Consider the following 57,671-nt stretch of genomic DNA (forward strand, 5'->3'; position numbering starts at 1 on the left):
CAAAGGCAACGCTAGCCTGCCGGAGCCGTTGATCGAGCAGGTCAAGGCCGGCGCCATCGGCCTCAAGCTGCACGAAGACTGGGGCACCACCCCGGCGAGCATCGACAACTGCCTGAACGTCGCCGACCAGTACGACGTGCAAGTGGCGATCCACACCGACACGCTCAACGAGTCGGGCTTCGTCGAAACCACCCTCGCCGCCTTCAAGGGCCGCACCATCCACACCTATCACACCGAAGGTGCGGGTGGCGGTCACGCCCCGGACATCATCAAGGCCTGCGGTTTTGCCAACGTGCTGCCGAGTTCGACCAACCCGACACGGCCGTTCACCCGCAACACCATCGACGAACACCTCGACATGCTCATGGTCTGCCACCACCTGGACCCGAGCATTGCCGAAGACGTGGCCTTCGCCGAAAGCCGCATCCGCCGCGAAACCATCGCCGCCGAAGACATCCTGCACGACCTCGGCGCGTTCTCGATGATCAGCTCCGACAGCCAGGCCATGGGCCGCGTCGGCGAAGTCATCACACGCACCTGGCAGACCGCCGACAAGATGAAAAAGCAGCGCGGCCCACTACCTGGTGATGGCGAGCGCAACGACAACTTCCGCGCCAAACGCTACATCGCCAAGTACACGATCAACCCGGCGATCACCCATGGCATCAGCCATGAAGTGGGCTCGGTCGAGGTGGGTAAATGGGCGGACCTGGTGCTCTGGCGCCCGGCGTTTTTCGGGGTAAAACCGACCTTGATCCTCAAGGGCGGGGCCATCGCAGCCAGCCTGATGGGCGATGCCAATGCTTCAATCCCCACTCCGCAACCGGTGCATTACCGACCGATGTTTGCCAGCTACGGCGGCTCGTTGCACGCCACCAGCCTGACCTTTATCAGCCAGGCCGCGCAGGAGGCGGGCCTGCCTGAGGCGTTGGGTTTGAAGAAGAAAATCGCAGTGGTCAAAGGGTGCCGCGAGGTGCAGAAAACCGACTTGATCCACAACGACTATCTGCCGACCATCGATGTCGACCCACAGACTTACCAAGTGAAGGCCGACGGTGTCCTGCTGTGGTGTGAGCCAGCGGACGTGCTGCCGATGGCCCAGCGATACTTCCTGTTTTGATCGGTCGATCGGACTGAAAATCCCGGGGGCCTGGCGTACCAGGTCCCCGGAAAAAACAGCAGCAATCAAACGTCCGGCTGTACGACAAAGGAAAGTTCTACCCTTTGCAGTTTTGCCCGATCGATTGCCTGTTGGGTGAAGGTTTTGAGCAACGTCTTTTTGTCTTCATCGATCGCATCCAACTCAGCGGCGTATTGCGCATCGGTCATGATGCGTCCCGGTGCAAAGTCGCTTTCCGGTTTGTTCAGCTCAGCACCGAGCACCCTGAGTTCTTCCTTCAGCCGAGCCTTCTGTTCAAGCGAAAGCGTTGTGTCGTTCGCACGCTGATCCAATGCCATATAGAAGTCTGTCGTGGCATCGATCCGGCGCCTGAACACTTTGAAAGCCCGTCGGTTGACACCCTCGACGTAGGATGACCAGAACGGCTGCTCGACAAGCAAATCACCGAGCAACTCCCCTTCCTCAAGGTCCAGCACACGCAGGAATGCATCGTCGATCATCGCCGATGTGACACCCGCGATCCCTCTGAACTGCATGTTTCGAGACTGCCAGGGCAGGTCCAGCCTTTCGGCAAGATCGGTCATGAACGCCAGGTGAACTTCAACTTCATCAATCGTGCCGGTCACCTCCCCCGCTGCATTCACGCGCCTGAACGCCTCGCCCATTGCCTCGCGCTCTGAGATCGTTTTGCGGGCAATCCTGCTCAGTTCATCCAGACGTGACTTGCCTCGCGCCAGCGACACCAGCTCACCCTCCACCAGCGCGGGATTGGCCAGTTCATAGGCCTCATGAACCAGCACCTCCAGCCCCATCGCATTGAACAGCTGCGCGCCGGCATCGACGCACGCCGTGGGCACGGTGGTCATGGTGAAGAGTTTTTGCCGAAGCTCGGTATTTTTGGACATTGCCTCGAGCATTCGCCAGACCTTGGCGGTCATGTCGACCCGAAACCCGAGGTCGTTCTTGAAATGCGCCGACTCGGTGAGTTTTCGGATCTCGTTGAAAAACCCGACCGAGCCGCGCTCATCCTCGACGCTGTTCCAGACCGCTTGTTTCGCTACCCACTCCGGCCGGGGCATGCCCGCCTCCCAGTCGAGACTGTCGCGCACGCCGCGTGGTGGATACGGTCGATCCGGGTCAAGGCCGACGGACTCGGTGTAGTCCCTGAGCGTCTGCAGATTGGCCTCCGCCAACCACTGCGGATCACGGCTCAGCACCGTGCGAGCCAGCAATTCCGCCTGCACGGAACCCAGGGGTACCGCCGGAATTTGCGTGATTTCGTTGCCCTGCATATCCAGGAAAAAATGCCGTAACCGCGGTTGTGCGAACAACCCCTGCGGCCAGGTATGAATCCCGGTGTCAGTCAGGATCAGCGTATGCAACATTCTCATGCTGCCAATATCCGGGGCTTGCCCCAACGGATTGCCAAACAGGTCCAGGGCCTCAAGTCGTGTCAGGTTGCGCAGGTCCGCGACGCCTTGGGCATCCAGGACAATACGGTTGCCTCGCATGCTGAGTTCCGTCAGCCCGCGCATGCGGCGGATGGCACGTGGAACACCCGTGAGCGCATTGCCGTTGACGTTGAGCAAACGCAAACGGGGGAAATGATCGAGGAAGGAACTGTGTGCATCGGTCAATTCGGTCAGGGTCAGATTGAGGTTTGTGACGTGATCGAAATTGCCTTCCAGGGCAGGCATGGTGCGCAGATGACGCCCAAGCGGAATGTTTTCCAGATCAAGCACAATGCCCTGCAGATGACCGAATGGATCCACATGGCGCAACCCGGTGTGCTGCCAGCATTCCCTGACCGCTTTGTACAAGGCGTTTCTGGATTGCCATTCGGCGACGCCAGCAGGCGTGAAGCTGTAGGCTTCGGTCGGCGATTTCAACCAGCGTTGAAAATTGGCGTTGAGCCGATCGAATTCCGCTTCGAGTGCGCTCGCCCTCTGCTCCAGACTGAGCTCACTGCCACTCGCCTGCAGATAGGCCAAGGCTTCGTCCTCGGTCCAGCCGGGACGCACGACACGGACCCGCTCCTGGGGTGTCATTGGCTCGCTGACGCGACGCAACCCATGAGCAACCCCGCGCATGCCGCCACGCAGGCGCATCGTGGCGGGGTCATACGCCGGTTTACGCACAGGGTTATCCGCGAGCAGCGCGCTGAACGTGTCCCTTGGCAATGGCGCTTTTTGAATGGCGAGCTTGAGCGTGGTGCCTTGATTGACGTGATACCCCAGCGCGCTTCGTTCGGCATCAGGCAGGGCATGCAACACCGAAGCGTAAAGATCATCGGCCCCGTGCAAATGAAGATTATCGGTATCGCGTGCCTGGTACTGGCCGTCCTCGCTGACCAGGATTCTGCGGTGGGCGGCATCCGCCGGGCCGACGCTGTCGCGCAACGCTCCGTCGAATGAAAGCTCACGGATTTCGATCCGAACGTTTTCGGGCCAGTCGGGTAGCGCTTGCATGGAGTGCAACGCCAGCCGCTCGGTGTCCACACCGTAGGGCACATCGAGGAAGAGTCCTTCATAAGCGCGCGCGGTTCGTACCGCCTGCAACGTGACTCTCACCCGTTCCTTGAGTTGCAATGGGATGCGCGACGGCTCGGTGATGTTGAGCAGATCTTGCGGTTCGATGTCGGCCAGCAACTCCCGGGCTATCGCAGTGGGGAGCCCGCTGAATGCGTCCTGAAGTACCCGCACTTGCGGATTGTCGGCCTGCTGCAAACGACGATTCAGCGCGTCAAACAGAGGTCCGCGGCGATTGCCTGCTCGCCCGGCCAGCTGATTTTTCAAGGCGTCGATGCGGATTTGTTGGTCAGTTGAAATACCCTGCCCGAGCATCGCGTGGATGTCGGTCTCGCTCGCAAACTTCACGGCAAGTTCCGGCAGTTTCCCTGTACTGACCTCGGCACGGCTTATCTTCAGCGTGTCGGCCGGCAGCGCGTCGACGTTGCCAAACTTGATCGAGCGCCCGCCGTGCCCGGGGCCGTCAAACAGTTCGATGCTTTTTTGCTCGGGCCATCTCGGCAGTTCAACCAGCAACCGGGGCACCTGCTCGACGAACGCTTGCGGAACCTCATTGAGCCTTATCTGCCCAGGCAGTTTTTGTACCTCGGCCCAGGCCTTGAAGCGTTCGATCGTGTCGGTCAGCAACGCAGGCGGCGGATCGCCGACGACATGCAACCGGCGCAATTCGTCCTCTTCCATGCCACTGACGAGACGAATCTGTTCCAGGGTGTCATCAGAGAAGCCCTCGACCGTCGGGCCCAAGCGCCGCAGGAGGGTGGTTTTGTCCCACTCGATGGGGCGGTCGAGTTCGGTCTTCCACGCGCCGCAACCGTTGTGCTCCAGTGTCGGCTGATAAGCCTTCGGCCGGGTCGGATGTTGCAGGCGTGGCTGGCCGGTGCGTGGATCGTTGATGACTTCGAAGTGTTGGTTTTCATGCTTGAGGATGTCCTTTTCGCTGTGCCGGTACAGCCCCTGCTCGCTGGGCTTCGTCTCGGCGGGCAACACCACGTCATGGGCGTAGGGCGAAAGGTCCGGGTTCCACAGGCGCGTCTTGCCGTCAGGCAGCTCAACCTTTTTCAACCGGTCGATAAACGCCGAGGGTTTGACAGACGCCGCCGCACCGGACGGCAAGACATGCCCGGCCAACATAATGGTCAACTGCGCAAAATTGATCATGACACCGGTGAGATGGGCCGCCGCTTCTTCCTTGTCCCCTTTGCTCCAGTCCTCGATGCCTTCCAGGGTTTCGAAGGCCATCTGCCCGACCATGACGGCCAGCATGGCTTCGCCCAGGCCGGGAACCAGCATGGCGCCAAAGTTGAACACGTTCCAACCGATGTTCAGATAACTGGTCAGGCGATTCCAGCGGGTGGTGGCGTCTTCATCGCCGGTCGGCACGGCGATTTGCCGCGCGTCTGCAATCGCTTTCTCCCTGCGCCACAGACTTGTCTGCGTCCAGAGATCGCCTGAAATGGTATTAGTAACAGGCTCTGCGTTGGCGTTTTCAACTGCGGTCTCCCGCCACCACGGCCCCATGTCCAGCGGCTCGCGCTGTTTCCAGGTGAATGTCGAGAGGCGCTCACGAACCCGGGTAAAGAACTTGCCCTTGTCTTTTTGCGCGACGAAGCGGCTGAAAAACTGTTGGTAACCCGGCGAGCGCAACTGGCTCGTCAGTTCCCTCATGAAATCAGTGAAGGACTCGTACTCCTTGAAGGGGTGGTCGGGATCATCGGGGACATACGCAATCAACGTCCCGTCGAGACGGCTTTGTTGAAAAGCATCATCCCTTTGCAACATTTCTTCGAGGAGACCACTGGGGCCATTGGCGAAAAACGCCTGGAGTAATTTGAACTGTTCAAACTCCTGCCCCGGGAGCAGTGCCAGACGTTGCGACCATTCCAGCATCGTTCGTTGATGCGCTGGAATCAGGGCGTCGTAAACTCTTTTGATTTTAGAGGGGTCCGCCACGGCACTGAACAACACAATGCCGGACAGCCTGAACCCCATGATCGAAAGCCGGTGGCATTGCAGGGGGCGACGCCCGATCAAAATGCCTTGTTCGTTGTCACGTATCTGCCGAAGTTTGCCGTAGCCATAGAAAGTGATGTCTTTTTTCAGGTACGCGATCAGCGCCGACTCGTGGAACGCGGCTTTTTCACTGGCCGTGCATTGCCGCACGACGGTCGCTTTGGCCGTGACGTCCTCGGGCATCAGCAATGCCTTGATGTGACGCTGATATTGCGCGCCGATATCGAGCGTCCGGCACAGGGCCGCAAATCTTTCGACCGTCAGCGTATGCCGTTGAAGTTCGTTTTCGGCGTCCCTGGTGAAGATGCCCGAGCCATCGCGAAACGCCCCCGCCTGCGTTTCGGGGGCCTCGAAATTGTGCAAGGCCGCTTCCAGCAATGACGATTGCCTGAGCCGACTGGCATGGGTATCGATGCCAATGGCCAGATTGGCTGGGACGTACAGCCGAATCAGCGTCGCGTTGACGTCCAGTTCCAGATTCAAATGCTCTTTCAATGCCTGGACCAGCAAGGGCTCGGCAAAGGCAAGAATGTCCTGCTGCACGTTCTTCAGCGTATCGTCCAATGGCCCCTGAAGGCGCCAGTGCTCGTCGATCAACTCCTTGAGGTACTGCCTGTCAATGTCCCTTGAATTCAAATACCACTCAGGAAATTCCGGTTTCGAATGGGCAAAGGCGACAAGGCGCGAGGCGGGTGCGTCTTTGACCGGCGAGGGCAGTTTGCTCAACAGATAATCACGATAAACATTGCGCTCTGCGTCTCTTGCCTGCCCGGCAATGACGGGTCGATCCGGAGTGTCCGAACGTTCGCTCATTTCGCAAATCCTTATGCGATGAATTGAACCACCAGATTATTGGCTGGCGACGAAAACAAAAGATCAAAAAACAGCACTGAAATCAGGCATACCTCAAAGTCGCATCTGATTTAAGAATCTAAAAAACAGGTAATTACCACCCGGCCCCCGGACAAAGGTGCGCACCCGCGCAATGGTAGTTTTTAGCGGACAGCAAAGGGGCTAAGATGCGGCAGACTTCCCATCAGGAAACCGGACATGCGCTTACCCGAATTCATCAGGCAACACGTGGACCGTATCGTCGATGAATGGGAACAGTTCGCCAGTACCATTACCCCGGCGGCCGAGCACATGGACAGGGTCGCCTTGCGCGATCACGCCAAGGCCATTTTGCTGGCCGCGGCGCGAGACATGAGCACCGCGCAAACCTCAAGCGAACAGATGGCCAAGGCCAAGGGCGAAGGCCCGGAAAAAACCCCGAGCCTGGACGAGGCCGGCGCCAGTCATGGCGAACTGCGGCATACCGTGGGGTTTGATCTGGTGCAGATGACATCGGAGTTCCGTCATTTGCGTGCGTGCGTCATCCGTTTGTGGGTCGACAGCCTGGCGTCACCGGACCTGGCCTATTTCCAGGACATGATCCGTTTCAACGAAGCCATTGACGAAGCACTTGCCGAATCCACCGCGGCCTACGCCGATCAGGTCGACCATTCACGGGATATCTTTCTGGCGATCCTCGGGCATGACCTGCGGGCACCGTTGCAAGCGGTGAGCATGTCCACCGAATTGCTGCTGCGCAAAGCAACACTTGAAGGCGATGCCCTGGCCTGCGCGGTCAACATCAAGCATGGCGCGCGGCATATGGCGGTGATGGTCAGCGATTTGCTGGAACTGGTGCGCAGTCGCCTGGGTAAAAGGCTGCCGATCGAACCGGCGCCCATGGACCTGGCCGATGCCGTACATACGGTGATTGCCGAAGCCTGCGCCGGTAACCCGGAGTGCGATCCGACGGTCCACGTAAAGGGAGACACCCAGGGTGTCTGGGATGCCGGACGGGTGGCTCAACTGTTGCAGAACCTGATCGGCAACGCGCTGCAGCATGGGTTGAACAAACGTGACGCGACGCTGACCCTGACAGGCGAGCCAGACACAGTTCGCCTCACGGTGCATAACTACGGCGCTCCGATCCCCGAGGATGCGATCGGCACGATTTTCGATCCGCTGGTACGCAGCGCTGACGAGCAACTCGGCCAGCCCTCCACCAGCCTTGGCCTCGGGTTGTTTATCGTCAAGGAAGTGGTCGACGCGCACGGCGGGACGATCGAGGTCAGTTCCAGTGAGGCGGATGGCACGATGTTTACGGTGGTGTTGCCACGCAAGATCTGACGGCTTGGGACCGCTTCATCGTTCATCGCGGGCAAGCCCGCTCCCACAGGTTTTTCTGTGAATGCAGAATGTGTGAACGACAGAGATCCCTGTGGGAGCGGGCTTGCCCGCGAAGGGGCCAGGTCAAACGACACAAAACCATCAGGTCAGCTATTCAACCACCAACCGCCCCAACCGCTGCTTGAGCATGCGATTCTCCGCCCGCAGCTGCTGGACCTCTTCCAGCAGATCCAGCGCCAGGGCGACGCCTTCCCACTCCAGTTCCAGATCGCGCCGCAACTTGGCGGCACGCTTGGCCAGTGCCAATTCATAATCGTTGAAACGCCAATCCTTGGGCTGATTGCCCTGAGGTTCGAGGATGCCGTGTTCGACGATTTCGATCACGTAGACGTCCGACAGGTCAGTCGCCTCACAGAATTCTGCCATGTCCAGTTGAACGATCAGGGGGTTGCTCATGATGGGCTACTCCGTCTCTTGGATCAGAAATTTTCTCTCGGGTCGAAAGCGGCTTTTTTCGCCAGTTCCTGCCACAGCGCCTTGACCTCATCGCTCGAGGTCTTGGGCATGACCGCCTTCAATTGCACGAACAGGTAGCCACGCTCGCCTGCCTTGTTCAGCAGACCGTGGCCCTTGGCACGCATGCGCTGGCCATTCTGGCTGCCGGCCGGCACCTTGAGGTTGATTTTGCCTGTGAGGGTGGGCACGGCCACTTCGGTACCCAACGCCAACTCCCATGGAGCCAGCGGCAAGGTAATGATCAGGTTCTCGCCTTCGACGTCGAATTTCGGGTGCGGCGCAAAGCGAATGATCAGGAACAAGTCGCCATTGGCGCCGCCACCGGTGCCCGGTGCACCCTGGCCCTTGAGGCGGATGCGTTCGCCGTCGGTCACGCCGGCCGGAATTTTCACGTTCAGGCTTTTGCTGGTGTTGCTGACGTGCTGGCCGGCAGCGTTGTATTGCGGCACCTGGAAAGTGACCTTCTTCGACTCGTTCGAAAGGGTTTCTTCCAGGAAAATCCCAAGTTCCATTTCCACGTCTTGCCCCCGACGTCCCGCACTGCGACGCGACTCTCCACCACCAAAACCAGGACCACGGTTGCCGAAGATCGAACTGAAGAAGTCCGAGAAATCGCCTGTGTCCTGACCACCGCCGAAACCGCCTGCGCCACGCCCCTGCCAACCCGGCGGGCCCTGGAACGGTTGCCCGTGCTGGCCGTATTTGCGCAAGTCGTCATATTCGGCGCGTTTGTCGGCACTTTTCAGCGCTTCATAGGCTTCCGAGGCGTCCTTGAACTTGGACTCGGCGTCCTTTTCCTTGCTGACATCGGGGTGGTATTTGCGCGCCAGTTTTCGATAAGCCGCCTTGATGGTCTTATCGTCCGCGGTCGGTTCCACACCGAGAATCTTGTAATAGTCTTTGAAGTCCATCGAGGGAATCACCATCCGTTATCGATATCGCGCCGTCACCGGCAGTCTGCGCGTATTTCCAGGCGCCGGGTTGACCGATCTCAAGTTTGTGACCGGGTAGCGCGTCAGAAGTTATCGGCAGCGGTGGGCGGTTCTTGCGACCGTCCGATGGCTGCCAGGCTCAATGCAGACAAGTTTGGGGCACCCGGCCATCTTATCAAGGCGCCATTGGTGGATTTAGCGGATAGTCGGCCTTCGAATCTGCGCCGCACTGACATACACTGCGCGGCCGTTTTTTAACCGGAACCTGAAAGTCATGAAAAACGCATCTCCAGCCCGTGCCTGTGGTATCGACTTCGGCACGTCCAACTCCACCGTCGGCTGGCTGCGCCCCGGCATGGAAACGCTGATCGCGCTGGAGGACGACAAGATCACCCTGCCCTCGGTGGTGTTCTTCAACATGGAAGAACGCCGCCCGGTGTACGGCCGGCTGGCGCTGCACGAGTACCTGGAAGGCTACGAAGGCCGGCTGATGCGCTCGCTCAAGAGCCTGCTGGGTTCCAAGCTGATCAAGCACGACACCAGCGTCCTCGGCACGGCGATGCCCTTCAAGGACCTGCTCGGGCTGTTTATCGGTCAGTTGAAGAAGCGCGCCGAAACTGCCGCCGGTCGGGAGTTCGAGGAAGTGGTGCTGGGCCGTCCGGTGTTCTTCGTCGATGACGACGAAATGGCTGACCAGGAAGCCGAAAACACCCTGGTGGACGTGGCGCGCGCCATCGGCTTCAAGGATGTGTCGTTCCAGTACGAACCGATTGCGGCGGCGTTCGACTACGAGTCGACCATCGAAAAAGAAGAGCTGGTGCTGATCGTCGACATCGGCGGTGGTACCTCCGACTTCTCGCTGGTGCGCCTGTCCCCGGAGCGCCGCACCCACGATAACCGTCACGATGACATCCTCGCCACCGGCGGTGTGCACATCGGCGGGACCGATTTCGACAAGCAGTTGAGCCTGCAAGGCCTGATGCCGCTGTTCGGCTACGGCAGCCGCATGAAGAGCGGCGCCTACATGCCGACCAGCCACCACATGAACCTGGCGACCTGGCACACCATCAACTCGGTGTACTCGCAGAAGTCGACCCTGGCGCTGGGCAGCATGCGCTACGACATCGAAGACACCGGCGGCATCGATCGCCTGTTCAAGCTGATCGACCAGCGCGCCGGCCACTGGCTGGCCATGGAAGTGGAAGAAACCAAGATCCAGCTGACCCACGCCGACAGCCGCCACGTGCCGTTGGACCGCATAGAGCCGGGCTTGAGCGTGGAGCTGAGCCGGGCGCTGTTCGAATCGGCCATCGACAACCTGCTGGAGCGCGTGCGCAACAGCGTCACCCAGCTGCTGAACGACGCCAACGTGCGGGTCGATCAGGTCGACACGGTGTTCTTCACGGGCGGTTCGAGCGGAATTCCGGCGCTGCGCAACAGCGTGTCGGCGATGTTGCCGAATGCGCGGCATGTGGAAGGGAACATCTTCGGCAGCATCGGCAGCGGCTTGGCGATTGAGGCGATGAAGCGTTACGGCACGATGGATTGATCCGAAACCCGAGGTAGTGATCGTTCCCACGCTCTGCGTGGGAATGCATCCCGTGACGCTCCGCGTCACAGCCTCAACAACGGACGCAGAGCGTCCATGGCGGCATTCCCACGCAGAGCGTGGGAACGATCATGGTGTGGTTACACCATCCCCACCTGCTTCAACTCGCTCTTCAGGTACGCGTAATAAATCGGCCCCGCCACCACCCCCGGCAGGCCGAACGCGGCCTCGAACACCAGCATTGCCAGCAGCAACTCCCACGACTTGGCACTGATCTGCCCGCCGACGATGCGCGCGTTGAGGAAGTATTCGAGCTTGTGGATAACAATCAGGTAACCCAGCGCCGCCACGGCCACCCAGATCGACAGCGACAAACCGACGATGGTGATCAGGGTGTTCGATATCAGGTTGCCGATCACCGGCAGCAGGCCGAGCAGGAAGGTCAGTACGATCAGGGTTTTGGTCAACGGCAGCTTGATCCCGAACATCGGCAGGACCACCGCCAGGAAAATCCCGGTGAAGAAGGTGTTGAGCAGGGAAATCTTGATCTGGGCGAACACGATGTTGCGAAACGCCTGGACCAGCAGGTGCAAACGGTCGAATAGCGCGGCGGCCAATGGCTTGCGCTTGGTCACGTCCGGCACGCGCTGCAAGGCAATGATCGCCCCCAGCACCATGCCGATCAGCAACGTCACAAACATGTGCGCCGCATCCTTGCCGACCAGCTGCAAGTCGCTCAGGTGTTTACTCATCCACTCGCCGATGGCCACGCGGAATTCGGCGGCACTGGCGGGCAGATAGGCGTCGATGAACGGCGGCAGTTGCCCGCGCGCGCGGTCAACCACGTGCATGAATTTGTCGAGGGACGCCCCGGGGTTTTCCGCCTCGTGCAGCAGAAAGCTGATGGCACCGGCAAAGATCAGGGTCAACACGCTGACCACTAAAGTCCCCAACAACGCCACCGCCAGCCAACGCGCGCGCCGACCTTCGATCAGCCGCTGCAATTGCGGGGTGAGCATGTTGACCAGTTCGAACACCAGCAACCCGGCCAGCAGGCTGGGCAGCAGTCGCAGTGGGATCACCAGCAGCAAACCACCAAAGATGATGACCCAACTGATCAGCAGCAAAACGTGGCGTTGAGAAAACGTTGGCATACAGCCTCAAAACGAACGACGTAAAAGGATTGGCAGTCTGCCAGCGTTCGCAGGCCAGCACTAGGGATTGTGCAGGGCGACTTTAGCGGGGCTTTCCGTGTGCTTTCTGGCCTCATCGCGGGCAAGCCCGCTCCCACAGGTTTCGATGTTGAACAAAAAATGTACAGACACTAGATATCCCTGTGGGAGCGGGCTTGCCCGCGATGAGGTGAGCACGCTCACCGCAAGTAGCCGCCCCCCAATCAAAGCTTTATTTTTTCTTCAGGCAATCACTCATGAAGGTTTTGCGCGCATCGCCTTTCAAAGCCTGGGTGGCAGCGGTGGCGTTGCAGGTTTTCATTTTCTCTTGCTGAGGGGTCAGGGTCTTGGCGTCATTGGCGGCCGGCGCCGCCTTGAGGCAGGTGCTCATGAAGGCTTTGCGCTCATCGCCCTTGAGGCTTTTCGCGGTGGCGTCAGCGTTGCAGGTGGTCATCTTGTTCTGTTGCTCAGTGGCGGCGAAGCCTTGGGCGCAAAGCAGCAAACCGATCATCAACAAAGGGACGCGCAGCATCTTCATGGAGTTTTCTCCTTGTTGCCGCACCGAGGGGTGCGGCCTCAATCTGGAGTGTAGACAACCCCTGTTACACGCTCATCCACCGACGCAACAGATGGCCCTCAATCGGCCTCCGCCGCCAGGAGATCCTTGAATGCCTCCCGGTATCGATGATAGGCATCAACCCGGTTATCAATGACCGACGCGGGCATTCGCTCGAACGAAACCGGGGTGCCACCCTCGACAGCATAAGTTTGGCCAAGCTCACTTAATGACGTCCATTGGGCGAATGCGGCCGCCTCCTTCTTATACAGCTTATCGATTTTTATCTGCCGGTACGTGTTCGCCTCGGAAACCGCAGGCAATGTCGCCGGACCTGGAGGTGCTTCATTGATAAAGTTGTACTCGGCCACGGCTGGTCCGGGACGCAGTGTCATTAATGGCGACCGGTCAAACTGGAAGTACCCTTTGCTGGCCAGGTGCGCAGCGGGGAATTCCGGCCAGGAGTCAGCAACGACCAGTCCATTGAGATTGTTCAAATCATCACCCATCACCACATATTGATGATCGAAATCGGTGACTTTGACAATATGAATGCTGGACGTCCGGGGCTGGCTGGCGAGGATCGAAAACGTCACTTTCGAGTTCTCAGAGCAATTGCCCCCCTTGATATCAATGGCTTTGCGAGCGGCTTCGGCGATGGTCAGTTTTGCGGAGAACCCGCCCTCCTCAAGGTCCATTCCTCGCAGGCCTTTGATTTTCGCAATGGCCGAACCGCCCTTTTCCCACATGCTCGGCAGCTGATTACTCGACAACGGCAAGAGCTCCTTGGCTCGGTAGATCGCTTCCTGTGCCATTTTCAAGTTGGCCATGGTTTGAGCCGACACCTGAATCGGTTCCCCGGGCGTGGCCACGTCTGCGGACAGCACCTCTCCATATTCACTTAAATCCGTCAGCTCCGGACTTGGCGTTACACGGTTCTCCCGGACTGAGCGTAACAGCGCCTGGTATTCATTGGCCCGCCCGGTCTGTTCCAGATTTCGTGCGTTCACACCCAGGTTTCGTTCCGATTCCGTGAGCGGCACCAGACCCTCTTCGGTAAACAGACGCCCGGTCAATGCGTTGAACTGCTCTGGGAGCATCAGCTTCTGCAGATCGGGCAATGCCTCGATGCTTTGGACGATTTCCAGGCCCGGCCCGGCCTCGCCAGTTGCATTGGCTGCATTCAGTGCCTCGTACAGATCGAAAAAATAGTCATGTGGAAAGCGGTCGTAGATCAGTTTCAGACCACGCAGATAATCGAATTGCTTGAACTCTGAAACAGAAGGATGGAACGCTAACGTGACCAGGTCGCTGTATTGACCGCCAACTTCCTCCAAGGCTACACGTTCGCCACCAGCACCCGGCGCGCCGCCACGCAGGCGCATCAATCGAGGATCGTAAGTGAGAGGGTCAAGGACCGGGAGACCGTCCAGCACCTTCAGCAACTGAAAGGGCTTCAACGCGTTGTCCCGCAGGGCAAGCTTCAGTGTTGGCCCTTGGCCGATATGGATGTTCAGCGCGTTACGCTCGGCATCCGGCAACGCCTGCAAAATAGCGGAAAACAAATCCATGCCCGAATGCAGGGCGTTACCGTCTGCGTTATAAGCGACGAACGTCGAGTCGTGAAGCTCGACGAGCGTGCGGCGAATCCCTGCGTCGTCCTTGCCGATACTGTCGAGCAGGTGACCGTCGTACTCGAACCGTCGGACTTCAATGCGCACATCGGGGTTCCAGCCGCGAAGATGCTCAAGGGAGTGCAGCGCCAGCCTGTCCAGGTCGGGACTCTCGACCGAGTCCAGGTAAAAACCTTCATAAGCACGACTCATGCGCACGTCTCGAAGCGCCCAGCGCGCGAGGTTTTCCAGCCTTGCGGGCAACTGCCCGCGCTCGATCGCCTGGACTTCGGAGGGCGTGGCGATGGACAGCAACTCGCGGGCGACAGTGCCAGGCAGGCCCGGCACTTTGGCCTGGATGGTTTTTGCGCTGTCACTCGTGGCGGCCTCGATACGACGATAACGTGCGTTGAACAGCGACGTGCGCTTGCTCTCGGCCAGTTTCGCCAACTCGGCCCGCAGATTTTTGGCGTTCATTTCCAGCGTGCTGGGCGCAATCCGAAATTCGACGTTCAACAAGGTATTCAGTTGTGCGTCATCCAGGTGCGATAACAGGGTCTTGAGCAGATCGACGTCAGCCAGGCGATTGCTGTTTATCCGGACACGCGACCCACCTGCGCTACCGATGACCCGAAGCACTTCGCCCCTGGCGTTTACCAGCTCAATCGCATTGCCGGGCCACAGACCGTCGAGCAACTGAAATTGCATCTCGGGATCGGCGCTTGAGTAATCTTGCACACGTTCGCTGCCCACCTGCTCGATGAAGGCCTGAATGTCGCGATCGATGCGGAACCGGGTCACGGTATCGCTGAGTAAAGGCAGAGGTCGCTCATTGTCGGCATACATTCGGCGGATAGCGCTGGCATCGGTCTGGCTGACCGTGCGGATGTCGCCGTAGGATTCAGCCAGCTCACCCATGTCCGGCCCGAGTCGCGCCATCAAGGTCGTGTGATCCCACGTGTGGGGCTGCTCGCCTTCAATCACGAAGGCACCTGCGCCGTTGCTGTCCACCACGGGTTGAAAGGCATCGGGACGGGTCGGGTGTTTAACCCTGTGTTTGCCGGTCTGTGGATCTTTCGTCAGTTCGAAGTGCCGGGTGTCCAGCTTGAGAATCGGCTTGCCCTCATGCCGGTGCAGCCAGGTTTCATCCGGCTTCGAATCCGCAGCCAGGGTCAGGTTTTTTTTCTGATAAGGTTCCAGGTCACCGCTCCAAAGGCGTTTGGCGCCACTGGAAAGCGTGACCGGTGTTGTCGACTCGATGAACGATGACAGCTTGGGCAGTACAACCTCCTTGCCGATTTTTATGCCGCCGGCGAAGGCCGCTAACTGGATCACGCTTTCGAAAAAGCCAATGATGTGCTCGGCCCCTTCCAGATAAAGACCCTCAGCCAGATCGACGATGCCTTCGACGACCTCATTGACCAACTGATAAACCATGTAACCCATCATTATCTCGCCCACAAAGGGTATCAAAGGCCCCACAACCATCAATGCGGCATTGAAGATGTCGGAAAGCATTTTTTCCAGGTTGTCGAACCACGCCCAGCGCTCCATGCGATCGGCATCTTGCGTCGAGATGACCATCTCCCGGGCATCGTTCAGGATTTTGTTTTGCTGTTGCTGATAGAGATAGAGCCAAGGGTCACCCGTAAAAAATGTATGGGTGTCGTTCTCGAACCGGATGTGGTCAAAGTGCAGGCGCGGATTCTCGATGGGCGTTTCGCGCCATACCGGCTGATCGACGCCCGGGACTTTGTCGTGCTGGGTGATTTGTACCAGCGCGGCGTTGAGTGCGGCGAAGAAGCGCCCCCGTTGTTGATGGTCGACAAAACGGCTGAAGAACTGCTGATAGCTGTTTGCGGAATCCTTTGGGGCGTCACGCAACTGACGAGTGAGCTCGCGGGCGAACTCGGCCTTTGAAGCGTACTCTTTCAGTGGATGTTCCGGATCGTGCGGCACATAGGCAATGACTCGCCGGGCGGCGCCGTCGTGGATATGCAGATCAGGGGCGATCAGTACGATGCCTCTCAACTGAACATCGAGCATTTTCAGCTGATAGTAATGAACGGGAAGGCCATCCATCTTCCACTCTTTAATATCCTTGAGCAGGCTTTGTACCGCCAGATAGCCACTTGCCGAGATGTCATTTTTAAGGCTGGCCAGATACAGGGCTGCTTTTAACGCAGCCTTTTGGCTTTTCATGACTTTTTGCTGCACCACACCACGCGCCAACCCATCGACCGGGCGAACATAGCCTTCGAGATGCACTTTATATTGAGCACCAATATCCAGACTGCGACAAAGCGTCTTGAACTGGTCGATACTCATGTTGTTGCGAATACCGGTGATGTCGAATCGATTTGACTTGTCGGGCCGGGTAATAAACTGCGAATCAGACGTTAATACTTCTTTGTCCGAAAAATTATGCAATGCCGCATCCAGCATTGAAACAATGCGCGACTCCACACCGTTATTGAAATTATTGGCCCATGGCGATAAGTGAGGCGGAGAAAACAACTGCAAAAAAGTTTCCTTTACATCGACGTCCACACCGTATTGATCTTTCAGCGCCTGACGAAGCAGAGGTTCAGCAAAGGCGTAGACATCTTGCGCCTCGCTCAGCATCTGGTCGACATCGTTTTGTGCGCGCCAGCTTTCCTCCGAGGCACGCTGCAGGGCTGCGCGCTGCATCGGTGAAGCGCAGAGGATCCATTCTGGAAGAGGGGCTATCGCACTTTTCAACGCACTTATTCTGCGTGGCGAAGTCTGGCGCACCCACTCGGGCATGGCGTTTTTTATAAAGTCGTGATGAACGCTTTTTTCTTGAATGGCGGCTACTGATGTTTCATCGATTCTGATTAAAGTGGTCACATTGATACTCTGCATAAGTAAGCTGAACAGGAACGGCTTATGCAGCTAGCGTACAACGTTAATCACCCGACCAAATGAAGTGCAATTCCGATTAGCCTGTAAGAAACTTCGCCGCTCAAACTTCTAATACCAACTTACCTCTTTCCAAACGAACTCAGATAATTCGTTGCCGCCGATACTGTTCTGGCGTACACCCGGCCTGACGTTGAAACATCGCAATAAACGCCGAGCCCGTGCTGTATCCCATATCGAAGGCAATATTCTGAATGCTGCGCTGACTGTCCAGCGCTTCGATCGCCGCGAGGAAGCGCAAGCGTTGCCGCCACTCGCCGAAACTCATGCCCAGCTCACGGACAAACTGCCGCGCCAATGTGCGTTCGCTGACATGGATCTGCGCGGCCCAGTGCGCCAACGGCCGATGGTCCCCGGGCTCGGCTTGCAGGGCTTCAAGTATGACGAGCAATCCCGAACTGCTGGCGTAAGGCAAATAACACTCTTGGATGGGCGACTGTTGCAACTGGTCCACCAACACCTGCGCCAGACGTTTGTCCGCGTCGTGTTCGGGAATTTTCACGTCACGGGCGGCGAAGTCCTTGAGGATCGCCTTGAGAATGTCGCTGATCGCCAGCGTGCACGCTTGCAGCGGCAACGCGTGGCACAGCGCCGGCGCCAGGCAGACCGCGCGATAGTTGATCGGTTGATTGCTGTAGAAACTGTGCTCGGTCTGTGGCGGCACCCACACAGCGTATTGCGGCGGCGACATGAAGCGGCTGCTGCCGATTTCCATGTGCAACACACCGTTGGCCGAATACTCGAGGGTGCCCCACGGGTGACGGTGGGCCGAGGCGTATTCATGGGTGTCGAAGTCGGCATAACGGAAATAGACCGGGGACGGCAATTCTGCGAAGTCGAGCAGGTCGATGTGTTTATTGGTCATGCTGTCCGTCATCAAGGGCAGGTTGTCTGGATCGAAGTATAGGCTTGCATCCAGACAGGCGGATAATCGCGCCTCACTAACGTTGATGGTTTTTCTGATGCAATACGCTTATCCCCTGCTGGCCATTTTCATTTGGGCCGGCAATACCGTGATCACCAAGATGTCAGCCGGGGCGATCTACCCCGCGGAAATCGGCTTCTATCGCTGGCTGCTGGCCGGGATTCTGTTCACGCCGTTCATGCTCAAACCGGTGATCGCGCATTGGCCGCAGATTCGCCCGAACCTGGGCAGGATTTTCATCCTTGGCGTGCTCGGCATGGCCGTCTATCAGAGCCTGGCGTACTTCGCCGCAACGCTGACTACAGCCACCAACATGGGGATCATCTTGTCGCTGATGCCCTTGATGTCGCTGGCCATGGCAATCGTCAGCCTCGGTCAGCGCCTGACGGTGGGCGCATTGGCCGGTGCGGTGCTGTCGTTTGCCGGGGTGTTGGTGGTGGTGTCGTCCGGCAGCCTGGGCGCGCTGCTGGAGCATGGCGTGAACCTGGGTGACGCGATGATGCTGATCGCCACGCTGGCCTATGCGATCTACAGCACGCTGCTGAAGAAATGGCAGCTGCGCTTGCCGCCGCTGGTGTTGTTGTATTTGCAGGTGCTGGTGGCGGTGGTGGTGCTGTTTCCGCTGTTTGTCGCTTCACCGAAGGTCGGACCGACCTTGCAGAATATTCCGCTGGTGCTTTATGCCTGTTTGCTGGCTTCGATGGTCGCGCCCCTGGCGTGGATGCAGGCGGTGGTGCGCCTGGGGCCGAGCCGGACCACGCTGTTTTTCAATTTACTGCCGTTGATTACGGCGCTAATTGCGGCGCTGGTGCTGAATGAACAGTTGGCGCTGTATCACTTGGTGGGTGGAGTGTTGACGTTGGGTGGGGTGGTGCTTTCGGAGCGGTGGACTACCGTGCTCGGCCGTAAGGTTAGTGTTGCCTGAGCCGACGCTTTCGCGGGCAAGTCGGATCGCCGCACCGCACGCTCCCACAGGTTTTGTGTCGTGCCCGAAATCGGCGAACCACACAAAACCTGTGGGAGCGTGGCTTGCCCGCGAAGAACGATAACGCGGTCTAACTGACGTTTACACGCCGGCCGCTTTCAACCGCGCCGCATGCTCGACAAATAACCGCACCGGATCCGCCCCCTTCCCCACCAGCCCCAGCGACTGATTGACGATGTCGAAGTGATCCATCGGATACTCATCGCCAATCACCGTCCCCAGGTGCGAGCTGTACCGCCCGACCATCCCGTCGCAATGCCCGGTTTCGCGCACAAAAGTTCTGGCAAACAGCCGGCAACTGCGGTTGGTGCCGTCGAACAGGTTACCGCCGCGATCCGTCTTGCCCGGTTGCAAGGTGCCGGACCAGGAGTAATAACGCACGCCGTTGACCTCTTCCGGTCCATGACCGCCCCAGGTTTCAGGCAGGCCCTGTGGATAACGCTGATTGAACAGCGCCACGCCTTGAGTGGTGAGCGAATGGTGCGAAGCCGGGATATCCACAGGCAGCTTCGGCCCGTGATAGCCGGTTTCCAGCAAGCTCATCAAGGCGCCAATCCAGCGCAGCAACACGCTGAGAACCCGTCCTTTGAACGTGTCGGCCGGGTAGTGTTTTTCCAGATAATCCGCCAGCTCCGAGCCATGATTCGGCCCTGCAACCGACGTGACGGACGCCACGCGATCCGGGCGTTTGGCGGCCGCGTAACGGGCCGTGAGCGAGCCTTGGCTATGACCGATCAGGTTGACCTTCTCGGCCCCGGTTTCCCGCAGAATCTCCTCGATCCGCGCCAGCAACTGCTCGCCGCGCACCTCGCTGGAATTGAGCGGCGAGACCTGCACCGCAAACACCGTCGCCCCGCCCCGGCGCAACGCCGAAATGATCCCGTACCAGTACGGATACAGCACCAGACGGATAAACCCGAGCATTCCGGGGACCAGCACCAGCGGATAACGCGTAGCAGAACCTTGCGACATGGGCGGACATCCTTGTGATCGGTGAGATGAAGCAAGGCGTGATGCAAGACGTCAGCCAAGCATCGTCACCCAAGATGACAACTCGACGACCAGTCTATGACATCCACCCTACTTCAGCCCCACCACGCCCGCCACGATCAGCCCCACCGACACCAGTTTGATCGCCGTCAGGCTTTCGCCCAGCAGCGCAAAGCCGAGAAACACCGTGCCCAGTGAACCGATGGCGGTCCAGATCGGGTAGGCGATGCTCACCGGCAACTCGCGCATGGCCAGGGTCAGGAAGTAAATCCCGCCGACGGCGGCCAACACCGTGATCAGCGATGGCCAGAGCCGGGTAAAGCCTTCGGCGTACTTCATGCCCATGGCGAAGGTGACTTCGAACCCGGCGGCGATCAGCAGAAACAGCCAGGCCATCAGAACTCCCGGGCCAGCGTGAGCAGTTGCTGTTCAGCCTCGGCCGCCGAAATCTCAAAGGTTCGTGCAGCAGACTCTTCCCCTTCGGCGGCCACCACGGTGATGTCGGTGATGCCGATGAACCCCAGCGCGGTGCGCAGCAACGGATCGGCATGGTTCATCGCCTCCAGTTCACCGCCCGGCCCGAAACCGAAGCCGCCGCGACTGGTGACGATCAGGGCTTTTTTGCCGTGCACCAGCGGCTCGTACTGGGCCACGCCATTGTCCAGGGTGTGATTGAACGTCAGCCCGAGCCGCACAATCTGGTCGATCCAGGCCTTGAGGCCGCTGGGCACACTGAAGTTGTGCATCGGCGTGGAAATTACCAGCAGATCGTGGCCCAGCAGCTCACCGACCAATTCATCGCTGAATGCCAGGTCGGCCTGCATCGATAACGGGCGTGCATTGGGCTCGGGATAAAACGCTGCCGCCACAAAGGCTTCGTTGACCGGCGGAATCAGCGCCCGACCGATTTCGCGGCGAGTCAGCTGCGACTGTGGGTTACGGGCCTGCCAGGCGGAAAGAAACACTTCCGCCAGACGCCGGGAGTGGGAACGTTCGCCGCGTGGGCTGGCGTGAATCGCAAGAATCTTACTCATCTGAATCTCCTTGAGGGCTAAACTGCTTGTGGCTCGCAGATTGAAGCTTGCAGCCGCCCCTCTTCAACTGAGTAGAAATCAGTCTGGATGAGATCATTTCATCCATGGAGTATTTGAATGTTTGCCTCGTTGCCACTGACCGCCCTGCGCGCTTTCGAATCCGCCTCGCGCCTGCTGAGTTTCAAGGCTGCCGCCGAAGAACTTTCAGTGACGCCGACAGCGGTGTCCCATCAGATCCGCTCGCTGGAGAGTTGGCTCGGTGTGCCGCTGTTCGAGCGGCTGCCACGGCAAGTACGCCTGACCGACGGCGGCGAACGGTTGTTCCGCAGCCTGCACGGCGCGTTGCTGGAAGTGGCGCAAAGCGTCGATACCTTGCGCCCGCAACGCAGCGGCGCGAGCCTGACGATTTCCACCACGGCCGCCTTCGCCGCGCTGTGGCTGGTGCCGCGGCTGGGTCGGTTCTATGCCCGCCATCCGAATATCAATCTGCGCCTGGACACCCACTGCGAAGTCATCGATTTGCATCAGGACGCCAGCGTCGACCTGGTGGTGCGCTACAGCCTTGATGACTACCCGAACCTTTATGGGCTGTGCCTGTTCGACGAATCGTTCGGTGTCTACGGCTCGCCCGGTCAAGTGGCCCTGGCGGCTGACCGCGCACCCACGCTGATCAGCGTGCGCTGGCACAACTCCAAACTCTACGCCCACGGCTGGGCGGCCTGGTGCGCGCAGTCCGGCGAGACCTGGCTGACAGGGCAACCGGCGGTCCGTGAATACGATGAAGAGCATTACGCCCTGCAAGCGGCGATCGCCGGGCAAGGCCTGGTGCTGGCGAGCAACATCCTGGTGTCGGAAAGCGTGGCCAGCGGTTTGCTGGTGGCTTACCGGGGCGACGTTCAGGTGGATGGCGCCGGCTACAGTGCGCTTTGCGTACCGGGACGTGAACGACATCCGCCGGTGCGGGCGTTCTTTGCGTGGTTGCGCGAAGAGGCGTTGCTGTCCGGACATGCGCTGGCGTGATCGTCTCGGGGCAAATCACATAAAACTTTTCGCCGCGCCCATCACTCCCACCTTAAGTAGCGATCACTTCCCCTAGAAGGTGACGCAAACCGGATTAGCCTCCAGGAGAACGAGATGAGTGACATGCATTTGTCTGATGTAACCACCCTTCGCGAACGGGCCCGCAAGAACGTCGAGAACGGCGCGGTGACTGAAAGCTACAGCGCCGACCGTGAAGAAGTGCTGCGCCTGCTCAATGAGTCGCTGGCCACCGAACTGGTCTGCGTGTTGCGCTACAAGCGCCACTACTTCATGGCCAGCGGCTTGAAAGCTAACGTTGCCGCCGATGAATTCCTCGAACACGCGACCCAGGAAGCCGAGCACGCCGACCGACTGGCCGAGCGCATCGTGCAACTGGGCGGCGAGCCGGAGTTCAACCCTGACCTGCTATCGAAAAACTCCCACGCGCAATATGTGGCGGGCAATTCACTTAAGGAGATGGTCTACGAAGACCTGGTCGCCGAGCGGATCGCCATCGACAGCTACCGCGAGATCATCCAGTACATCGGCGAAAAAGACCCGACGACCCGGCGCATCTTTGAAGACATCCTGGCTCAGGAAGAAGAGCATGCGGATGATATGGCTGACATCCTGAAAGATCTTTAGCGCCTGTTAAATTGCTTTCGCGGGCAAGCCTCGCTCCTACATGGGATCAGTATTCCCCTGTAGGAGCGAGGCTTGCCCGCGAAGGCGCCCTCACTAACACCCCGATTATTTTGTAGGTTTGACGGTCACCGGCGCCTTCCCCGCCTTCATCTGCTCCAGCAACGGCGCGCACTGATTAGGCTCACCGCCACTCGGCGCCACTAACGCCAGCAACCCCGCCGCCGGCGCTGCAATCACGCCCAGCGCCACCATCCCCGCGCCGCGCAGAATCAGCGGCACCGCCTTCACACCCGCATCCGGCTTGATGAACTTGCCCCGCACATACAGTGGCGAACGCAACGAAATCAACCGCCAGCCTTTGGATTCCGGGGTAATGGTCAGGTCCAGCTGCTCCGTCGCCATATTCGCCGTGCCGTCGATATAGATGATCGCGTTCTCGGTATCGAAGACGAACAGTCGGGTGGTGGCTAAACCGGTCTTGATATCGAAGTCGGCCGCCGCGCAATTGATCTTCACTTCCTTGTCGCCAAAGATCTTGCCCACCACATAGTTGCCAACGTTGAGCCCAGCCAGCTCCATCAATTCGCGACTGATGGCGCCATCGTTGATCAGCATTTTCAGATTGCCATTGGCGCTGCCCAACAGCTTGGCCACCGAGTTGCCACGTCCGGTGATGTCGGCATCGCCATTGAGCTCGCCGAAACTGGTTTTCATCGGTTCAAAAGTCGGGAACAACTGCTTGAGCTTGAACTTGCGCGCGGTGAGCCTGGCGCTGCCTTCCAACGGTTCGGTCCGGCCATTGAGGCGAATCTGCGCCTCCAGGTTGCCGCCCGCCACGCCGAAACGCAGGGGTTCAAGACTGAGAACACCGTCGGTCAGCACCAGATGGGTATAAAGGTCATTGAACGGCAGTTTTTCGCTGTGGACGATGCGCTTGCCGGTGAATTCGACATCGGCGTCCATGTCGCGCCAGCGCTCGGTCTTGAACTCCTCGACCGGCAACACCTTGTCCGTCGGTTGCTTGCTTTCGCCACCACGGGCGTTTTGCTTGGCGTTGGAATCGGCGCCGATCAACGGGGCCAGGTCGGCGAACAACAGCTGATTGGAAACCAGCGAGCCACTGAGTTTCGGCCGCGGCTGGCTGGCGACATAGGCCAGGCTGCCGTGGATGTCGCTCTCGCCGATCTTGCCGTTGAATTCTTCATAGCGGAACACCGCGCCACCCGGCTCATGCAGTTTGGCGATCAAATGCCCGTCGGTTGCATACGGCGGCGTATCCGGCAGTGTCACACCGGTCAGCGGATAGAGATTGCCCAGGCTGGTGCCGGCCAGTTTCAGGCGCAGGTCCAAGGCACCTAAGTTGCGTGGATCGGTCAGTGTGCCGGCCAGTTCGACACTGGTATCGGCGATCTTCACTTGTGCCTGAAGCGGGAACGGCCTGGCCGCATCCTGCAACGCCAGTAACCCGCCGATCTTGCCTTCGCCCGCGAGTTTCTGATCGTGGTATTGGCCTTTGACCTTCAGCGCGAACGCGTAATCCTGCGGGGCTGCTCCTTTCTCCTGCGCGTTTTTTGCGGCTTTGTCGCCGACGATATCGCTGAACGGGATGGGTTTGCCCAGCGGATCGATCAGCACATCGAGCTGAGTCTTGAGGTTCTGGTCGTCAAGGGTGACGTGGCCCTTGTCGAAGCCGATGGCACCGATCTCCACCACCCAGCTGGAAGGTTCGGCGTCCGGGTCTTTGGGGTCGAACTGGAACGTCCAGTTGGCGCGACCATCGGCCAGGCGTTGCAGGTCCGCATTCGGCTCCGTCAGATCAATACGCGGGATCACCACCCGCTGCGCCAGCAGAGCCAAGGGTGAAATACGCAGTTCGACGCGTTTGAGGGTGACCATCTGCGGCTTCTTCGACCAGTCCGGGTTGCCCAGGCTCAGGTCTTCGGCCACCACGTGCGGCCACGGCACCCAGGCCCGCCAACCGCCTTCGTCAGGCTCGCGCTGCCAGACCACCGCGAGATTGCCATTGATGGCGAATGGGCGATGCAGCTCTTCAGAGACTTTGGCATTAAGGGGCGGTTTGATCCGGTTCCAATCGAAGAACACGATCATCAGAACCAATACCGCCAGCAAGACAATCAGACTGGCGAAGGTCCAGGTAACAATTTTACGAGTGCGCGTCATTGCACAGGGCTCCTGATACGACTGAGCGCCCTGACTGCGACGCGCGTGTGAAACGTTAGGCCAGAACCGGCCTGCCATGGAATCTACGACTGAAAAACGGCCCGCAGGTTTAACCCAAACGCTGATTAATCCTCAAATAATCGGCTGGGGAGAGACTGCCCCCGAATCCGGCGTTACCGCCCCGCACTTTTGTGCGGCACGAGTGGGTCGAAAATACCCACCACAGAGCAAAAACGATCGCCGGAGACGCCCGTTCTAGAGCGCTTCGGCAGAACAATCAATTCCGTTGATTATTACCATTGCGTTTATGAACTTTTATATCGACTTATCGAGAGTAGCATTGCCCTCGTACCCACTTTATCGCCCCCCCAAGGAGCAACCCATCATGAAACGCCAATTACTGCTTAGCCTTACCCTCTCAATGCTGGCCAGCACCGCATTCGCTTTGCCTGCTGCTGACCAGGCCACTCCACAAGTCAAAGACAGCCACTCGGTGTTCAGCCAAACCGTCGCTGCCGATGGTTCCGACCGCACTCCACAAGGCCAGACCCTGGCTGAAGGCGGTAACGATCGCCTGAAAGAAAAAGGCCTGATCACCCAGGATGGCTCGGACCGTACCCCACAAGGCCAAACCCTGGCTGCTGATGGTTCCGACCGCACTCCACAAGGTCAAACCCTGGCTGCCGACGGTTCCGACCGCACTCCACAAGGTCAAACCCTGGCTGCTGACGGTTCCGATCGCACCCCACAAGGCCAGACCCTGGCTGCTGACGGTTCCGACCGCACTCCACAAGGCCAGACCCTGGCTGCTGACGGTTCCGACCGCACTCCACAAGGTCAAACCCTGGCCGAAGGTGGTGGTGACCGTGTCATCGAACGCAACAGCGCTGTGAGCTGAGCCCATGGCGGCCCTGAAAAAAAGCCCAATCCCCGGATTGGGCTTTTGACTTTATAGGGTTTGGCCGTGTTGGAAGTTGCATATCCCCGCTTGATCCCCCGATAGTCGTTCGACGCCAGCGAAGCCGATTTGCTAGAGTGCGCCGCTGTCCCTGTCCAGAAAAACACCCTTGCGATGCTGCCCCGCGCCGAACAGAAACAACAAACCCGCAACGCCCTGATGGACGCTGCCCGTCACCTTATGGAATGTGGCCGAGGATTCGGCAGCCTGAGCCTGCGCGAAGTCGCGAAAACCGCCGGGATCGTGCCTACCGGTTTCTACCGGCATTTCGCCGATATGGATGAACTGGGCCTGGTGCTGGTGAGCGAAGTCGGCCAGACCTTTCGCGAAACCATTCGCCTGGTGCGCCATAACGAGTTCGTCATGGGCGGCATCATTGACGCTTCGGTTCGCATCTTCCTCGATGTGGTCTCGGCCAATCGCTCGCAGTTCCTGTTTCTGGCCCGGGAGCAGTACGGCGGATCGCTGCCCGTGCGCCAGGCCATTGGTCGCCTGCGTGAAGACATCAGCTCGGACCTCGCGGCCGACCTGTCCTTAATGCCGAAGCTGCAGCATCTGGACATCGCCGGCCTCAGCGTGATGGCGGACCTGATCGTCAAAAGCGTGTTCGCGACCTTGCCGGACATTATCGATCCACCGGCCGAGGCGCTGCCCGAGCACCTGACGCCACAGGCAAAAATCACTCAACAACTGCGCTTCATCTTCATCGGCCTCAAGCATTGGCAAGGCCTCGGCAGCACCGAATAACCGCCACTCCCACAAAAAACCAGTCAAAGCATCAATTTGGTGCCACCTAAACACCCCCGCACCATTCCAGTTCAAAATTCTGCAACATCCTGAAACACCCACTAAGCTCCGACAGGTATTTCCTACGTATCGCCCGATTGGCAAGCCCCTTGCTCTAGCCTGAGCATTGTCCATTGCTGGAAGCCTCCCGATGCTGGTGATTCATCGCAGAATCGACCCTCAACCTGTCTGGGCCGCCGAGTTGCACCTGACCTTCGAAGCCCGGAGCAAAAGCCGTTTGCGCTGTTTCAGTGCCGAGGGCGAGGACGTCGGATTGTTTTTGGAGCGCGGTCAGCCACCGTTGCATGACGGTGAATGCCTGCAAGCCGAAGACGGGCGCATCGTCCGAGTCTGTGCCCGTCCCGAGCAATTGATGCATGTCACTTGCGCCAACGCGTTCGAACTGACTCGCGCGGCCTATCACCTGGGCAATCGCCACGTCGCCCTGCAGGTCGGCGATGGCTGGTTGCGGCTGCTCGACGATTACGTGCTCAAGGCCATGCTCGAACAGTTGGAGGCCAAGGTCGACAACATCGAGGCACCGTTCCAGCCGGAACACGGCGCCTATGGCGGCGGCCATCACCATTCCCGTCACGGCGACGAGGACTTCAACTACCCGCCGAAGCTGCACCAGTTCGGCGTCCGTTTATGAACCCGGCCTGGGCGCTGCTGCGTCTGGCCAGTCCACAACTGCCGATCGGCGGCTACAGCTATTCGCAAGGCCTGGAAATGGCTGTGGATAACGGCCGGGTGAACGATGCAGACAGCGCGCGACGCTGGATCAGTGATCAGTTGTTGCTGAGCCTGGCTCGTTTCGAAGCGCCGCTGCTGCTCGCCCATTGCACTGCGGCCGTTGATGAGAACTGGGCTGAGTTGCTGCAACGCTGCGAAGAACACCGCGCCAGCCGGGAAACCCGCGAGCTGCATCAGGAGAGCCGGCAGATGGGCTATTCGCTGCAACAACTGCTCAACGGCTTGCCGGAACTCGATGCGCCAGCCCGCGCCTTTCTCCAACAGCGCCCTGAGCCGCATTTGGCCCTCGGCTGGGCGCTGGCGGCTCGCGCCTGGCAGATCAGCCCACAAGATGCGCTGGCGGCGTGGCTCTGGAGCTGGCTGGAAAATCAATTGGCGGTGCTGATGAAAACTCTGCCGCTGGGCCAGCAGGCTGCGCAACGCCTGACCAGCGAACTGCTGCCGCTGCTGCAACAAGTGCAGCAGAACGCCACCCGAATCAACCCCGAACACTACGGCAGCGCCGCGTTCGGCCTGTCCCTGGCGAGCATGGCTCATGAGCGCCAGTACAGCCGTCTGTTCCGCTCCTAGGGCCTTTTTACTTGGAGAATCACATGAACACACAACCTCTGCGCGTCGGCATCGGCGGCCCGGTCGGCTCCGGCAAAACCGCTTTGACTTTGGCGCTCTGCCTGGCCCTGCGCGACCGCTACAACCTGGCCGTCGTCACCAACGACATCTACACCCGCGAAGACGCCGATTTCCTGGTGCGCAACGAAGCCCTGGCGCCTGAGCGCATCATCGGCGTGGAAACCGGCGGCTGCCCGCACACGGCGATCCGCGAAGACGCCTCGATCAACCTCGAAGCGGTGGATCAACTGAACCGCCGCTTTCCGGGCCTGGATCTGATTCTGGTGGAGTCCGGCGGCGATAACCTGTCGGCGACCTTCAGTCCGGAACTGTCCGACCTGACCATTTACGTGATCGACGTCTCGGCGGGCGACAAGCTGCCACGCAAGGGCGGACCGGGGATCTGCAAATCCGACTTGCTGGTGATCAACAAGGTCGACCTCGCGCCGCTGGTGGGCGCGTCGCTGGAACTGATGGACAGCGACACCCAGCGCATGCGCAACGGCAAGCCGTTTGTCTTCAGCAATCAGAAAACCGGTTTGGGCCTGGAAGCAATCATCGCCTTCATCGAACGCCAAGGCTTGCTGACCGCAGCCTGATCACGACTTATCAACAAGGAAGCTTATCCATGACACTTAAACGCATCCTGGGCGCCATGGCCCTGCTGCTGACCCCGGCCCTCGCTTTCGCTCACCCGGGTCATGGCGACAACGGTTTGATCGCCGGCATCAGCCACCCGATTGGCGGCCTTGATCACTTGCTGGCGATGGTGGCGGTCGGCCTGTGGGCCGCGCAGCAAAAAGGCGCCGCGCGCTGGGCGCTGCCGTGCACGTTCGTTGGCACCTTGCTGATTGGCGGGTTGCTGGGTTTCGAAGGGCTGAACCTGCCGGCGCTGGAAAGCGGGATTGCGGCGTCGGTGCTGGCGCTGGGCCTGGCAGTGGCCTTGGCCGTGCGTCCGCCGTTGAGCGTGGCAGTCGGTGCGACGGCTTTGTTTGCGCTGTTCCATGGTGTGGCCCACGGGCTGGAGCTGCCTGACATGTCGAGCCCTTGGGCTTATGCGGCTGGGTTTGTGGCGGCGACGGCGGCGTTGCACGCAGCGGGTTATGCCGTGGTGCGCGTGTTGCCGCAAGCGGCGGCGCCGTTGGTTCGATTGGCCGGTGCGGCATCGGCGGCGACCGGGGCCTGGTTGTTGGCGGGCTAAGCCGCCAAAGATCGTTCCCACGCTCTGCGTGGGAATGCAGCCCACGACGCTCCGCGTCACTGGACGCGGAGCGTCCGTAGAGGCATTCCCACGCGGACGGTTCGACGCCTCGACGTGGGAACGATCGACCCGCTCACTCTGCTAACATGTCGCGCAATCAACCCTGCCGTGACGACGCCAGCCAATGCCGCCTGTTTCCCGCTCCGCCTCCCAGCCTGAATTGACCGCTCTGTTTGCCTCGGTGCAACAGCATTTCCAGGACGTGATCGTGCCGCTCTGGCAAGGCCCCGGCTGGAATGCCGACATGGCGTTGCCTTATGAAGCGCTGGACGCCGGGCATCAGCCGCTGCCACCCCAGCGTTACCGGGCGATGGCCTGCGCACGGCAGTTGTATCTGTTTTCCAGCCTGATCGGCCAGGTGCCGGCCGCAGAGGACCGCGCCGCAGCGCTGTTCCGCTCCTTGCAACAGCATTTCCACGACGCCGAGCACGGCGGCTGGTTCTACAGCATCGACCCGCAAGGTGCGCCACTGGATCGGCGCAAAGACCTCTACACCCACGCCTTCATTCTGTTCGCGTGCGCCCATTACTGGGACAAGGTTCGCGAGCCGCTGGTGGAATCGGTGCTCAACGCCACGCTGGAAGTGCTGGCGCAGCGCTTCGCCACGGGCGACGGCCTGTACGAAGCCTGCCTCGACCGTGACTGGTCCTCGCTCGACTCCGGCCCCCTACAAAATCCCCTGATGCATTTGGCCGAAGCCTACCTCGCGACCCTGTCGGTGCGGGACGACATCGCCGTGCAACGGGCGCTGGTCGAGTTATGCACAGCCATGCAGAAGCGTTTTATCGACCCGCAACACAGCGTGTTGATGGAGAAACCGCTGGGTGCTGTGGATAACTGGTTTGAACCGGGGCATCAGTTCGAGTGGTGTTTCCTGCTGGAGTCTTCGTCGTTGCTGCGCGGATCAAAACTGCATGCTTCGCTGGAACGTGCGTTTGTGCTGACCGAACAATTGGGCGTCGATCCGCAAACCGGTGCCGTGGCGGCGATGCTTGACCTGAATGGCTCGGCGAAGGATGCCACCCAACGCATCTGGGCGCAGGCTGAATACCTGCGCGCGCTGACCTTGCGTCCGGACAGCGAAGCCTCGGTGCAACGCCAATTGCAGGCGTTGCAACAGCGCTTTCTGCATGTGGGCGGCTGGTATGAGTGTCGTGATGAGCAGGGCGAAGTCAGCCGTAAGGACATGCCATCGACGACGCCTTATCACTTGGCGACTTGCTATCGCGGGCTAGTCGATTATCTCGGTTGACCCTGTCGCGAGGGGGCTTGCCCCCGTTGGGCTGCGCAGCAGCCCTAAAACCTATTGGCCGCATTCTTGCCGGCAGATTTTGATGGCTGAATTGCGGCTGCTGCGCAACCGAACGGGGGCAAGCCCCCTCGCCACAATTAAGCCTTGTTATTACGCTGAATCGCAAACCCGGCCCACGTCTGGCTCACTGGCATCAGCTCAAGGCTGTTGATGTTGATGTGTGCCGGCGCGTTGAGCACCCAGAAAATGGTCTCGGCGATGTCCTGCGGCTGAATCGGCTCGGCACCGGCGTAGGTCGAGTTGTAGCGCTCCTGGTCACCGGCGAAACGCACCAGCGAGAACTCGCTCTCGCACAGGCCCGGCTCAATATTGCTGACGCGCACGCCAGTGCCTTGCAGGTCGCAACGCAGGTTCAGCGAGAACTGCCCAACGAATGCCTTGGTCCCACCATAGACATGGCTGCCCGGGTACGGATAGTTGCCGGCGACGGAGCCGAGGTTGACGATACCGGCACCGCGACCGTGGGCAATCAGGCGTGGCAACAACAGGCGAGTGGCGTACATCAGGCCTTTGATGTTGGTGTCGACCATAGTGTCCCAATCATCGAGATCGCACTTCGGCGCCGGATCAACACCCAGTGCCAGACCGGCGTTGTTGATTAGCCCGCGCAGCTTGGCAAAGGATGGCGGCAGGTTGGCGATCGCCTCCTCCATGGCCTTGCGATCACGCACGTCGAGCACCAGGCCATGAACCTCGGTCTGCTTCGACAACTCGGCGCACAGGGCGTTGAGGCGTTCTTCACGACGGCCTGTCAGCACCAGTTTCCAGCCAGCCTCGGCAAAACGACGGGCACAGGCTTCACCAAAACCGGAGGTCGCGCCGGTAATAAACAGGGTGTTGGACATCGTGTTCTCCTTGCTTCGGCTGATCGACAGCCATTGGAATAGAAAATCAGCTGGCAGCATGCCCGGCCTTGTCCACAGCGGCAACCACCGCAAAAACTGTACAAAAAACAACCAAACCTTGCAAAGCCAAAGGCGCCGTGGCTTACAGCCATGTACACGCACCTTATCCACAGGCCGGTCCACAGTTTCCGGGGGCAAGTGGAAAAGCTGCAAGCCGCAATCCACAAGGCTTTGCGGGCAGATTATAAAGTTTTTTGCTTGACCCTCGGGTGCCAGCTGTGTACCCCATGGCATTTTGCACGATGGGTGGGTCAAACCGACGATGGCGCCAAGCCAGTAACTACGGCCCTCAGCCGAGTCTTTCCAGAGTTTAACCACAGACTTATCCACAGGCTGGCCCTTCACATTTTTAGCCACTTTGGTCGCCAACAAAAAGGTTGACAAAGCCTGTTCCCGGTCAAGCAAAAACACCTGATCAAAAAACAACCACATCGCTGCAAGCCACGTATTCAAAGGCTCTCAGACAGCTACTCCCACGTTATTCACAGCCAGCTCCACAGCAAACGGGGACAAGTCAAAACCGTGACAAAACAACTATTTGCAGCGGCTTTATGTCGCGCTTTGAGAGCTTGTGAATATTGTTTTCCACAATTTCCGGAAAGCACACCAGAGGCACCTGTGGGAGCGGGAATTGAGGCGTATAGAGAATGTAAAAAAGCCCCGGCGATTGCTCGTCAGGGCTGTGGATATTCCGGCAGCGTGTCAGTGCCCGCCGAGATAAGCGTTACGCACCTCCTCATTCACCAGCAGCTCCTTGCCGGTGCCAGTGATACGGATCTCGCCGTTGACCATCACGTACGCCCGGTCCGACAACTTCAACGCATGGTTGGCGTTCTGCTCGACCAGGAAGATGGTCATGCCGGTACTCGCCAGTTCCCGCAGGGTCGCGAAGATCTGTTTCACCACGATCGGCGCCAGCCCCAGGCTCGGCTCATCGAGCAACAACAGCTTGGGCCGGCTCATCAACGCACGGGCGATGGCGAGCATCTGCTGCTCACCGCCGGACATGGTCATGGCGCGCTGGTTACGGCGTTCCTTGAGCCGCGGAAACAGCTCGAACATGCGCTGCATGTCCTCGGAAGCGTACTTGTCACCGATTGGGATAGTGCCCATCAGCAGGTTTTCCTCGACGGTCATGTCGGGGAACACCCGCCGGCCTTCAGGCGACTGAGCGATGCCGTTGGACGCGATGTAGTGCGACGACTTGTGGGTGATGTCCACGCCCTGATAAATGATCTGCCCGTTAGCCGCTCGCGGTTGGCCGAAGATCGACATCAGCAAGGTCGATTTACCGGCGCCGTTGGAGCCGATCAGGCTGACGGTTTCACCTTCTTCGATATGCAGCGAGACTTTTTTCAGGGCCTGGATCGGCCCGTAAAACACATCCAGATCCTTGAGTTCGAGGATGGGTTGACTCATAGCACCACTTCCTCTTCATCAGCGCCCAGATAGGCCGCAATCACTTTCGGGTCGTTGCGAATCGCTTCAGGTCCGCCCTCGGCGATGACGATGCCGTGGTCCAGCACCACGATGTGGTCGGAAATGCTCATTACCATGCCCATGTCGTGTTCGATCAGCACCACGGTCAGATCGTGCTCGTCGCGCAGCAGACGGATCATCGCGCTCAGCGCTTCGGTTTCCTGAGGGTTGAGGCCGGCAGCCGGTTCGTCGAGGCAGATGATCTGCGGCCGGGTGCACATGGCCCGGGCGATTTCCAGACGGCGCTGTTGGCCGTAGGACAGTTCGCCAGCCAGACGGTTGGCGCAGTCCACCAGATCCACGACTTCCAGCCAGTAGAAGGCGTGGTCCAGCGCATCGCTTTCGGCCTTGCGGTAGCCCTTGGTGTTGAGGATGCCGGCCAGCATGCTGCGGTTGACCCACATGTGTTGGGCCACCAGCAGGTTTTCCAGCACCGACATTTCCTTGAACAGGCGAATGTTCTGGAACGTGCGCGCCAGCCCGGCACGGTTCACCAGGTGGGTGCCGCCGAACATCTTGTAGCGCATCCGGGTGATGAAGCTTTTCGGCGAAACGAAATCCGTGGCTTTGAACGATTCGCCCAACAGCTGGATGACATCGGTGCGCTCGCCGCGAGTATTGAGTTCGATCTTGCCGCCGGACGCCTTGTAGAACCCGGTCAGGCAGTTGAACACGGTGGTCTTGCCGGCGCCGTTGGGGCCGATCAGGGCAAAGATCGAGTTGCGATGAACCTTGAGGCTGACATCGCTCAACGCCTTGATGCCGCCGAAGTGCATCATCAGCTTCTCGACCGAGAGTACGACTTCGCTCATGGCGCTACTCCTTTACGCGGGGTCACACCGGTACGGCTGATCCGAATCAGGCCGCGCGGTCGCCAGATCATCATCAACACCATCAGCACGCCAAACAGCAGCACGCGATATTCCGCAAAGCCGCGCAGCAGTTCCGGGGCAACCGTCAACACGAAGGCTGCAATCACCACGCCGATGGTCGAGCCCATCCCGCCGAGTACCACGATGGCGAGGATCAGGGCCGATTCGAAAAAGGTGAACGAGGTCGGGTTGACGAAACCTTGATAGGTAGCGAAGAACACCCCGGCCAGGCCTGCCGTCGAGGCACCGATGGTGAATGCCGATAGCTTGACCAGTACGTGGTTCAGGCCCATGGAGCGGCAGGCGATTTCGTCTTCACGCAAGGCTTCCCAAGCGCGGCCGACCGGCATCTTGACCAGACGATGCTTGATGTACAGCACGGCCAGCACCACCAGGAACAACACCGCATAGATGAAGTAATACTTCACGTCCGGGTTATAGGCGATGCCGAAGAACTCATGGAACGGGACACCGCCCTCCTTCGCACGCTTGCCGAACTCGAGGCCGAAGAAGGTAGGCAGCGGAGCCGCCATGCCATTGGGGCCACCGGTCAGGGACAGCCAGTTGTTGAGCACCAGGCGAATGATTTCACCGAAACCAAGGGTCACGATCGCCAGGTAGTCACCGTGCAATCGCAACACCGGGAAGCCAAGGATGCAACCGGCCAGGCCCGCAGTGATTGCCGCTAGCGGCAGCACCGTCCAGAAACCCAGTCCGAGGTATTGATAACCCAGCGCCAGGCCGTAGGCACCGATGGCGTAGAACGCCACGTAACCCAGGTCGAGCAGACCGGCCAGGCCGACCACGATATTCAGGCCCAAGCCCAGCAATACGTAGATCAGCCCGAGGATCACCACGCCCAGCAGGTAGGAGTTGGAGAAAAACGGGAACACCACGGCAACGAGGATCAACAGTGGGATGATCCAGCGCAAGCGGGATTTGTAATCAGGTGGCAGTACATGAACCCCGGAACCGGTGCTTTCAAAGCCTTCAAGGATTTTCAGGCCCTTGGGCGTTTGCAGGAACAGGCTCAGGGCAAACCGGCCAGCCATGACGATGGCGACAATCCACGCCACCCGGGTCGTTTCCATATTGAAGCCGTAGCCGTCGAGGACCACGCCAACAATCGGGCCGAACACAATCAGGGCGACAAGGCCGGCAAGAATCGCGTCAACCAGGCTTCTTTTGAGATCAATGGTTTTTTTAGTGGTTGAAGACATCGCTTACACCTTCGACACAAGAGGACGGCCGAGCAGGCCTTGGGGCCGAAAGACCAGAACGAGAACGAGCAGCGAGAAGCTGAAAACGTCTTTGTAGTCCGAGTTGACCAAACCTGAGAACAGCGACTCGGAGATCCCGAGAATAATCCCGCCAAGCATCGCACCAGGCAGCGAGCCGATGCCGCCGAGTACCGCTGCGGTGAACGCCTTGATGCCGATGATGAAGCCGGCATAGAAGTCGAACGTGCCGTAGTTCATGGTGATCAGTACGCCGGCCAGGGCCGCCATCGCGGCACCGATGATGAACACGTAGGAAATCACGCGGTCGGTGTTGATCCCCAGGATCGAGGCCATCTTGCGGTCTTGCTGGGTGGCGCGGCACATGCGGCCGAGCTTGGTGTACTTGATGATGTAGGTCAGCAGGGCCATGCCGGCGAATGCGGCAATCAGGATAAACACCTTGGTGTAGGTCAACTGCACGAAACCGGTGCCGATTTCGACGCGCCATGCTCCCGTCAACAAGGTCGGAACACCCTGTTGCTTGGCGCCTTGGGCGATCTGGGCATAGTTTTGCAGGATCAGTGAAATCCCGATGGCGCTGATCAGCGGTGCCAGTCGGGTGGAGTTGCGCAGGGGCTTGTAGGCGACGCGCTCGATGACCCAGCCATACACCGCCGTGACCACGATGGTGAAAATCAGGGTGCCAAGCATCAGTAGCGGGAAGGATTCAATACCGAAGTATGCCAGCAGAGCCAGACTGATTGCCGCGAGGTAAGCGGAAATCATGTAAACCTCGCCGTGGGCGAAGTTGATCATGCCGATGATGCCATAGACCATTGTGTAGCCGATGGCGATCAGGCCATAGACCGACCCGAGGGTCAGGCCATTGACCAGTTGCTGCAGGAAAATACCATCCATAACGCAATCTCACGCATTTGAGAGACTGCACAGAAGCCGGGTGCAACGGACCGGGGTTCAGCCGCCGGGGCAACACGGTTGTGTGCAGCTCTACGAGAAAAGACAGGTACTGCACGGACATGTTCGTTGACTGCCCGGTGCACAAGGCGCCGGGCAGATCAGGTCATATCACTTCTGTTTTTCCAGCTGGTGGTATTTGCCGTCCTTGTTCCACTCGTAAACCACGTAGTCGGAGACTTTCAGGTCGCCCTTGGCGTCCCAGGTCTTCTCGCCCATCACGGTTTTGACCGGGTTTTTCTTCAGCCACTCGGCGGCTTTTTCGCCGCTGTTGGACTTGGCGCCGTTGAAAGCTGCGGCCAGGGTCTGGACCGAAGCGTAGGCGTAGAGGGTGTAGCCTTCAGGCTCGGTGCCTTTCTTGCGGAACTCGTCCACCACGGTTTTGCTGTCTGGCAGCAGGCGTGGGTCGGCGCCGAAGGTCATCAGCACGCCGTCAACGAATTGCGGACCGCCAGCAGTGGTCACCAGTTCGTCAGTCACGATGCCGTCATCGGACATGAATTTGACGTCTTTGAGGCCTTGTTCACGCAGTTGACGGACCAGAGGACCGGCTTCCGGGTGCAGACCGCCGAAGTAGACGACGTCGGCGCCAGCGCCGCGGATCTTGGTGACGATGGTGCTGAAGTCTTTCTCGCCACGGGTCAGGCCTTCATACAGCACAGGCTTCACGCCGCGTTTTTCCAGCTGAGCCTTGGTGGCATCCGCCAGACCCTGACCGTAGGTGTCCTTGTCGTGCAGGACTACAACTTTTTTGCCCTTGAGCACGTCGACGATGTAGTCACCGGCCACGATGCCTTGCTGATCGTCACGCCCGCACATACGGAACATGGCGCTCAGGCCGCGTTCAGTAACTGCCGGGTTGGTGGAACCTGGGGTGATTGCAATGATGCCCGCTTCGTCGTAGATCTCGGAGGCCGGGATGGTCGACGAGGAGCAGAAGTGACCGACCACGCCGGCGACTTTCTGGTTGGTCAGGTCCTTGGCGACCGTCACAGCCTGTTTCGGTTCGCAGGCGTCATCGCCCTTCACCAGTACGATTTTTTCCCCGTTTACGCCGCCCGCCGCGTTGACCGCGTCGGCTGCAGCCTGTGCACCCTTCATGTACTGCTCGCCAAATGCCGCGTTGGCACCTGTCATCGGACCCGCCACACCGATTTTCACATCAGCCTGTGCAAACGCAGAAACACCCAAAGCAGTTGCCACTGCGAGGGCCAGAAAGCCTTTCTTGTAAAACGTCTGGGACATGAGGTGGTGCTCCAAGGTTTTTTTTTAGTTGGCACTGCGACTTCTCCGAATGCTCAGAGCAAGGGCCGTGCCATCGGTTTTTTATTCTGAAAAAAGTCGCTGCTTTATTGTTATTTCGACTGTTTCGATCCCATTTTCATTGGGCGTGCAACCGTCTAAACCGCGAAAGGTGAAACCATTTATTTTTAAAGGCGCAACTCGCGCGCGCCATCATTGCAACCGCGGCGCCAAACGACGTGCAACCAGCCTGTAACAACGTGCGTCACCGAAGTGCACACTGCTGGTGCGCAACTGCTACAACTCGCACCTTTTACAGGCTAGTCGCTGCGCGAAAAAGCGCCGCTTCCAGCAACAAATTTCAACAATCAAATAACGATCCGCAAGCACTGGCCTGCGTGATACAGCGAGAAACCGGCCTCGTACAGACAACTGCGCAAACCCACCCCGGCCAATGGCTGCATGGGGGCGAAGGGAATCGGTAGCGCCTGAGGATTTCCGTTACACAGATAATCGGCAAAGGCTTTGCCGACCACCGTCCCCGTCGTCACGCCCCTGCCGTTGTAACCGGTGACTGCCACTAAACCGGGCGCCGGCTCGAACAACCGCATCAAGTGGTCGGGGGTAAACGCAATGCAACCGGTCCAGGTGCATTCCCATTCAACGGGTTTGAGGTAGGGGAAATAGTGCTGCTGCACCCGATCGGCCCAGGCCTTGAGGAACCAGGTCGGTTTCTGATTGCCGTTACCGAGGCTGCCCAGCAACAGACGACCGTCTTTGTCGCGACGAATACTGCTCAGTACCTGGCGCGTGTCCCAGGAACCCTGGCCGCCGGGCAGGATTTGCTGCGCCGCGTCTTCGGTCAGCGGGACCGACGCCACTTGATAGTAATAACCGGGGAAGAAATTGCGCCGCAACTCCGTCCAGTCACCTTCGGTATAAGCGTTAGAGGCGATGACCACTTGCTCGGCGAGCACTGAACCCTGAACGGTTTGTACCGACCAGCGTTGGCCCTGACGTTCGAGTCGGGTAACCGGAGAATGATCGAACAGCTGACCGCCAAGGCTGATGGCCGCTTTGGCCAGCCCCGTGGTGTAAGCCATCGGATTGATCGTGCCGGCACGCTTGTCGAGCAGCGCGGCAGCAATCTTTTTGGTACCCGTCGCTTGTTCGCAGGCATGTCCGGTCAGCAGTTCGACCGGTGCCCCGCGACGTTTCCATTGTGCTTCGCGACTGCGCAGATCGGCTTCGCCACGGGCGTTGTGCGCCATGTGCAGCGTGCCTTCGCGGCGTAACTGGCAATCGATGCTGTATTTGTCGACCAGGCTGAACACCAGGGATGGCGCTGCACCCAGCATGCGATTGAGCTGACTGCCCACCGCTTCGCCGAACCCGGCCTCGATCTCGTCCGGTGGAATCCACATCCCCGCATTGACCAGTCCGACGTTGCGTCCCGAACCGCCATGACCAGCGCGATGGGCTTCGAGCACGCAAACCGTTTTACCTTTTTCCAGCAGATGCACCGCCGCCGACAGACCGGTGAAGCCGGCGCCGATGACGCAGACGTCAACCTTCACTTCGCCCTTGAGCGCCGCGTTGTCAGGCCTTTGCGGCGTCAGTTTTTCCCACAGACACTCTTCGCGTAACGGCATTGCCAGACTCCAACAGAAACCTAACAAACAACAAAGCAAAAGCTTCGCGGGCAAGCCTCGCTCCTACAGGTGTTGAGTGATCCTGTAGGAGCGAGCGGGCGGCGATCCGACTTGCCCGCGAAGGGGCCTATCAGTCGAACGTAATGCCCTGAGCCAACGGCAACTCCAGCGAATAGTTCACGGTGTTGGTCTGACGGCGCATGTAGCCACGCCATGCATCGGAGCCCGACTCACGACCACCACCGGTTTCTTTCTCGCCACCAAACGCGCCACCGATTTCCGCACCGCTCGGGCCGATGTTGACGTTGGCGATGCCGCAGTCGCTGCCGACCGCCGACATGAACTGCTCGGCTTCACGCACGTCGGTGGTGAAGATGCACGAAGACAAGCCTTGTGGCACCGAGTTGTTCAGGCGCAGCGCTTCGTCGAAGTCCTCGTAACCGACCACGTACAGGATCGGCGCGAAGGTTTCGTCGCGAACCACATCGCTTTGCTCGGGCATTTCGACGATAGCCGGCGAAACGTAGTAAGCATTCGGGAATTTGTCTTCCAACTGGCGTTTGCCGCCAAACACTCGGCCGCCTTCGCTCAAGGCCTGCTCCAGCGCGTCCTGCATGTTTTCGAAGCTGTTTTTGTCGATCAGCGGACCGATCAGGTTGCCCTCGAGCGGATTGCCGATGCGGACCTTGGAGTAGGCAGCCTTGAGGCGGGTGACGATTTCTTCCTTCACCGACTCATGGGCAATCAGACGACGCAGGGTGGTGCAACGCTGACCGGCGGTGCCGACGGCGCTGAACAGGATGGCGCGAACGGCCATGTCCAGGTCGGCGCTTGGGGCGAGGATCATGGCGTTGTTGCCGCCCAGTTCCAGAATGCTGCGGGCGAAACGTGCGGCGATTTTCGGCGCCACTTCACGGCCCATGCGGGTACTGCCGGTGGCGCTGATCAGCGCGACACGCGGGTCATCGACCAGCGCTTCACCGGCATCGCGGCCGCCGATGATCACTTGACTCAGGTGTGGAGGGGCGTCGCTGAAGTTCTTCAGTACGCGGTCGAACAGCGCCTGGCAGGCCAGTGCGGTCAGCGGGGTCTTCTCGGACGGTTTCCAGATCACCGGGTTGCCACAGACCAGCGCCAGTGTGGTGTTCCAGGCCCAGACCGCAACCGGGAAGTTGAACGCACTGATGACGCCGACTACGCCCAGCGGGTGCCAGGTTTCGCGCATGTGGTGGCCAGGACGTTCGGAAGCGATGGTCAAGCCGTACAACTGACGGGACAGGCCGACGGCGAAGTCGCAGATGTCGATCATTTCCTGAACTTCACCCAGGCCTTCCTGAGTGATCTTGCCGGCTTCCCAGGACACCAGCTCGCCGAGGTCGGCCTTGTATTCGCGCAGGATGTCGCCCAGTTGACGCACCAGCTCGCCTCGGCGCGGGGCTGGGACCTTGCGCCACAGTTCGAACGCATGATCTGCGCGACTGATGTGCTGCTCGACTTCAGCGGCACCTTCCCAGTTCACGGCGGCAATCTTGCTGCCATCGATCGGCGAATGCACCGGCACTTTGCCGTTCTGGTACAGGGCCGGGTTCACACCAAGACGATCAAGCAATGCGGCAACCATGGGTCACTCCTCGAGCAAAAAACAGAAAACGTGCAGCCGGATATTCACGGCTGATCAGGCCTGTAGTTTTAGCTCCCCGGAGGTTACCCAACAAACGACCTTTAAGAGAGATATCATTCCGTTTATTCATGCTTTGAATTGCTGGCAGTAAAAGAAACAAGAAAAAGGACCGTCCATGCTGAATAAACGCTACTTGCCATCGATCACCGCGCTGCAGTGTTTCGAGGCCGTCACCCGGCATTTGAGCTTCACCCGGGCCGCCGAAGAGCTGAACCTGACCCAGAGCGCCGTCAGCAAACAGGTCGCGCAACTCGAAGAGTTGCTACAGCATTTGCTGTTTCGCCGGGTGCGCCGACGCCTGCAAATGACCCCGGCCGGTGACTTGTACCTGGTGGAAGTACGAAAAATCCTCACGCAGGTCGAGATGTCGACCCATTACCTGCGTTCCTACGGCGGTGAAACCGAAGTCTTGCGGGTTTCGACGCCGCCGACCTTCGGCGCGCGCTGGCTGGTGCCACGCTTGAAAGGTTGGCGCCTGCGCCATCCCTCGATCCATCTGGACCTGTGCAGCGAGCAGGAAGCCGATGATTTGCTGCAAGGTCGCAGCGACCTGGCGTTCTACTTCGGCCAGGGCTCGCGGCCCGGCACCGAATGCCTGAAGCTGTTCGGCGAGGAGCTTGTTCCTGTGTGTGCACCGGGCAGCCTGCCGGACACGCCGTTCACCGATCCTACACAGCTCACCGACCTCGTCCTGCTGCAAAACGCCTCGCGGCCCCAGGCCTGGCACGACTGGTTCGACAGTCAGGGCTACCACACCGAACACAGCTATCACGGCCCGCGCTTCGAAACTTTCTATATGTGCATCCGCGCCGCCCAGGTCGGCTGCGGCGTGGCACTGCTGCCGCGCTTCCTGGTGGAAGAGGAATTGGCCGACGGCAAACTGGTCATACCCTGGCAGCACGCGATGCCCAGCACGGATGCCTATTACCTGGCGTATCCGGAGCATTCGGCGGAAGTACCGAAGGTGCGGGATTTTGTGAAGTGGATGTTGGAGCAGATCGACAGTCCAGACACGTCACTTATCTAGGGTTGCCCCCAATACCTGTGGGAGCGAGCTTGCTCGCGATAGCGGTGGGTCAGTCAATATTGATGTTGAATGTAATACCGCCATCGCGAGCAAGCTCGCTCCCACAGGAATCTGCTGCAATCTAAAAAACCGCTGGCAATAACTGCCACTGATATGCGCCACTAGCCCCATTCATTGAAACTGCTGAAACGTCGCCGCCACGGGCCGCGGCCAGCCTGGAGAACCCCGTTATGAGCGAGAGCGTGTTTGGCGATCGCATCGTGCAGAACCTGCTCGACACCGACTTCTACAAACTGACGATGATGCAGGCGGTGCTGCACAACTACCCGAACGTGGAAGTCGAATGGGAGTTTCGCTGCCGTAACAGTGAGGATCTGCGCCCCTACCTCGCGGAGATCCGCTTCCAGATCGAACGCCTGGCCGAGTTGAGCCTGAGCGCCGACCAGTTGAGCTTCATGGAACGCATCAGCTTCATGAAGCCGGATTTCCTGCGTTTTCTCGGATTGTTCCGCTTCAACCTGCGCTACGTCCATACCGGCATTGAAAACGGCGAACTGTTCATCCGTCTGCGCGGACCGTGGTTGCATGTGATTCTGTTTGAAGTGCCGTTGCTGTCCATCGTCAGCGAAGTGCGCAACCGTTATCGCTACCGGGAAATCGTTCTGGAACAGGCTCGCGAGCAGCTCTATCGCAAATTTGACTGGCTCACCGCCAATGCCAGCACAGACGAATTGTCCGAATTGCAGGTAGCCGATTTCGGTACACGCCGTCGCTTCTCGTTCCGTGTGCAGGAAGAAGTGGTGAATGTGCTCAAGCATGATTTTCCCGGACGCTTCGTCGGCACCAGTAACGTGCACCTTTCACGGGAGCTGGACATGAAGCCTTTGGGCACCATGGCCCACGAATGGATCATGGCGCATCAGCAGCTCGGTCCACGGTTGATCGACAGCCAGATTGCCGCCCTCGATTGTTGGGTGCGCGAGTACCGGGGCCTGCTGGGAATCGCCCTCACCGACTGCATCACCACCGATGCTTTCCTCAACGATTTCGACCTGTATTTCGCCAAGCTTTTTGACGGTTTGCGCCATGATTCCGGTGACCCGGTGATGTGGGCCGAAAAGGCCATCGCTCACTACCACAAGCTCGGCATCGACCCGATGAGCAAGACGCTGGTGTTCTCCGACAGCCTGACACTGCCCAAATCCCTGGAAATATTCCGGGCGTTGCGCGGTCGGATCAATGTCAGCTTCGGTATCGGCACCAACCTGACGTGCGATATTCCGGGTGTCGAACCGATGAGCATCGTGCTTAAAATGGCGGCCTGCAACGGTCAGCCCGTGGCAAAGATTTCCGATGAGCCTGGCAAGACTCACTGCAAAGACCCGAATTTCGTCGCCTATTTGCGACACGTTTTCAAAGTACCTGCCGCCCTTTCCAGTACATCTGGCACCACTAGCAAGGAGTGAATTCATGCAAGCCGTACAGCGTGAGATTGCTGAGCAGCTCAAGGTTCAGCCGCCATTCGCCGACCATGCCGCCCTTGAGGCTGAAGTCGCCCGGCGGATCAGTTTCATTCAGGAATGCCTGGTCAATTCCGGGCTCAAGACCCTGGTGCTCGGCATCAGCGGCGGCGTCGATTCCCTGACCGCCGGCCTGCTGGCCCAACGCGCCATGCGTGAGTTGCGCGAGCAAACCAGCGACAAAAGCTACAAGTTCATCGCCGTGCGCCTGCCTTACGAGACCCAGTTCGATGAACACGACGCCCAGGCCTCGGTGGATTTCATCGCCCCGGACGAACGTCATACCGTGAATATCGGCCCGGCGGTGAAATCCCTGGCCAATGAAGTGGCGGCCTTCGAAGGCAAGCACGCGGTCTCGGTGGATTTCGTGCTCGGCAACACCAAGGCGCGGATGCGCATGGTCGCCCAGTACACCATCGCCGGCGCAGCGCATGGGCTGGTGATCGGCACCGACCACGCGGCGGAAGCGGTGATGGGTTTCTTCACCAAGTTCGGTGATGGCGCCTGCGACCTGGCCCCGTTGAGTGGCCTGGTGAAAAACCAGGTTCGAGACATCGCCCGCAGTTTCGGCGCACCGGAATCGCTGGTAGAAAAAATCCCGACCGCCGACCTTGAAGACCTGTCCCCGGGCAAACCGGACGAAGCGTCCCACGGCGTGACCTACGCCGAGATCGACGCGTTCCTGCACGGCCAGCCGGTGCGTGAGGAAGCGTTCAAGATTATTTGCGATACGTATAAAAAGACACATCACAAGCGCGTGATGCCGTTCGCGCCTTGAAGCTGTGGCGTCTTTACTGACGCCTTCGCGGGCAAGCCTCGCTCCCACAGGTATTGTGTCGGACCCGATAATGGGCACGACGCAGATCCTGTAGGAGCGAGGCTTGCCCGCGAAGAACGATGACTCGGTCAAATGTCAGGCACAAAAAAAGCGTCCCTCGCAGGACGCTTTTTTATGAGCGCGATTTAATTACTTCAGCGTAACCGTACCTTTCATCATCGAGATGTGGCCCGGGAACGAGCAGAAGAAACCGTATTTTTCAGCCGGATCGAGCTTCGACACGTCGAAGGTCACCGAGTCGGTTTCCTTGGCACCGATGATTTTGGTGTGGGCAATGACGCGTGCATCACCTTCTTTCAGGTAGTTCTTGTCGATGCCAGCAGCCAGGCCATCGGTGGCGATCGGCTGCATATCAGCCTCTTTACTCAGCACCCAGTTATGACCCATGACGTTTTTCGGCAGGTTGCCGGAGTGTTTCAGCTCCACGGTGAATGTCTTGCAGCTCTTGTCGATGCTGATTTCCTTGGTATCGAAGGACATCTGGTCAGTGGAGTCGACAGTGACCTTGCATTCGGCAGCCATCAGTTGGCTGCTGGCCAGTGTCAGCAGGGATACCGCAACAAGTTTGGCAAACATGGTGAATCTCCAAGGCAGGGTTAACAAAAGTGCGAATGGACAGAAGACTGCCTGAAAACTTCGCAAGTTCCTATGACCTGAATCAAAAATTGTATACAACTTTCGGGCTATGACACCTATCGAAACAAACTACCAGCCAGACGTCTGGCCCGGCCCTATCATCAGGGCGTCATCCCTCATCTGGAGCGCCTGTCATGTCCTTTAACAGCCTGTTGCGCAGTTTGCTCGCCGCTTATGCCTGTGGCGCCAGCGGCAGCTACGAAACACCTGAACGCGAAGTTTAGACCTTGGAGCGCCGCGCGCCTGCCTTTACTCTGTGGCCATCCTGACCATGGAGTAAGGCATGTCTTTAGCGTCCGTTTGTGTATTTTGCGGTGCCAGCACTGGCACCAACCCGGCTTATCGTGAAGCGGCTGTCGCCCTCGGGCGAGCACTGGCCGAACGCAAGCTGACCCTGGTCTATGGCGGCGGCGCCGTCGGGCTGATGGGCATTGTCGCCGATGCGGCACTGGCGGCCGGCGGCGAAGTGATCGGGATCATTGCGCAAAGCCTGAAAGACAAGGAAATCGGCCACAGCGGCCTGACTCGTCTGGAAGTGGTCGACGGCATGCATGCGCGCAAGGCGCGGATGGCTGAACTCAGCGATGCCTTCATCGCGCTGCCTGGGGGCCTGGGCACTCTGGAAGAACTGTTCGAAGTCTGGACCTGGGGCCAGCTCGGCTACCACGGCAAACCGCTCGGGTTGCTGGAAGTGAACGGTTTCTACAGCAAATTGACTGGTTTTCTTGATCATATCGTCGGCGAAGGCTTCGTTCGCGAAGCGCACCGTGACATGCTGCAAGTGAGCGAATCGCCGCAAACCCTGATCGATGCACTGGACGCTTGGCAGCCGACAGTGGTGCCCAAATGGACAGAGCAAAAACCCAGCTAACGGCTCGGTACCGATACAGGGCAGAATATGCGCCGCTCAACCTCACCTTCGACCCCAGAGGATCGCCCATGGCTAAACCTAATTATTCCTTCGCCAAACGTCAGAGAGACTTGGCCAAGGAGCAGAAGAAAGAGGAAAAGCTTCAGCGCAAGAAAGCTACAGCTGAAGAAGAAGCAGCAGCACTGAACCCGGATGCCGAAGGCGAAGTGGCTACAGACGAAACTGAAGCACCGAAAGATCAGGCGCCCGACGCCTGAGACCCTCAGGGCCCGATGATCTGATCAGGCCCACCGGATCTGTGTCCAGGGTCAGCAGCCTCGCTGCTGACCCTCACAGGCCCAACGCTTTATAAATCGAATCGCGATAACCTTTGGGCAAGTTGGCCGGCAAATGCGCCGGATCAAACAACCCGATCTCCTTGTGTTCATGACTGATCGTCGGCACAAAACCGCCCAGCAATTGGCAGTGGTAGGTCGAGATGAACACGTGCTTGCCGGGGATCACCTCGAACAGATACGAATCCAGCGGCTCCACCACCACCACCTCGACATCCAGTTCCTCGGCAATTTCCCGTGCCAGGCAGTCCGGTGCCGTCTCGCCCAGCTCGATTCGCCCGCCGGGTAACTCCCATTCGTCGCGCTCGTTGAGCATCAGCACGATCTGGCCTTCGGGGGATTGCAGGACGCCTTTGATTGAAACCGGGAACATTGAAAATCCTCTCCAGCAAATAAAACACGGTCCCCCTGCGGGGGTCTCTACTGATCCAGCGGCATCACCGTCACTCGAACCTCAGGATCATGGTTCCCGCCCCCGAGAATCACCCCACGCAACGGCGAAACATCGGAGAAATCCCGGCCCCATGCCAGTGTGATGTGCTCCAGCGCCGGCTGCACATTGTTGGTCGGGTCAAAATCCACCCAACCGAGCACCGGGCAAAAAACTGAAACCCAGGCATGCGAGGCATCGGCGCCGATCAGTCGCGGCTGGCCGGGCGGTGGCTGGGTCAGCAGGTAGCCGCTGATGTAACGCGCCGCCAGTCCACGGGAACGCACGCAAGCGAGCATCAGGTGAGCGAAGTCCTGACAGACCCCGCGCCGACGCTCCAGCACCTCCACCAGCGGCGTTGCCACTTGAGTCGCCTCGGCGTCGAAGGTGAACTCGCTGAAAATCTTCTCCATCAACGCCTGGACACCCAGCAACAAAGGCCGCCCCGATGGAAAGCAGCTTTGCGAGAAGTCGACAAAGTTGCGCTTCAAATGCACATAGGGCGATTCGAACCGGTAACGGCACGCTTCCAGCAGCTCAGGGGAAAGCGGCTGACTGCTGTAGGTCAACGCGTTGCGGGTTTCTTCCCACGCGGGTGATTGATTGAAATCCAGCGTCGGCCGGGCCAGCACCTCGACGGTGAGCCGGGCGTTGACCAGCAATTCATCGTGCGGCCGCTCAAACGCTAACCGGGTGAGCGGATTGCCAAACACATCCAGCTCATCCCGGCGCGAGGTCGGGTCAGGACTGATCTGCAAGTGCTGCTCGGTGCAGCGCTGCCACGCACAGGCCCGTGGCCACAGGTGCGCAAGTTGCTGGGCCAGGGACACCGGGCTGTCGTAGTGATAATGGGTGTCGTGGAGAATCTGATAACGGGCGCTCATCAGACGGACACCGTGCGCTGGCTGACATCATCGACATGGGCGAAATGGCGCAAGGCCAGACGATCCGAGACTTGCCCGCTGGCATCGGCGATCTCTTGCAGCAAATCGGCCAGACCGTTGATGGCGGCGCGAACGCTGGCATCACCGAACAGTGAATTCTCCAGGCAGCCCAGATCGAAACGCGCCAAACGCTCCACCAGTTGCGGCAGACCTGCTTCGCGAGGTGCGCCAAAATCGTCGTTCAAGCGCTTCACTGCGCGGGTCACCAGTTTCAACTGGAACAGCACCGCGTGAGGGTTTTGCTCGTCGAGCAGCAAAAGGTCGAGCACCGGAATCAACTGCGCCACCGCCAGGTACCGCGAGCGGTAAGTGATGCTGCTGTTGCCCAGTTCCAGCAGCCACTCCAGCCCGGCCTGATCGAAGACACCGGCACCGCGCAGAAACGCCGCCAGACTGCCGCTGAGAAATTGCAGCCGCTCGATCCGCCGACCGATCATCAGGAAACGCCAGCCTTCGTCCCGGGTCATGTCGTCCAGGGCAAAACCGGACAGTGCCGCCAGGGACATCACCAGCCGATTGAGGAAATCCAGCAATTCGCCAAAATCCGGCTCTTCGGTTTCCAGTTCCATGGCTTCGCGCTGCAATTCCACCAGCGCCTGCCAGTTTTCCCGCGAGAGCTTGCCGCGCACTTGCGAAGCAGCCCACTGTAAACGCTGCAAATTGGAGCGCAGGCTGAAGGGCCAATCATCGCCGAGTAGCGCCGCCAACAGCCGCTCGGGCAACTCGCCTTCGTCTGGCAACAGATTCAGTCGCTCGCCGAGATCGACCGCCGCTTCCAGAGCCTGCGGGTCATCGCCATCGACGTAGCGCGCCAGCATGATCCGCAGCAATCGCGCGCTGTCATCACACCGCTCGCAATAGCGGCCAAACCAGAACAGATTCTCGACTACCCGCGACGGCAGGTACGGATCGCGTCGAACCAGGTCATGCACACCGATCGTGCGCTGGGTTTTCCATTGCTCGCCGCTGGGCGGACGATCCCCCAACACCCAGGTGTCCTTGCTCGCACCGCCGCGCTGCATCGACACCACTTCGGCGTCTGCTTCGGCGGCTACTCGGGTCAATCCGCCCGGCAACACCCGATAACCGTCTTGACTGGCCACGGCATACACACGCATCCCGATGGCTCGCGGTTGCAGTTGACCGTCCTCGGCCTGCCAGATCGGTGCCTGGGACAATTGCGCCAATTCTTGCGCAACGTAGGCATAGGGCCGTGCCTGCATGCGCTCGGCCAGCGTCTGGCGCTGTTTTTCACTCAGGTCGCGGCCAAACACAGGGGCGAAGCTCTGTGACGGAAACGCGGGTTTGATCAGCAACTCCGGCAGCTTCTCCAACGCCTGGGCCAGCACCGGCGCTTCGCCACACCACCACGTCGCAATGGACGGCAGGATCAGCTCTTCGCCGAACAGGAATTGATTGATCTTCGGTAGAAAGCCCAGCAACCCCGGCGATTCGAGCACTCCGCTGCCGAGGGCATTAGCCACCAGCACGCGCCCCTGCCGCACGGCTTCGAGCAAGCCCGGTACACCGAGTGCCGAATCGGTACGCAACTCAAGCGGATCGCAGAAGTCGTCGTCGAGCCGACGCATGATCGCGTGAACCCGGCGCAGGCCACTGAGGGTCTTCAGGTAGACCGTGGCATCGCGCACTGTGAGGTCGCCGCCTTCTACCAGTGGATAACCGAGCTGGCGCGCCAGGTACAAATGTTCGAAATAGCTTTCGTTGAAACGCCCCGGTGTCAGCAGCACGATCAGCGGCACGTCATCATCGCTGGGTGCCTGACGGGCGAGGGTTTCCTGGAGCGTGCGGAAGAACCCGGCCAGATGCTGCACCTTCAGGTCGCGGTACAACTCGGGAAAGGCCCGGGACACAATGGTGCGGTTTTCCAGCGCATAACCGGCACCGGAAGGTGCTTGAGTCCGATCCGCCGTCACCCACCAACGGCCGTCCGGCGTTCGCGCCAGATCAACGGCATACAAATGCAGAAAGGCTCCGTCCGGCGGCGTAACCCCCTGGCAGGGCCAGAGGAAATTGTTGTGACCGAATACCAGTTCTGCCGGCAGCAGCCCTTCGGCAATCAACCGCTGCGGGCCGTAGAGATCAGCCAATACGGCATTCAACAGCCTGGCCCGCTGGGCGATCCCGGCCGATAACTGCTGCCATTCATCAGCGGCTATCACATGCGGCAGCAGGTCCAGTTCCCACGGCCGATCAGCGCCCTTGGGGTCGGCGTAGACGTTGTAGGTCACGCCGTTTTCCTGGATCTGCCGGGTCAACAGGGCCTGACGCTGCACCAATTGCGCTGGCGTGCTGCGTTGCAACTGGTCGAACAACCGGCGCCAGTGCGGGCGCACGGCGCCGCTGTCGTCGAGCAGTTCGTGATAAGTGCCCGCCGTCAGCGGGTAGCGGTCAAGCAGGTCAGGCATGGAAAGCTCGGCAGACAGCAAAGAACGGTCAGACTAACGCAGGCTCATGACGCCCGGATATACGAAAAATCCGAGCGTCGTGTACGGTTTAGAAACGTCGCAAATCGAGTGTCATCGGTAGCTCGTCATTAATTTCCACATTCGGTATAGGAAGTTTCCCCGGGCTGTGTCCGATGCGGAAGAAACGCGCCATTCGCCGGCTCTCGGCCTCATTGGCATTCACCGGCAAACTGTCGTAGTTGCGCCCGCCCGGATGGGCGACGTGGTACTGACAGCCACCCAGCGAGCGTTGCATCCAGGTGTCGAGCAGGTCGAACACCAACGGTGCGTGGACCGGAATGGTCGGTTGCAGGCAGTTGGCCGGTTGCCAGGCGCGGAAGCGCACGCCAGCGACGAACTCGCCGACTCGTCCGGTCGGCTGCAAGGGCACGGGAACGCCGTTGCACGTCAGCAAATAACGTTGGGGCGCCACGCCGGTGAGCTTCACCTGCAAGCGTTCCAGGGACGAATCCACGTAGCGCACCGTGCCGCCGACTGCGCCCTCTTCACCCAGCACGTGCCAAGGCTCCAGCGCCTGACGCACTTCCAGCTCGATACCGCTGACCGCGTAATCGCCGACCTTGGGAAAACGAAATTCCAGATGCGCGGCAAACCACTCCGCCCGCACGGGATAACCGGCGGCATTGAGATCGACGATCACATCCGCGAAATCCTGCTCGATAAAGTGTGGCAACAGGAATCGGTCATGCAGCTCAGTGCCCCAACGGGCCAGTTTCGGCGGCGCATACGGCTCGCGCCAGAACCGCGCCACCAGCGCCCGCAGCAACAGCTGTTGCGCCAGGCTCATGCGCGCATGCGGTGGCATTTCAAAGGCGCGCAACTCGAGCAATCCAAGACGCCCCGTCGCGCCATCCGGCGAATAGAGCTTGTCGATACAGAACTCGGCGCGGTGCGTGTTACCGGTCACGTCGATCAGCAAGTTGCGCAGCAACCGGTCGACCAGCCACGGCGCACACTCCTCGCCCGGTTCAGGCATCTGGGCGAAGGCGATTTCCAGTTCGTACAAGGCATCGTTGCGCGCTTCATCGACACGCGGCGCCTGGGACGTCGGGCCGATGAACAATCCGGAAAACAGGTAGGACAAGGACGGGTGGTTATGCCAGTAACTGATCAGGCTGCGCAGCAGATCGGGACGGCGCAGAAATGGTGAGTCAGCCGGTGTCGCGCCACCCAGGACGAAATGGTTGCCACCGCCGGTACCGGTGTGCCGGCCGTCGATCATGAATTTCTCGGTAGTCAGTCGGGTCTGGCGCGCTTCTTCGTAGAGAAACTCGGTGCGCTCGACCAGCTCATCCCACGTGGCGGACGGCTGCACGTTGACCTCGATCACGCCTGGATCGGGGGTGATGCGGAAGTTGCTCAGGCGCGGATCGCTCGGCGGCTCGTAACCTTCCAGCAACACCGGGCAATGCAGTTCCTGCGCCGTGGCCTCGATCGCGGTGACCAGTTCCAGATAATCCTCGACCCGCTCCAGTGGCGGCATGAACAGGTACAACCGGCCTTCCCGAGCCTCGGCGCAAAACGCGGTGCGGGTCAGCCAATCGGCGGATTCATCGACCTCCAGATCCCGTTCGAGCGCTTCGGCCGGCGCCCCCGGGCTGTTCAACTGCTGAGTGTCTGGAAGCGACGGGAATTCCTGGTTGGGGTCGTTCGGGTAGATGAACGGGTACTCGGCCGCTTTCACCCAAGGCTGCGAGCCCAGTGGCAGGCGATAACCCAGCGGCGAATCCCCCGGCACCAGCCGACAATGCTCGTCACGCAGGTACCAGCGACCACTTTGCCATTGATCCCCCTTGGCGGTGCGCGCCAGCGGCAGGACCTGGCCAATCACCTTATCCAGCCCCTGGCTGAAGACTTTACGCAGGCGTGCCCGCTCCAACGGTTCTTCGAGACGTGAGTCTTCGGCGCTGACGTTCAGCGGCAACGCGCCTTCGCGCCAGAGGTAATAGAAATTGTCTTCGTAGGCCGGGAACACAAAGCGTGTCGGAATTTTCAGGCGTTCGGCGACGCTCGAGAGAAAACGCCCGGCCAGCTCGCCATCGGCGCCGTAGTCTTCCTGTTCATCGGCAATCAGCGCGCTGTTGTGCCAGATCGGCACGCCATCGCGGCGCCAGTAGCAGTTGAGTGACCAGCGCGGCAGTTGCTCGCCGGGATACCACTTGCCCTGCCCAAAATGCACCAGGCCTTTGGGCGCGTAGTGTTTGCGCATGCGCTGGAACAATTCGGCAGACAGTCGACGCTTGTCCGGCCCGAGCGCGGCGGTATTCCACTCGGCGCCGTCCGGGTCATCAATGGACACGAACGTCGGCTCGCCACCCATGGTCAGGCGCACGTCGCCTTCGAGCAGGTCGGAATCGATCTGCCGGCCCAGCGCCTGGATCGCCAGCCACTGGTCTTCGGTGTAGGGCTTGGTGACCCGCGGTGCTTCCCAAATTCGCTCCACGGACATTTCGTGGGTGAATTCGCACTCGCACGGTTCCACCAGGCCACTGATCGGTGCCGCAGAGCCCGGATCGGGGCTGCACGCCAACGGAATGTGTCCTTCACCGGCAAACAGCCCTGACGTCGCGTCCAGGCCGATCCAGCCGGCGCCGGGCAAGTAGACCTCGCACCAGGCGTGCAGGTCGGTGAAGTCCACTTCCGTGCCCGAGGGGCCGTCGAGGCTTTTGACGTCGGCGGTTAGCTGGATCAGGTAACCGGAGACGAAACGCGCCGCCAGCCCGAGGTTGCGCAGCAACTGCACCAGCAACCACGCCGAGTCGCGGCAGGAACCGGAGGCGTGTTCGAGGGTGTGCTCGGGGGTTTGTACGCCGGGCTCCATGCGGATCAAGTAGCCGATGTCTTCGCTCAGGCGCTGATTCAGCGCGACAAGGAAATCCACGCTGGGCAGCGGCGTGCGGTCGATGCCGTCCAGATAGGCCTTGAACTTCGGCGTCAGGGGCAGGGTTTCCAGGTATGGCGCCAGCTCCTTGCGCTCGTCCGCGGCGTAGGTGAACGGGATCTTTTCCGCGTAGGGCTCGAGGAAGAAGTCGAACGGGTTGAAGACTGCCATCTCCGCGAGCAGATCGACCTCGATCCGTAGCTCATTGGTCTTCTCCGGGAACACCAACCGCGCCAGGTAATTGCCCTGGGGATCCTGCTGCCAGTTGATGAAATGCTGCTCGGGGGAGACTTTCAGCGCATAGGACAGAATCCGCGTGCGACTGTGGGCGGCCGGGCGCAGGCGAACGATCTGCGGACCGAGCTCGACGGCGCGGTCGTAGCGGTAATGCGTGACGTGGTGCAATGCGACATGAATCGACACGGCGTGCCTCCTGCGAGCCTTAAGCGTATGGGAAAGCGCGCAAGACTTATGCCATCCAGCGGCGCTGGCGCTTTCTTCGGTTGCATGAGGCAGTACAGCACCAAAATCGGGCGATGCGGGAAATTGGTTCGAGGGAGTTGCACGAAAATGTTGCGAAGAGAGGCTTGATCGTTCCCACGCTCCCGCGTGGGAATGCAGCCCGTGACGCTCCGCGTCACTGGACGCAGTGCGTCCCTTGAGGCATTCCCACGCAGAGCGTAGGAACGATCACGCCAACCCGAAGGTTGGCGTTCTGTTCAGCTCAAGCGAGGCTTAGCGCGGTACAACCGGCTTGCGCGCAGGCTTCGGTCCTTTGCCTTTGGCTGCATCCTTGCGCTCCTTGGCCGCCTGCTGGTTGCGGGCAAATGCCGCCGCCTTGGCCTGTTCACGCTTGTCCCACGGATTACCGCCATCACTGGCACGCGGTGGCAGGCCGGTATGCTGGGTCAGGATCTTGGTGGTCTTTTCCCCGGCCACTTTGTGGCTGCCAGCCGGCGTCGAGTTCTTGCGACGGGCGCTCTGGTAGCTGTCGGTCGCCGGTTGATGCAGCGGGATCAACTGGTTCTTGCCCGGCCCGATCAGGTCGGCGCGGCCCATGCGGGTCAGCGCTTCACGCAACATCGGCCAGCCTTTCGGGTCGTGATAACGCAAGAACGCCTTGTGCAGGCGACGCTGATCTTCGCTCTTGACGATGGTCACGGCGTCACTCTTGTAAGTGACCTTGCGCAGCGGGTTCTTGCCCGAGTGGTACATCGCGGTGGCGGTGGCCATCGGTGACGGGTAGAACGCCTGCACCTGGTCGGCGCGGAAGCCGTTGCCCTTGAGCCACAAGGCCAGGTTCATCATGTCTTCGTCGGTGGTGCCCGGGTGAGCGGCGATGAAGTACGGAATCAGGTACTGCTCTTTCCCGGCTTCCTTGGAGTACTTCTCGAACATGCGCTTGAACTTGTCATAGCTGCCGATGCCCGGTTTCATCATCTGGTTGAGCGGACCTTCCTCGGTGTGTTCCGGGGCGATCTTCAGGTAACCACCGACGTGGTGAGTCACCAGCTCTTTGACGTATTCCGGCGACTCGACCGCGAGGTCGTAGCGCAGGCCGGAAGCGATCAGGATCTTCTTCACACCCGGCAAGGCACGGGCGCTGCGGTACAGCTGAATCAGCGACGAGTGATCGGTGTTCAGGTTCGGGCAGATGCCAGGGAACACGCACGATGGCTTGCGGCACGCGGATTCGATTTCCGGGCTCTTGCACGCGATGCGGTACATGTTCGCGGTCGGGCCGCCGAGGTCGGAAATGACGCCGGTGAAGCCTGGAACCTTGTCGCGGATCTCTTCGATTTCGCGAATGATCGACTCTTCGGAACGGTTCTGGATGATCCGGCCTTCGTGCTCGGTGATCGAGCAGAAGGTGCAGCCACCGAAGCAGCCACGCATGATGTTCACCGAGAAGCGGATCATGTCGTAGGCCGGGATTTTTTCCTTGCCGTACGCCGGGTGCGGAATGCGCGCATAGGGCATGCCGAACACGTAGTCCATTTCTTCAGTGGTCATCGGAATCGGCGGTGGGTTGAACCAGACGTCGACTTCGCCGTGCTTCTGCACCAGCGCACGGGCGTTGCCCGGGTTGGTTTCGAGGTGAAGCACGCGGTTGGCGTGAGCATACAGAACGGCGTCGCCACGGACTTTTTCCACCGACGGCAGACGAATCACAGTCTTGTCGCGGGTCATCTTCGGGCTGGCCAGGATCTGCACGACTTTGGCTTCTTCCGGATCTTCAAGCGGACCCTTTTCCTGCTCGATGGCGCAGGCCTGGGTGTCCTGGGTATTCACGTACGGGTTGATGATCTTGTCGACCTTGCCCGGACGGTCAATGCGAGTGGAGTCGACTTCGTACCAGTCTTTCGGGGTGTCGCGACGAATGAACGCGGTGCCGCGCACGTCGGTAATGTCTTCGATCTTGTGACCGTAGGACAGACGCTGGGCGACTTCGACGATCGCACGCTCGGCGTTGCCGTAGAGCAGGATGTCGGCGCAGGCGTCGATCAGGATCGAGTTGCGCACCCGGTCCTGCCAGTAATCGTAGTGGGCGATGCGGCGCAGGGAGGCTTCGATGCCACCAAGCACGATCGGCACGTTCTTGTAGGCTTCCTTGCAGCGCTGGCTGTAAACCAGGCTCGCGCGGTCCGGACGTTTACCCGCCAGTCCACCCGGGGTGTAGGCGTCATCGGAACGGATTTTCTTGTCGGCGGTGTAGCGGTTGATCATCGAATCCATGTTGCCGGCCGCGACGCCGAAGAACAGGTTCGGCTCGCCGAGCTTCATGAAGTCGTCTTTGGACTGCCAGTTTGGCTGGGCAATGATCCCGACGCGGAAGCCTTGCGACTCCAGCAGCCGGCCGATGATTGCCATGCCGAAAGACGGGTGATCGACGTAGGCATCACCGGTGACGATGATGATGTCGCAGGAATCCCAGCCAAGCTGATCCATCTCCTCCCTGCTCATCGGCAGGAATGGCGCCGGACCGAAACATTCGGCCCAGTACTTGGGATAGTCAAATAACGGCTTGGCTGTTTGCATGACGATGACCGGTGTTGAGATGAAAAATCGCGGGCGCGGAATATAGCACAAAATTTGACCAATTCCGACGGCTATGGTCGGAAATTGCGGTGGTTCTTTGTTTAGAGGCCCCGAGGCAAAGCATAACCCTGTGGCGAGGGGGCTTGCCCCCGTTCGACTGCGAAGCAGTCGTGAAATCAACGAATGCGAACTACCTGGAAAAATGCGGACAAAGGTTTTGGGGCCGCTGCGCAGCCCAACGGGGGCAAGCCCCCTCGCCACAAAAGCTCCCTCGCCTCAGGATCCGGCAGGGTTACTCGTCGTCGAAGTTGTAGCTGCCCGGCGCGAGGTTTTCGAAGCGGGTGTACTTGCCGATGAACGCCAGTCGCGACGTGCCGATCGGGCCGTTCCGCTGTTTGCCGATGATGATCTCGGCGATGCCTTTATGCTCGGTTTCCGGGTGATAAACCTCATCCCGGTACACGAACATGATCACGTCGGCATCCTGCTCGATCGCTCCGGATTCCCGGAGGTCGGAGTTGATCGGGCGTTTGTTCGGTCGTTGCTCCAGGGAGCGGTTGAGCTGGGACAACGCCACCACCGGGCAGTTGAATTCCTTGGCCAGGGCCTTCAAGGAACGGGAGATCTCGGAAATCTCGTTGGTCCGGTTGTCACCGCCCGAACCCGGGATCTGCATCAACTGCAGGTAGTCGATCATGATCAAGGCAACATCGCCGTGCTCACGCACCAGACGCCGGGTCCGCGCACGCATTTCCGATGGGCTGATACCGGCCGTATCGTCGATGAACAGCTTGCGATCGTTGAGCAGATTGACCGCCGAGGTCAGGCGCGGCCAATCGTCGTCGTCCAGGCGACCGGCACGAACCTTGGTCTGGTCGATACGACCCAGGGACGACAACATACGCATGATCAGCGATTCGCCTGGCATCTCGAGCGAGTAGACCAGGACGCACTTGTCGCTGCGCAGCACCGCGTTTTCCACCAGGTTCATCGCAAAGGTGGTTTTACCCATGGACGGACGGCCGGCGACGATGATCAGGTCGGACGGTTGCAGGCCGCTGGTCTTCTCGTCGAGGTCGGTGTAGCCGGTGGACAGGCCGGTAATGGCGTTGTCGGTGTTGAACAAGGTGTCGATGCGGTCGATGGCCTTGGTCAGCAGGTCGTTCACGCTCACCGGGCCGCCGGTTTTTGGCCGGGCCTCGGCGATCTGGAAGATCTGTCGTTCGGCTTCGTCGAGAATCTCTTCAGCCGTGCGTCCTTCCGGGTTGAAGGCGCTGTCGGCAATCTCGGTGGCGATGCCGATCAACTGTCGCAAGGTCGCCCGTGCGCGGACGATCTGCGCATACGCCTTGATGTTGGCGACGGACGGCGTGTTTTTCGCCAGCTCACCGAGGTAACCGAGGCCACCGACCTGCGAGGTCTGACCTTCCTTGTCCAATTGCTCGGCAAGGGTCACGACGTCGATGGGGGAGTTCTTGTCGGCGAGCTTGGCGATCGCACGGAAGATCAGGCGGTGGTCATGTCGATAGAAATCGCCGTCCGAGACCTGATCGAGCACGCGTTCCCAGGCGTTGTTGTCCAGCATCAGACCACCGAGCACGGCCTGTTCGGCCTCGATGGAATGCGGCGGCACCTTCAGGGCAGCGGTTTGCAGATCGTATTGCTCGGGAGCGGAGATATCGTTCATGGCCACTTGGTTATTTTGTGAAAAGCAGGAGTTTCAGAAAGACAAAGGGCACGACCTGTAAACAGGATCGTGCCCGATGTTAACCGTCTGACGGACAAGCCGCCAGCCGATCAAGTGCTGCTTAAGCTGCTACCACGACAACGCGTACGGTGGCTTCAACTTCGGCGTGCAGGTGCACGGCTACGTCGAATTCGCCTACGTTGCGGATGGTGCCGTTCGGCAGACGAACTTCGCTTTTTGCCACTTCAACGCCAGAGGCGGTCAGTGCATCAGCGATGTCGTGAGTACCGATCGAACCGAACAGCTTGCCTTCGTCACCAGCGGTGGCAGTGATAGTCACTTCCAGCTCAGCCAGTTGGGCGGCACGGCTTTCAG

General features: G+C 59.7%; 45 protein-coding genes (2 of these 45 cut by a window edge). 18 read left to right on the top strand and 27 right to left on the bottom strand.

Annotated features, from left to right (window positions below; all coding sequences use genetic code 11):
* Positions 1-1,120, top strand: partial view of an urease subunit alpha gene (gene ureC / locus ACIQV9_RS15700; protein WP_403102989.1) — the 3' portion only. Its footprint begins 581 nt before the window's first position; only the last 1,120 of its 1,701 coding nucleotides appear in the window; the start codon falls outside the window, past its left edge; the stop codon is at positions 1,118-1,120.
* Between the two features lie 65 nt (positions 1,121-1,185).
* On the opposite strand, the gene ACIQV9_RS15705 is transcribed toward ureC, so the two are convergent.
* The gene (locus ACIQV9_RS15705; RefSeq protein WP_403102991.1) at positions 1,186-6,471 is read right to left on the bottom strand and encodes an NEL-type E3 ubiquitin ligase domain-containing protein; all 5,286 of its coding nucleotides are present in this window, start codon (positions 6,469-6,471) and stop codon (positions 1,186-1,188) included.
* A gap of 237 nt (positions 6,472-6,708) precedes the next feature.
* Here ACIQV9_RS15705 and ACIQV9_RS15710 point away from each other — a divergent pair, with 237 nt between their 5' ends.
* Positions 6,709-7,836, top strand: a complete 1,128-nt coding sequence (locus ACIQV9_RS15710; RefSeq protein ID WP_403102993.1) for a sensor histidine kinase — start codon at positions 6,709-6,711, stop codon at positions 7,834-7,836.
* A gap of 150 nt (positions 7,837-7,986) precedes the next feature.
* On the opposite strand, the gene ACIQV9_RS15715 is transcribed toward ACIQV9_RS15710, so the two are convergent.
* Positions 7,987-8,292, bottom strand: coding sequence for a chaperone modulator CbpM (locus tag ACIQV9_RS15715; RefSeq protein ID WP_403102995.1), 306 nt, complete (start codon positions 8,290-8,292; stop codon positions 7,987-7,989).
* Positions 8,293-8,315: 23 nt separating this feature from the next.
* A complete protein-coding gene (locus ACIQV9_RS15720) occupies positions 8,316-9,263 on the bottom strand; it encodes a DnaJ C-terminal domain-containing protein (protein ID WP_403102997.1) in 948 nt (315 codons plus the stop codon).
* A gap of 295 nt (positions 9,264-9,558) precedes the next feature.
* Here ACIQV9_RS15720 and ACIQV9_RS15725 point away from each other — a divergent pair, with 295 nt between their 5' ends.
* The gene (locus ACIQV9_RS15725) at positions 9,559-10,833 is read left to right on the top strand and encodes an Hsp70 family protein (protein ID WP_145310282.1); all 1,275 of its coding nucleotides are present in this window, start codon (positions 9,559-9,561) and stop codon (positions 10,831-10,833) included.
* Positions 10,834-10,973: 140 nt separating this feature from the next.
* Here ACIQV9_RS15725 and ACIQV9_RS15730 read toward each other — a convergent pair whose 3' ends face one another.
* The 4 genes from ACIQV9_RS15730 to ACIQV9_RS15745 all read right to left on the bottom strand — a co-directional run bounded on the left by ACIQV9_RS15730 (position 10,974) and on the right by ACIQV9_RS15745 (position 17,982).
* Complete coding sequence (locus ACIQV9_RS15730; RefSeq protein ID WP_403103000.1) at positions 10,974-11,987, bottom strand: AI-2E family transporter; 1,014 nt, start codon at positions 11,985-11,987, stop codon at positions 10,974-10,976.
* Between the two features lie 250 nt (positions 11,988-12,237).
* Positions 12,238-12,543, bottom strand: a complete 306-nt coding sequence (locus ACIQV9_RS15735) for a PsiF family protein (RefSeq protein ID WP_403103003.1) — start codon at positions 12,541-12,543, stop codon at positions 12,238-12,240.
* A 98-nt stretch (positions 12,544-12,641) separates the two neighbouring features.
* Positions 12,642-17,045: a dermonecrotic toxin domain-containing protein gene (locus tag ACIQV9_RS15740; protein WP_403103006.1), complete on the bottom strand. Its 4,404-nt coding sequence runs from the start codon at positions 17,043-17,045 to the stop codon at positions 12,642-12,644.
* A 154-nt stretch (positions 17,046-17,199) separates the two neighbouring features.
* The gene (locus ACIQV9_RS15745; protein ID WP_403103008.1) at positions 17,200-17,982 is read right to left on the bottom strand and encodes an AraC family transcriptional regulator; all 783 of its coding nucleotides are present in this window, start codon (positions 17,980-17,982) and stop codon (positions 17,200-17,202) included.
* A 97-nt stretch (positions 17,983-18,079) separates the two neighbouring features.
* On the opposite strand from ACIQV9_RS15745, the gene ACIQV9_RS15750 reads away from it, so the two are divergent.
* Positions 18,080-18,967 (top strand): DMT family transporter, encoded by an 888-nt coding sequence (locus ACIQV9_RS15750; RefSeq protein WP_403103010.1) that lies wholly within the window; start codon positions 18,080-18,082, stop codon positions 18,965-18,967.
* A gap of 141 nt (positions 18,968-19,108) precedes the next feature.
* Here the strand turns inward: ACIQV9_RS15750 and ACIQV9_RS15755 are convergent, their stop codons facing one another.
* The 3 genes from ACIQV9_RS15755 to ACIQV9_RS15765 form a co-directional block, all read right to left on the bottom strand.
* Positions 19,109-19,999, bottom strand: a complete 891-nt coding sequence (locus tag ACIQV9_RS15755) for an alpha/beta fold hydrolase (RefSeq protein ID WP_403103012.1) — start codon at positions 19,997-19,999, stop codon at positions 19,109-19,111.
* Positions 20,000-20,107: 108 nt separating this feature from the next.
* Positions 20,108-20,413 carry a DMT family transporter gene (locus ACIQV9_RS15760; RefSeq protein ID WP_403103015.1) on the bottom strand — a complete coding sequence of 102 codons (306 nt, stop codon included), beginning with the start codon at positions 20,411-20,413 and terminating at the stop codon, positions 20,108-20,110.
* On the bottom strand, positions 20,413-21,051 hold the full coding sequence (locus tag ACIQV9_RS15765; RefSeq protein ID WP_403103018.1) for an FMN-dependent NADH-azoreductase: 639 nt from the start codon (positions 21,049-21,051) through the stop codon (positions 20,413-20,415). The genes ACIQV9_RS15760 and ACIQV9_RS15765 overlap by 1 nt, the downstream gene beginning before the upstream one ends.
* A 117-nt stretch (positions 21,052-21,168) precedes the next feature.
* On the opposite strand from ACIQV9_RS15765, the gene ACIQV9_RS15770 reads away from it, so the two are divergent.
* Together ACIQV9_RS15770 and ACIQV9_RS15775 are read left to right on the top strand one after the other, a co-directional pair.
* The gene (locus ACIQV9_RS15770; protein ID WP_403103021.1) at positions 21,169-22,071 is read left to right on the top strand and encodes a LysR substrate-binding domain-containing protein; all 903 of its coding nucleotides are present in this window, start codon (positions 21,169-21,171) and stop codon (positions 22,069-22,071) included.
* 114 nt (positions 22,072-22,185) lie between these two features.
* A complete protein-coding gene (locus ACIQV9_RS15775) occupies positions 22,186-22,716 on the top strand; it encodes a bacterioferritin (protein WP_010464129.1) in 531 nt (176 codons plus the stop codon).
* 105 nt (positions 22,717-22,821) lie between these two features.
* Here ACIQV9_RS15775 and ACIQV9_RS15780 read toward each other — a convergent pair whose 3' ends face one another.
* A complete protein-coding gene (locus tag ACIQV9_RS15780; RefSeq protein WP_403103024.1) occupies positions 22,822-24,897 on the bottom strand; it encodes an AsmA family protein in 2,076 nt (691 codons plus the stop codon).
* A 385-nt stretch (positions 24,898-25,282) separates the two neighbouring features.
* Between ACIQV9_RS15780 and ACIQV9_RS15785 the strand changes: the two genes are divergently transcribed.
* The 7 genes from ACIQV9_RS15785 (at position 25,283) to ACIQV9_RS15815 (ending at position 30,516) form a co-directional block, all read left to right on the top strand.
* Positions 25,283-25,795 carry a hypothetical protein gene (locus ACIQV9_RS15785; RefSeq protein ID WP_403103026.1) on the top strand — a complete coding sequence of 171 codons (513 nt, stop codon included), beginning with the start codon at positions 25,283-25,285 and terminating at the stop codon, positions 25,793-25,795.
* Positions 25,796-25,969: 174 nt separating this feature from the next.
* A complete protein-coding gene (locus tag ACIQV9_RS15790; RefSeq protein ID WP_010464134.1) occupies positions 25,970-26,602 on the top strand; it encodes a TetR family transcriptional regulator in 633 nt (210 codons plus the stop codon).
* A gap of 190 nt (positions 26,603-26,792) precedes the next feature.
* Complete coding sequence (ureE, locus tag ACIQV9_RS15795; protein ID WP_403103029.1) at positions 26,793-27,293, top strand: urease accessory protein UreE; 501 nt, start codon at positions 26,793-26,795, stop codon at positions 27,291-27,293.
* Complete coding sequence (locus tag ACIQV9_RS15800) at positions 27,290-27,964, top strand: urease accessory protein UreF (RefSeq protein ID WP_403103032.1); 675 nt, start codon at positions 27,290-27,292, stop codon at positions 27,962-27,964. The genes ureE and ACIQV9_RS15800 overlap by 4 nt, the downstream gene beginning before the upstream one ends.
* A 23-nt stretch (positions 27,965-27,987) precedes the next feature.
* The gene (gene ureG, locus ACIQV9_RS15805) at positions 27,988-28,602 is read left to right on the top strand and encodes an urease accessory protein UreG (RefSeq protein WP_403103035.1); all 615 of its coding nucleotides are present in this window, start codon (positions 27,988-27,990) and stop codon (positions 28,600-28,602) included.
* Between the two features lie 29 nt (positions 28,603-28,631).
* Positions 28,632-29,204 (top strand): HupE/UreJ family protein, encoded by a 573-nt coding sequence (locus ACIQV9_RS15810; protein ID WP_403103038.1) that lies wholly within the window; start codon positions 28,632-28,634, stop codon positions 29,202-29,204.
* A gap of 184 nt (positions 29,205-29,388) precedes the next feature.
* Positions 29,389-30,516 carry an AGE family epimerase/isomerase gene (locus tag ACIQV9_RS15815; RefSeq protein ID WP_403103040.1) on the top strand — a complete coding sequence of 376 codons (1,128 nt, stop codon included), beginning with the start codon at positions 29,389-29,391 and terminating at the stop codon, positions 30,514-30,516.
* 137 nt (positions 30,517-30,653) lie between these two features.
* Here the strand turns inward: ACIQV9_RS15815 and ACIQV9_RS15820 are convergent, their stop codons facing one another.
* The 8 genes from ACIQV9_RS15820 to ACIQV9_RS15855 all read right to left on the bottom strand — a co-directional run bounded on the left by ACIQV9_RS15820 (position 30,654) and on the right by ACIQV9_RS15855 (position 40,542).
* Complete coding sequence (locus ACIQV9_RS15820) at positions 30,654-31,421, bottom strand: SDR family oxidoreductase (RefSeq protein WP_403103042.1); 768 nt, start codon at positions 31,419-31,421, stop codon at positions 30,654-30,656.
* Between the two features lie 762 nt (positions 31,422-32,183).
* Positions 32,184-32,900 (bottom strand): ABC transporter ATP-binding protein, encoded by a 717-nt coding sequence (locus ACIQV9_RS15825; RefSeq protein ID WP_109627728.1) that lies wholly within the window; start codon positions 32,898-32,900, stop codon positions 32,184-32,186.
* The gene (locus ACIQV9_RS15830) at positions 32,897-33,772 is read right to left on the bottom strand and encodes an ABC transporter ATP-binding protein (RefSeq protein WP_403103045.1); all 876 of its coding nucleotides are present in this window, start codon (positions 33,770-33,772) and stop codon (positions 32,897-32,899) included. Before ACIQV9_RS15830 ends, ACIQV9_RS15825 begins: the two co-directional genes overlap by 4 nt.
* Positions 33,769-35,052, bottom strand: a complete 1,284-nt coding sequence (gene livM, locus ACIQV9_RS15835) for a high-affinity branched-chain amino acid ABC transporter permease LivM (RefSeq protein ID WP_403103048.1) — start codon at positions 35,050-35,052, stop codon at positions 33,769-33,771. Before livM ends, ACIQV9_RS15830 begins: the two co-directional genes overlap by 4 nt.
* A 3-nt stretch (positions 35,053-35,055) precedes the next feature.
* Positions 35,056-35,970: an ABC transporter permease subunit gene (locus ACIQV9_RS15840; RefSeq protein ID WP_010464150.1), complete on the bottom strand. Its 915-nt coding sequence runs from the start codon at positions 35,968-35,970 to the stop codon at positions 35,056-35,058.
* Between the two features lie 168 nt (positions 35,971-36,138).
* A complete protein-coding gene (locus tag ACIQV9_RS15845; RefSeq protein ID WP_403103051.1) occupies positions 36,139-37,272 on the bottom strand; it encodes an ABC transporter substrate-binding protein in 1,134 nt (377 codons plus the stop codon).
* A gap of 365 nt (positions 37,273-37,637) precedes the next feature.
* Positions 37,638-38,921, bottom strand: coding sequence for an NAD(P)/FAD-dependent oxidoreductase (locus ACIQV9_RS15850; protein WP_403103054.1), 1,284 nt, complete (start codon positions 38,919-38,921; stop codon positions 37,638-37,640).
* 130 nt (positions 38,922-39,051) lie between these two features.
* Positions 39,052-40,542 carry an aldehyde dehydrogenase family protein gene (locus ACIQV9_RS15855; protein WP_403103057.1) on the bottom strand — a complete coding sequence of 497 codons (1,491 nt, stop codon included), beginning with the start codon at positions 40,540-40,542 and terminating at the stop codon, positions 39,052-39,054.
* Between the two features lie 175 nt (positions 40,543-40,717).
* Here ACIQV9_RS15855 and ACIQV9_RS15860 point away from each other — a divergent pair, with 175 nt between their 5' ends.
* The 3 genes from ACIQV9_RS15860 to nadE all read left to right on the top strand — a co-directional run bounded on the left by ACIQV9_RS15860 (position 40,718) and on the right by nadE (position 43,927).
* The gene (locus tag ACIQV9_RS15860) at positions 40,718-41,629 is read left to right on the top strand and encodes a LysR family transcriptional regulator (protein WP_403103060.1); all 912 of its coding nucleotides are present in this window, start codon (positions 40,718-40,720) and stop codon (positions 41,627-41,629) included.
* Between the two features lie 230 nt (positions 41,630-41,859).
* Positions 41,860-43,095 carry a nicotinate phosphoribosyltransferase gene (gene pncB, locus ACIQV9_RS15865; protein WP_403103062.1) on the top strand — a complete coding sequence of 412 codons (1,236 nt, stop codon included), beginning with the start codon at positions 41,860-41,862 and terminating at the stop codon, positions 43,093-43,095.
* 4 nt (positions 43,096-43,099) lie between these two features.
* Positions 43,100-43,927 carry an ammonia-dependent NAD(+) synthetase gene (gene nadE, locus ACIQV9_RS15870; RefSeq protein WP_403103065.1) on the top strand — a complete coding sequence of 276 codons (828 nt, stop codon included), beginning with the start codon at positions 43,100-43,102 and terminating at the stop codon, positions 43,925-43,927.
* A gap of 189 nt (positions 43,928-44,116) precedes the next feature.
* On the opposite strand, the gene azu is transcribed toward nadE, so the two are convergent.
* The gene (gene azu / locus ACIQV9_RS15875) at positions 44,117-44,563 is read right to left on the bottom strand and encodes an azurin (RefSeq protein WP_403103068.1); all 447 of its coding nucleotides are present in this window, start codon (positions 44,561-44,563) and stop codon (positions 44,117-44,119) included.
* 343 nt (positions 44,564-44,906) lie between these two features.
* Between azu and ACIQV9_RS15880 the strand changes: the two genes are divergently transcribed.
* Together ACIQV9_RS15880 and ACIQV9_RS15885 are read left to right on the top strand one after the other, a co-directional pair.
* Positions 44,907-45,494: a TIGR00730 family Rossman fold protein gene (locus tag ACIQV9_RS15880; protein ID WP_403103071.1), complete on the top strand. Its 588-nt coding sequence runs from the start codon at positions 44,907-44,909 to the stop codon at positions 45,492-45,494.
* A 68-nt stretch (positions 45,495-45,562) separates the two neighbouring features.
* Positions 45,563-45,751, top strand: a complete 189-nt coding sequence (locus ACIQV9_RS15885; RefSeq protein WP_007947526.1) for a hypothetical protein — start codon at positions 45,563-45,565, stop codon at positions 45,749-45,751.
* A 73-nt stretch (positions 45,752-45,824) separates the two neighbouring features.
* Here the strand turns inward: ACIQV9_RS15885 and ACIQV9_RS15890 are convergent, their stop codons facing one another.
* The 7 genes from ACIQV9_RS15890 to rplI all read right to left on the bottom strand — a co-directional run.
* Positions 45,825-46,202 (bottom strand): NUDIX domain-containing protein, encoded by a 378-nt coding sequence (locus ACIQV9_RS15890; RefSeq protein ID WP_403103074.1) that lies wholly within the window; start codon positions 46,200-46,202, stop codon positions 45,825-45,827.
* 47 nt (positions 46,203-46,249) lie between these two features.
* On the bottom strand, positions 46,250-47,143 hold the full coding sequence (locus ACIQV9_RS15895) for a transglutaminase N-terminal domain-containing protein (protein WP_403103076.1): 894 nt from the start codon (positions 47,141-47,143) through the stop codon (positions 46,250-46,252).
* On the bottom strand, positions 47,143-49,629 hold the full coding sequence (locus ACIQV9_RS15900) for a circularly permuted type 2 ATP-grasp protein (RefSeq protein ID WP_403103079.1): 2,487 nt from the start codon (positions 49,627-49,629) through the stop codon (positions 47,143-47,145). Before ACIQV9_RS15900 ends, ACIQV9_RS15895 begins: the two co-directional genes overlap by 1 nt.
* A gap of 88 nt (positions 49,630-49,717) precedes the next feature.
* Positions 49,718-52,993, bottom strand: coding sequence for a DUF2126 domain-containing protein (locus ACIQV9_RS15905; protein ID WP_403103082.1), 3,276 nt, complete (start codon positions 52,991-52,993; stop codon positions 49,718-49,720).
* Positions 52,994-53,305: 312 nt separating this feature from the next.
* Positions 53,306-55,609: a YgiQ family radical SAM protein gene (locus ACIQV9_RS15910; protein ID WP_403103085.1), complete on the bottom strand. Its 2,304-nt coding sequence runs from the start codon at positions 55,607-55,609 to the stop codon at positions 53,306-53,308.
* A 292-nt stretch (positions 55,610-55,901) separates the two neighbouring features.
* Entirely contained in the window at positions 55,902-57,296 is a 1,395-nt protein-coding gene (dnaB, locus tag ACIQV9_RS15915) for a replicative DNA helicase (RefSeq protein ID WP_403103087.1), read from the bottom strand.
* Between the two features lie 121 nt (positions 57,297-57,417).
* Positions 57,418-57,671 carry the 3' portion of a 50S ribosomal protein L9 gene (gene rplI / locus ACIQV9_RS15920; RefSeq protein WP_003197251.1) on the bottom strand. The gene runs 193 nt beyond the window's last position, so only the last 254 of its 447 coding nucleotides appear in the window; its start codon lies off the right edge, out of view; its stop codon occupies positions 57,418-57,420.

This window comes from Pseudomonas sp. NPDC099000, from assembly GCF_044759925.1.
GTDB lineage: Bacteria > Pseudomonadota > Gammaproteobacteria > Pseudomonadales > Pseudomonadaceae > Aquipseudomonas.

What these genes read in the sequence shown, in the direction of transcription:
- ACIQV9_RS15705 (WP_403102991.1), bottom strand. Translation starts at nt 6,471, where the DNA reads ATGAGCGAACGTTCGGACACTCCGGATCGACCCGTCATTGCCGGGCAG.
- ACIQV9_RS15710 (WP_403102993.1), top strand. Translation starts at nt 6,709, where the DNA reads ATGCGCTTACCCGAATTCATCAGGCAACACGTGGACCGTATCGTCGAT.
- ACIQV9_RS15715 (WP_403102995.1), bottom strand. Translation starts at nt 8,292, where the DNA reads ATGAGCAACCCCCTGATCGTTCAACTGGACATGGCAGAATTCTGTGAG.
- ACIQV9_RS15720 (WP_403102997.1), bottom strand. Translation starts at nt 9,263, where the DNA reads ATGGACTTCAAAGACTATTACAAGATTCTCGGTGTGGAACCGACCGCG.
- ACIQV9_RS15725 (WP_145310282.1), top strand. Translation starts at nt 9,559, where the DNA reads ATGAAAAACGCATCTCCAGCCCGTGCCTGTGGTATCGACTTCGGCACG.
- ACIQV9_RS15730 (WP_403103000.1), bottom strand. Translation starts at nt 11,987, where the DNA reads ATGCCAACGTTTTCTCAACGCCACGTTTTGCTGCTGATCAGTTGGGTC.
- ACIQV9_RS15735 (WP_403103003.1), bottom strand. Translation starts at nt 12,543, where the DNA reads ATGAAGATGCTGCGCGTCCCTTTGTTGATGATCGGTTTGCTGCTTTGC.
- ACIQV9_RS15745 (WP_403103008.1), bottom strand. Translation starts at nt 17,982, where the DNA reads ATGACCAATAAACACATCGACCTGCTCGACTTCGCAGAATTGCCGTCC.
- ACIQV9_RS15750 (WP_403103010.1), top strand. Translation starts at nt 18,080, where the DNA reads ATGCAATACGCTTATCCCCTGCTGGCCATTTTCATTTGGGCCGGCAAT.
- ACIQV9_RS15755 (WP_403103012.1), bottom strand. Translation starts at nt 19,999, where the DNA reads ATGTCGCAAGGTTCTGCTACGCGTTATCCGCTGGTGCTGGTCCCCGGA.
- ACIQV9_RS15760 (WP_403103015.1), bottom strand. Translation starts at nt 20,413, where the DNA reads ATGGCCTGGCTGTTTCTGCTGATCGCCGCCGGGTTCGAAGTCACCTTC.
- ACIQV9_RS15765 (WP_403103018.1), bottom strand. Translation starts at nt 21,051, where the DNA reads ATGAGTAAGATTCTTGCGATTCACGCCAGCCCACGCGGCGAACGTTCC.
- ACIQV9_RS15770 (WP_403103021.1), top strand. Translation starts at nt 21,169, where the DNA reads ATGTTTGCCTCGTTGCCACTGACCGCCCTGCGCGCTTTCGAATCCGCC.
- ACIQV9_RS15775 (WP_010464129.1), top strand. Translation starts at nt 22,186, where the DNA reads ATGAGTGACATGCATTTGTCTGATGTAACCACCCTTCGCGAACGGGCC.
- ACIQV9_RS15780 (WP_403103024.1), bottom strand. Translation starts at nt 24,897, where the DNA reads ATGACGCGCACTCGTAAAATTGTTACCTGGACCTTCGCCAGTCTGATT.
- ACIQV9_RS15785 (WP_403103026.1), top strand. Translation starts at nt 25,283, where the DNA reads ATGAAACGCCAATTACTGCTTAGCCTTACCCTCTCAATGCTGGCCAGC.
- ACIQV9_RS15790 (WP_010464134.1), top strand. Translation starts at nt 25,970, where the DNA reads ATGCTGCCCCGCGCCGAACAGAAACAACAAACCCGCAACGCCCTGATG.
- ureE (WP_403103029.1), top strand. Translation starts at nt 26,793, where the DNA reads ATGCTGGTGATTCATCGCAGAATCGACCCTCAACCTGTCTGGGCCGCC.
- ACIQV9_RS15800 (WP_403103032.1), top strand. Translation starts at nt 27,290, where the DNA reads ATGAACCCGGCCTGGGCGCTGCTGCGTCTGGCCAGTCCACAACTGCCG.
- ureG (WP_403103035.1), top strand. Translation starts at nt 27,988, where the DNA reads ATGAACACACAACCTCTGCGCGTCGGCATCGGCGGCCCGGTCGGCTCC.
- ACIQV9_RS15810 (WP_403103038.1), top strand. Translation starts at nt 28,632, where the DNA reads ATGACACTTAAACGCATCCTGGGCGCCATGGCCCTGCTGCTGACCCCG.
- ACIQV9_RS15815 (WP_403103040.1), top strand. Translation starts at nt 29,389, where the DNA reads ATGCCGCCTGTTTCCCGCTCCGCCTCCCAGCCTGAATTGACCGCTCTG.
- ACIQV9_RS15820 (WP_403103042.1), bottom strand. Translation starts at nt 31,421, where the DNA reads ATGTCCAACACCCTGTTTATTACCGGCGCGACCTCCGGTTTTGGTGAA.
- ACIQV9_RS15825 (WP_109627728.1), bottom strand. Translation starts at nt 32,900, where the DNA reads ATGAGTCAACCCATCCTCGAACTCAAGGATCTGGATGTGTTTTACGGG.
- ACIQV9_RS15830 (WP_403103045.1), bottom strand. Translation starts at nt 33,772, where the DNA reads ATGAGCGAAGTCGTACTCTCGGTCGAGAAGCTGATGATGCACTTCGGC.
- livM (WP_403103048.1), bottom strand. Translation starts at nt 35,052, where the DNA reads ATGTCTTCAACCACTAAAAAAACCATTGATCTCAAAAGAAGCCTGGTT.
- ACIQV9_RS15840 (WP_010464150.1), bottom strand. Translation starts at nt 35,970, where the DNA reads ATGGATGGTATTTTCCTGCAGCAACTGGTCAATGGCCTGACCCTCGGG.
- ACIQV9_RS15845 (WP_403103051.1), bottom strand. Translation starts at nt 37,272, where the DNA reads ATGTCCCAGACGTTTTACAAGAAAGGCTTTCTGGCCCTCGCAGTGGCA.
- ACIQV9_RS15850 (WP_403103054.1), bottom strand. Translation starts at nt 38,921, where the DNA reads ATGCCGTTACGCGAAGAGTGTCTGTGGGAAAAACTGACGCCGCAAAGG.
- ACIQV9_RS15855 (WP_403103057.1), bottom strand. Translation starts at nt 40,542, where the DNA reads ATGGTTGCCGCATTGCTTGATCGTCTTGGTGTGAACCCGGCCCTGTAC.
- ACIQV9_RS15860 (WP_403103060.1), top strand. Translation starts at nt 40,718, where the DNA reads ATGCTGAATAAACGCTACTTGCCATCGATCACCGCGCTGCAGTGTTTC.
- pncB (WP_403103062.1), top strand. Translation starts at nt 41,860, where the DNA reads ATGAGCGAGAGCGTGTTTGGCGATCGCATCGTGCAGAACCTGCTCGAC.
- nadE (WP_403103065.1), top strand. Translation starts at nt 43,100, where the DNA reads ATGCAAGCCGTACAGCGTGAGATTGCTGAGCAGCTCAAGGTTCAGCCG.
- azu (WP_403103068.1), bottom strand. Translation starts at nt 44,563, where the DNA reads ATGTTTGCCAAACTTGTTGCGGTATCCCTGCTGACACTGGCCAGCAGC.
- ACIQV9_RS15880 (WP_403103071.1), top strand. Translation starts at nt 44,907, where the DNA reads ATGTCTTTAGCGTCCGTTTGTGTATTTTGCGGTGCCAGCACTGGCACC.
- ACIQV9_RS15885 (WP_007947526.1), top strand. Translation starts at nt 45,563, where the DNA reads ATGGCTAAACCTAATTATTCCTTCGCCAAACGTCAGAGAGACTTGGCC.
- ACIQV9_RS15890 (WP_403103074.1), bottom strand. Translation starts at nt 46,202, where the DNA reads ATGTTCCCGGTTTCAATCAAAGGCGTCCTGCAATCCCCCGAAGGCCAG.
- ACIQV9_RS15895 (WP_403103076.1), bottom strand. Translation starts at nt 47,143, where the DNA reads ATGAGCGCCCGTTATCAGATTCTCCACGACACCCATTATCACTACGAC.
- ACIQV9_RS15900 (WP_403103079.1), bottom strand. Translation starts at nt 49,629, where the DNA reads ATGCCTGACCTGCTTGACCGCTACCCGCTGACGGCGGGCACTTATCAC.
- ACIQV9_RS15910 (WP_403103085.1), bottom strand. Translation starts at nt 55,609, where the DNA reads ATGCAAACAGCCAAGCCGTTATTTGACTATCCCAAGTACTGGGCCGAA.
- dnaB (WP_403103087.1), bottom strand. Translation starts at nt 57,296, where the DNA reads ATGAACGATATCTCCGCTCCCGAGCAATACGATCTGCAAACCGCTGCC.